Annotated in this window: 57 protein-coding genes and 1 tRNA gene (2 of these 58 running past the window's edge); 17 read left to right on the top strand and 41 right to left on the bottom strand. The window is 67.1% G+C overall.

Annotation, left to right across the window (positions count from 1 at the left end; genetic code table 11):
* From era to hrcA, 8 genes are all read right to left on the bottom strand, one after another.
* Positions 1-680: the 5' portion of a GTPase Era gene (gene era / locus RQG82_RS12280; RefSeq protein ID WP_311259352.1), read on the bottom strand. Its footprint begins 217 nt before the window's first position; the window shows 680 of its 897 coding nt (coding positions 1-680); the start codon lies at positions 678-680; its stop codon lies beyond the left edge, outside the window.
* Positions 673-1968, bottom strand: a complete 1296-nt coding sequence (locus RQG82_RS12275) for a hemolysin family protein (RefSeq protein ID WP_311259351.1) — start codon at positions 1966-1968, stop codon at positions 673-675. The genes era and RQG82_RS12275 overlap by 8 nt, the downstream gene beginning before the upstream one ends.
* Positions 1965-2423, bottom strand: coding sequence for an rRNA maturation RNase YbeY (gene ybeY / locus RQG82_RS12270; RefSeq protein WP_311259350.1), 459 nt, complete (start codon positions 2421-2423; stop codon positions 1965-1967). Before ybeY ends, RQG82_RS12275 begins: the two co-directional genes overlap by 4 nt.
* Entirely contained in the window at positions 2420-3445 is a 1026-nt protein-coding gene (locus tag RQG82_RS12265) for a PhoH family protein (protein ID WP_311259480.1), read from the bottom strand. Before RQG82_RS12265 ends, ybeY begins: the two co-directional genes overlap by 4 nt.
* Before the next feature lie 64 nt (positions 3446-3509).
* Positions 3510-3857, bottom strand: a complete 348-nt coding sequence (locus tag RQG82_RS12260) for an HIT domain-containing protein (RefSeq protein WP_311259349.1) — start codon at positions 3855-3857, stop codon at positions 3510-3512.
* A 45-nt stretch (positions 3858-3902) separates the two neighbouring features.
* Positions 3903-4631, bottom strand: a complete 729-nt coding sequence (locus tag RQG82_RS12255; RefSeq protein WP_311259348.1) for a 16S rRNA (uracil(1498)-N(3))-methyltransferase — start codon at positions 4629-4631, stop codon at positions 3903-3905.
* Positions 4632-4645: 14 nt separating this feature from the next.
* Positions 4646-5761, bottom strand: a complete 1116-nt coding sequence (gene dnaJ, locus RQG82_RS12250; RefSeq protein WP_042537649.1) for a molecular chaperone DnaJ — start codon at positions 5759-5761, stop codon at positions 4646-4648.
* A 39-nt stretch (positions 5762-5800) separates the two neighbouring features.
* Entirely contained in the window at positions 5801-6832 is a 1032-nt protein-coding gene (hrcA, locus tag RQG82_RS12245; protein ID WP_311259347.1) for a heat-inducible transcriptional repressor HrcA, read from the bottom strand.
* A gap of 90 nt (positions 6833-6922) precedes the next feature.
* On the opposite strand from hrcA, the gene RQG82_RS12240 reads away from it, so the two are divergent.
* On the top strand, positions 6923-8338 hold the full coding sequence (locus tag RQG82_RS12240; RefSeq protein WP_311259346.1) for a carboxylesterase family protein: 1416 nt from the start codon (positions 6923-6925) through the stop codon (positions 8336-8338).
* Between the two features lie 10 nt (positions 8339-8348).
* Here the strand turns inward: RQG82_RS12240 and hemW are convergent, their stop codons facing one another.
* The 3 genes from hemW to lepA all read right to left on the bottom strand — a co-directional run bounded on the left by hemW (position 8349) and on the right by lepA (position 12161).
* Complete coding sequence (gene hemW, locus RQG82_RS12235) at positions 8349-9566, bottom strand: radical SAM family heme chaperone HemW (protein ID WP_311259345.1); 1218 nt, start codon at positions 9564-9566, stop codon at positions 8349-8351.
* Between the two features lie 16 nt (positions 9567-9582).
* Positions 9583-10236 (bottom strand): DUF1990 family protein, encoded by a 654-nt coding sequence (locus RQG82_RS12230; protein WP_311259344.1) that lies wholly within the window; start codon positions 10234-10236, stop codon positions 9583-9585.
* A gap of 71 nt (positions 10237-10307) precedes the next feature.
* Positions 10308-12161, bottom strand: a complete 1854-nt coding sequence (gene lepA / locus RQG82_RS12225; protein WP_311259343.1) for a translation elongation factor 4 — start codon at positions 12159-12161, stop codon at positions 10308-10310.
* A gap of 240 nt (positions 12162-12401) precedes the next feature.
* Between lepA and RQG82_RS12220 the strand changes: the two genes are divergently transcribed.
* The 5 genes from RQG82_RS12220 to RQG82_RS12200 all read left to right on the top strand — a co-directional run bounded on the left by RQG82_RS12220 (position 12402) and on the right by RQG82_RS12200 (position 18913).
* A complete protein-coding gene (locus tag RQG82_RS12220) occupies positions 12402-13385 on the top strand; it encodes an ABC transporter permease (protein WP_311259342.1) in 984 nt (327 codons plus the stop codon).
* Positions 13385-14302 (top strand): ABC transporter permease, encoded by a 918-nt coding sequence (locus RQG82_RS12215; protein WP_311259341.1) that lies wholly within the window; start codon positions 13385-13387, stop codon positions 14300-14302. The genes RQG82_RS12220 and RQG82_RS12215 overlap by 1 nt, the downstream gene beginning before the upstream one ends.
* Positions 14299-16230 (top strand): ABC transporter ATP-binding protein, encoded by a 1932-nt coding sequence (locus RQG82_RS12210; protein WP_311259340.1) that lies wholly within the window; start codon positions 14299-14301, stop codon positions 16228-16230. Before RQG82_RS12215 ends, RQG82_RS12210 begins: the two co-directional genes overlap by 4 nt.
* A 117-nt stretch (positions 16231-16347) precedes the next feature.
* Positions 16348-18060 (top strand): ABC transporter family substrate-binding protein, encoded by a 1713-nt coding sequence (locus RQG82_RS12205; RefSeq protein WP_311259339.1) that lies wholly within the window; start codon positions 16348-16350, stop codon positions 18058-18060.
* A gap of 85 nt (positions 18061-18145) precedes the next feature.
* Entirely contained in the window at positions 18146-18913 is a 768-nt protein-coding gene (locus RQG82_RS12200) for an alpha/beta hydrolase (protein WP_311259338.1), read from the top strand.
* On the opposite strand, the gene RQG82_RS12195 is transcribed toward RQG82_RS12200, so the two are convergent.
* Positions 18819-20129, bottom strand: a complete 1311-nt coding sequence (locus tag RQG82_RS12195; protein WP_311259337.1) for an MFS transporter — start codon at positions 20127-20129, stop codon at positions 18819-18821. The genes RQG82_RS12200 and RQG82_RS12195 overlap by 95 nt on opposite strands.
* Before the next feature lie 238 nt (positions 20130-20367).
* Between RQG82_RS12195 and rpsT the strand changes: the two genes are divergently transcribed.
* Positions 20368-20628 (top strand): 30S ribosomal protein S20, encoded by a 261-nt coding sequence (rpsT, locus tag RQG82_RS12190; RefSeq protein WP_311259336.1) that lies wholly within the window; start codon positions 20368-20370, stop codon positions 20626-20628.
* A 167-nt stretch (positions 20629-20795) separates the two neighbouring features.
* Here rpsT and holA read toward each other — a convergent pair whose 3' ends face one another.
* The 5 genes from holA to RQG82_RS12165 all read right to left on the bottom strand — a co-directional run bounded on the left by holA (position 20796) and on the right by RQG82_RS12165 (position 27464).
* Positions 20796-21833: a DNA polymerase III subunit delta gene (gene holA / locus RQG82_RS12185; RefSeq protein ID WP_311259335.1), complete on the bottom strand. Its 1038-nt coding sequence runs from the start codon at positions 21831-21833 to the stop codon at positions 20796-20798.
* A gap of 40 nt (positions 21834-21873) precedes the next feature.
* Positions 21874-24147: a ComEC/Rec2 family competence protein gene (locus RQG82_RS12180; RefSeq protein WP_311259334.1), complete on the bottom strand. Its 2274-nt coding sequence runs from the start codon at positions 24145-24147 to the stop codon at positions 21874-21876.
* An 850-nt stretch (positions 24148-24997) separates the two neighbouring features.
* Positions 24998-25417, bottom strand: coding sequence for a hypothetical protein (locus RQG82_RS12175; RefSeq protein WP_311259333.1), 420 nt, complete (start codon positions 25415-25417; stop codon positions 24998-25000).
* Positions 25414-26460 carry a hypothetical protein gene (locus RQG82_RS12170; protein ID WP_311259332.1) on the bottom strand — a complete coding sequence of 349 codons (1047 nt, stop codon included), beginning with the start codon at positions 26458-26460 and terminating at the stop codon, positions 25414-25416. The genes RQG82_RS12175 and RQG82_RS12170 overlap by 4 nt, the downstream gene beginning before the upstream one ends.
* Before the next feature lie 638 nt (positions 26461-27098).
* Positions 27099-27464, bottom strand: coding sequence for a hypothetical protein (locus RQG82_RS12165; RefSeq protein WP_311259331.1), 366 nt, complete (start codon positions 27462-27464; stop codon positions 27099-27101).
* Positions 27465-27596: 132 nt separating this feature from the next.
* On the opposite strand from RQG82_RS12165, the gene RQG82_RS12160 reads away from it, so the two are divergent.
* Both RQG82_RS12160 and RQG82_RS12155 read left to right on the top strand, forming a co-directional pair.
* Positions 27597-28025, top strand: a complete 429-nt coding sequence (locus RQG82_RS12160; RefSeq protein WP_311259330.1) for a hypothetical protein — start codon at positions 27597-27599, stop codon at positions 28023-28025.
* Positions 28022-28327, top strand: a complete 306-nt coding sequence (locus tag RQG82_RS12155) for a hypothetical protein (protein WP_311259329.1) — start codon at positions 28022-28024, stop codon at positions 28325-28327. The genes RQG82_RS12160 and RQG82_RS12155 overlap by 4 nt, the downstream gene beginning before the upstream one ends.
* A gap of 242 nt (positions 28328-28569) precedes the next feature.
* On the opposite strand, the gene RQG82_RS12150 is transcribed toward RQG82_RS12155, so the two are convergent.
* A complete protein-coding gene (locus RQG82_RS12150) occupies positions 28570-28962 on the bottom strand; it encodes a hypothetical protein (protein ID WP_311259328.1) in 393 nt (130 codons plus the stop codon).
* Between the two features lie 379 nt (positions 28963-29341).
* On the opposite strand from RQG82_RS12150, the gene RQG82_RS12145 reads away from it, so the two are divergent.
* Positions 29342-30034, top strand: coding sequence for a hypothetical protein (locus RQG82_RS12145; RefSeq protein ID WP_311259327.1), 693 nt, complete (start codon positions 29342-29344; stop codon positions 30032-30034).
* Positions 30035-30060: 26 nt separating this feature from the next.
* Here the strand turns inward: RQG82_RS12145 and RQG82_RS12140 are convergent, their stop codons facing one another.
* Positions 30061-31428 carry a D-alanyl-D-alanine carboxypeptidase gene (locus RQG82_RS12140; RefSeq protein ID WP_311259326.1) on the bottom strand — a complete coding sequence of 456 codons (1368 nt, stop codon included), beginning with the start codon at positions 31426-31428 and terminating at the stop codon, positions 30061-30063.
* Between the two features lie 227 nt (positions 31429-31655).
* Between RQG82_RS12140 and RQG82_RS12135 the strand changes: the two genes are divergently transcribed.
* Positions 31656-32936, top strand: coding sequence for an FAD-dependent oxidoreductase (locus RQG82_RS12135; RefSeq protein WP_311259325.1), 1281 nt, complete (start codon positions 31656-31658; stop codon positions 32934-32936).
* A 26-nt stretch (positions 32937-32962) separates the two neighbouring features.
* On the opposite strand, the gene RQG82_RS12130 is transcribed toward RQG82_RS12135, so the two are convergent.
* From RQG82_RS12130 to RQG82_RS12115, 4 genes are all read right to left on the bottom strand, one after another.
* Positions 32963-33871: a hypothetical protein gene (locus RQG82_RS12130; RefSeq protein WP_311259324.1), complete on the bottom strand. Its 909-nt coding sequence runs from the start codon at positions 33869-33871 to the stop codon at positions 32963-32965.
* A 179-nt stretch (positions 33872-34050) separates the two neighbouring features.
* On the bottom strand, positions 34051-34662 hold the full coding sequence (locus RQG82_RS12125; RefSeq protein WP_311259323.1) for a ComEA family DNA-binding protein: 612 nt from the start codon (positions 34660-34662) through the stop codon (positions 34051-34053).
* Between the two features lie 118 nt (positions 34663-34780).
* Entirely contained in the window at positions 34781-37357 is a 2577-nt protein-coding gene (gene leuS / locus RQG82_RS12120) for a leucine--tRNA ligase (RefSeq protein ID WP_311259479.1), read from the bottom strand.
* Positions 37358-37390: 33 nt separating this feature from the next.
* Positions 37391-38722 (bottom strand): anthranilate synthase component I family protein, encoded by a 1332-nt coding sequence (locus RQG82_RS12115; RefSeq protein ID WP_311259322.1) that lies wholly within the window; start codon positions 38720-38722, stop codon positions 37391-37393.
* Positions 38723-38763: 41 nt separating this feature from the next.
* Here RQG82_RS12115 and RQG82_RS12110 point away from each other — a divergent pair, with 41 nt between their 5' ends.
* Genes RQG82_RS12110 through RQG82_RS12100 form a run of 3 tightly spaced genes read left to right on the top strand, consistent with a single transcriptional unit; the run spans position 38764 to position 41342 of the window.
* Positions 38764-39435 (top strand): DedA family protein, encoded by a 672-nt coding sequence (locus tag RQG82_RS12110; RefSeq protein WP_311259321.1) that lies wholly within the window; start codon positions 38764-38766, stop codon positions 39433-39435.
* A gap of 4 nt (positions 39436-39439) precedes the next feature.
* Positions 39440-40465, top strand: coding sequence for a phosphatase domain-containing protein (locus tag RQG82_RS12105; RefSeq protein WP_311259320.1), 1026 nt, complete (start codon positions 39440-39442; stop codon positions 40463-40465).
* A gap of 1 nt (position 40466) precedes the next feature.
* Positions 40467-41342: a 3-methyladenine DNA glycosylase gene (locus tag RQG82_RS12100; protein WP_311259319.1), complete on the top strand. Its 876-nt coding sequence runs from the start codon at positions 40467-40469 to the stop codon at positions 41340-41342.
* 4 nt (positions 41343-41346) lie between these two features.
* Here the strand turns inward: RQG82_RS12100 and RQG82_RS12095 are convergent, their stop codons facing one another.
* From RQG82_RS12095 to RQG82_RS12070, 6 genes are all read right to left on the bottom strand, one after another.
* Entirely contained in the window at positions 41347-42534 is a 1188-nt protein-coding gene (locus tag RQG82_RS12095; protein ID WP_311259318.1) for a glycoside hydrolase family 3 N-terminal domain-containing protein, read from the bottom strand.
* 4 nt (positions 42535-42538) lie between these two features.
* The gene (locus tag RQG82_RS12090; RefSeq protein WP_311259317.1) at positions 42539-43195 is read right to left on the bottom strand and encodes an SDR family oxidoreductase; all 657 of its coding nucleotides are present in this window, start codon (positions 43193-43195) and stop codon (positions 42539-42541) included.
* 45 nt (positions 43196-43240) lie between these two features.
* Positions 43241-43768, bottom strand: a complete 528-nt coding sequence (locus tag RQG82_RS12085) for a hypothetical protein (protein ID WP_311259316.1) — start codon at positions 43766-43768, stop codon at positions 43241-43243.
* Positions 43765-44556: a hypothetical protein gene (locus RQG82_RS12080; RefSeq protein ID WP_311259315.1), complete on the bottom strand. Its 792-nt coding sequence runs from the start codon at positions 44554-44556 to the stop codon at positions 43765-43767. The genes RQG82_RS12085 and RQG82_RS12080 overlap by 4 nt, the downstream gene beginning before the upstream one ends.
* A 63-nt stretch (positions 44557-44619) precedes the next feature.
* The gene (locus RQG82_RS12075; RefSeq protein ID WP_396653615.1) at positions 44620-45705 is read right to left on the bottom strand and encodes an NAD(P)-binding domain-containing protein; all 1086 of its coding nucleotides are present in this window, start codon (positions 45703-45705) and stop codon (positions 44620-44622) included.
* Positions 45706-45726: 21 nt separating this feature from the next.
* Positions 45727-46167 (bottom strand): GNAT family N-acetyltransferase, encoded by a 441-nt coding sequence (locus RQG82_RS12070; RefSeq protein WP_311259314.1) that lies wholly within the window; start codon positions 46165-46167, stop codon positions 45727-45729.
* 107 nt (positions 46168-46274) lie between these two features.
* Between RQG82_RS12070 and RQG82_RS12065 the strand changes: the two genes are divergently transcribed.
* Positions 46275-46347 (top strand) — tRNA-Ala (locus tag RQG82_RS12065).
* Between the two features lie 205 nt (positions 46348-46552).
* Positions 46553-47695 (top strand): AI-2E family transporter, encoded by a 1143-nt coding sequence (locus tag RQG82_RS12060; protein ID WP_396653622.1) that lies wholly within the window; start codon positions 46553-46555, stop codon positions 47693-47695.
* 63 nt (positions 47696-47758) lie between these two features.
* Here RQG82_RS12060 and RQG82_RS12055 read toward each other — a convergent pair whose 3' ends face one another.
* From RQG82_RS12055 to rplU, 11 genes are all read right to left on the bottom strand, one after another.
* On the bottom strand, positions 47759-48016 hold the full coding sequence (locus RQG82_RS12055) for a hypothetical protein (protein WP_311259313.1): 258 nt from the start codon (positions 48014-48016) through the stop codon (positions 47759-47761).
* A gap of 129 nt (positions 48017-48145) precedes the next feature.
* Positions 48146-48835 carry an SDR family oxidoreductase gene (locus RQG82_RS12050; protein WP_311259312.1) on the bottom strand — a complete coding sequence of 230 codons (690 nt, stop codon included), beginning with the start codon at positions 48833-48835 and terminating at the stop codon, positions 48146-48148.
* Position 48836: 1 nt separating this feature from the next.
* Positions 48837-49220, bottom strand: a complete 384-nt coding sequence (gene rsfS, locus RQG82_RS12045) for a ribosome silencing factor (protein ID WP_311259311.1) — start codon at positions 49218-49220, stop codon at positions 48837-48839.
* Positions 49220-50383, bottom strand: a complete 1164-nt coding sequence (locus RQG82_RS12040) for a hypothetical protein (protein ID WP_311259310.1) — start codon at positions 50381-50383, stop codon at positions 49220-49222. The genes rsfS and RQG82_RS12040 overlap by 1 nt, the downstream gene beginning before the upstream one ends.
* Positions 50380-50982: a nicotinate-nucleotide adenylyltransferase gene (nadD, locus tag RQG82_RS12035; protein WP_311259309.1), complete on the bottom strand. Its 603-nt coding sequence runs from the start codon at positions 50980-50982 to the stop codon at positions 50380-50382. Before nadD ends, RQG82_RS12040 begins: the two co-directional genes overlap by 4 nt.
* Before the next feature lie 6 nt (positions 50983-50988).
* Positions 50989-51213 carry a hypothetical protein gene (locus RQG82_RS12030; RefSeq protein ID WP_042537709.1) on the bottom strand — a complete coding sequence of 75 codons (225 nt, stop codon included), beginning with the start codon at positions 51211-51213 and terminating at the stop codon, positions 50989-50991.
* 66 nt (positions 51214-51279) lie between these two features.
* Positions 51280-52533, bottom strand: a complete 1254-nt coding sequence (locus RQG82_RS12025; protein WP_311259308.1) for a glutamate-5-semialdehyde dehydrogenase — start codon at positions 52531-52533, stop codon at positions 51280-51282.
* A 9-nt stretch (positions 52534-52542) separates the two neighbouring features.
* Complete coding sequence (gene proB, locus RQG82_RS12020; protein ID WP_311259307.1) at positions 52543-53328, bottom strand: glutamate 5-kinase; 786 nt, start codon at positions 53326-53328, stop codon at positions 52543-52545.
* Positions 53325-54827 carry a GTPase ObgE gene (obgE, locus tag RQG82_RS12015; RefSeq protein ID WP_311259306.1) on the bottom strand — a complete coding sequence of 501 codons (1503 nt, stop codon included), beginning with the start codon at positions 54825-54827 and terminating at the stop codon, positions 53325-53327. Before obgE ends, proB begins: the two co-directional genes overlap by 4 nt.
* Before the next feature lie 158 nt (positions 54828-54985).
* Positions 54986-55243 carry a 50S ribosomal protein L27 gene (rpmA, locus tag RQG82_RS12010; protein ID WP_028501603.1) on the bottom strand — a complete coding sequence of 86 codons (258 nt, stop codon included), beginning with the start codon at positions 55241-55243 and terminating at the stop codon, positions 54986-54988.
* 19 nt (positions 55244-55262) lie between these two features.
* A complete protein-coding gene (gene rplU, locus RQG82_RS12005; RefSeq protein WP_072591411.1) occupies positions 55263-55571 on the bottom strand; it encodes a 50S ribosomal protein L21 in 309 nt (102 codons plus the stop codon).
* 211 nt (positions 55572-55782) lie between these two features.
* Here rplU and RQG82_RS12000 point away from each other — a divergent pair, with 211 nt between their 5' ends.
* Positions 55783-56049, top strand: coding sequence for a DUF4031 domain-containing protein (locus tag RQG82_RS12000; protein WP_311259305.1), 267 nt, complete (start codon positions 55783-55785; stop codon positions 56047-56049).
* Here RQG82_RS12000 and RQG82_RS11995 read toward each other — a convergent pair.
* A protein-coding gene (locus RQG82_RS11995) for an Rne/Rng family ribonuclease (protein WP_311259304.1) crosses the window boundary here: on the bottom strand, positions 56014-56470 show its 3' portion. Its footprint extends 2024 nt past the window's final position; only the last 457 of its 2481 coding nucleotides appear in the window; its start codon lies beyond the right edge, outside the window — the gene reads right to left on this strand; it ends in the stop codon at positions 56014-56016. The genes RQG82_RS12000 and RQG82_RS11995 overlap by 36 nt on opposite strands.

Below are 56470 nucleotides of genomic sequence, written 5' to 3'. Positions count from 1 at the left end.
GTTCCCTCGCGGGGGGCGATGTCGTCGATCATGACTGCTATCGAGTGGGGAAGCTCGTCACGAACCCCGTCGAGCGCCGCCTCGCGGATCATCTCGGCGATGCGATCCTCTTCCGACTCGTCGGTCGTGACTCCCTCGCCGTAGAGCGCGGGCCCTACCGGCATGAGCGAGAGCACCTCGTCGGCGAGGACCTCGAGCTGGTCGTTCGTGAGCGCCGAGATCGGGATCACCGCGTCCCAGTCCTCGCGCAGCGCGTCGACCTCGAGCAGGCGTTCGGTGATCTCATCCCGCCCTGCGGCGTCGGTCTTGGTGACGATGGCGATCTTCTTCGCGCGACGGTATCCGTCGAGCGAGGCCGCGATGCGGCGATCTCCCGGTCCGACCTTCTCGGTCGCCGGCACGCAGAAGCCGATCACATCGACGTCGCCGAGCACCTGCTCGACGAGGTCGTTCAAGCGCTCACCCAGAAGCGTCCGGGGCTTGTGGATGCCCGGTGTGTCGACGATGACGAGCTGCCCCTCCGGACGGTTCACGATTCCGCGGATCGCCCGTCGAGTCGTCTGCGGCTTCTCGCTGGTGATCGCGATCTTCTCGCCCACCAGCGCGTTCGTGAGAGTGGACTTTCCGACGTTCGGCCGCCCCACGAAGGTCACGAATCCGCTCCGCGTCTGCTCAGTCATCGTTTCCGTCTCTCTCATCTGCGGCGTTTCCCGCGTCGTCTGCCGCACGTTCGACGAACACGGTCGCGATTCCGCGGCCCCGCCCTCGAGACGCGCCGCCGGTGAGGGTCAGACCCTCGACCTTCGCTGTGGACCCTGGTTGCGGAACCTGGCCGAGTGCCTTGCCCAACAGACCGCCGATGGAGTCCACGTCCTCGTCCTCGAGTTCGAGTCCGAACAGGTCGCCGACGTCCTCCAGCGAGAGTCGGGAGCTCACGCGGTAGCGTCCGTCGCCCAGGTCGACGACTTCAGCTGATACCTGATCGTACTCGTCGGAGATCTCGCCCACGAGTTCCTCGATGAGGTCCTCGAGGGTCACGAGGCCCGATATGCCGCCGTGCTCGTCGATCACAAGGCACACATGCACGGCGTCGCGCTTCATCTGCTGAAGCAGCGTCTCTGCGCGCATGGACTCCGGCACGAAGGTCGCCGGCCGCGAGATGGGACGGATGGATGCGGTGCGCCACGCGTTCTCATCACGGAAGGCGAACAGCACCAGGTCCTTCAGATACAGCACTCCGACGACGTCATCGGCATCATCGTCGACGACCGGCATGCGCGATACGCCTCGCTGCAGGAACAGCGTCATGGCCTCGCTCGTCGTCGCGGTCGCATCGACCGTCACCATCTCGGTGCGGGGCACCATCACCGCGCGAACGAACTGGTCGGTGAAGTCGAACACCGAGTGGATGAGGTCGCGATCGTCGGCCTCGATCAGGTCGTTCGAGGCGGCCTCGTCGACCATGCTCAGCAACTGCTCCTCGGACGTGAACGAGCTGCGTCCGCGGCCGGGGGTGACCCGGTTTCCGAGCACCACCAGGCCTTGGGCAAGCGGCCCGAGGATGATGCGAAGCCCGCGGACGATCCGCGCATTCGCGCGGAGCATGCCCTCGGCGTGGTGGCGGCCGAAGGAACGAGGGCTCGCGCCCACCAGCACGAAGCTGATGCCCGTCATCAGCAGGGCTGCGGCGAGCATCGCCCACCAGATGTTATCGAACAGGATGCTGAACGCGACGGTGACGAGAACGGCTGCTGCTGTCTCGGCGAGCACGCGGATGAATGCGACGGCGTTGACGTGCGCGTCCGGGTCCGCCGCGATTCGCACGAGCTGGCGACCGTTGCGCCCCTCGGCGCCCATCTCCTCGATGTCCGAACGCGACGTGACCCCGAAGGCCGCGTCGATCGCCGCCATGAGTCCGCCGAAGGCGACGAGCAGGACGGCGCCGGCGAGCAGGAGAGCCGCGGTCATCGTCGACGTTCAGCTGCGGCGAAGCCTTGGATGAGCTCCTTCTGCAGTCCGAACATCTCGAGCTCTTCTTCGGGCTCGGCGTGGTCGAAGCCGAGGAGGTGCAGCAATCCGTGGGTGGTGAGCAGGATCAGCTCATCCATCAGCGTGTGGCCGGCCGCCTGCGCCTGCGCTTCGGCGACCTGAGGGCACAGGACGATGTCTCCGAGCAGCCCGGGTGCCGTGGGGCGGTCTTCGGTGCCGGGGCGCAGCTCATCCATCGGAAAGCTGAGCACATCGGTCGGACCCGGCTCGTCCATCCACTGCACGTGGAGGGCCTCCATGGCGCCCTCGTCGACGAGGACGATCGCGACCTCGGCATCAGGGCTCACGTGCATCTGCGCGAGGTTGAAATCGGTGAGTCGCTGCAGCACGGTCTCGTCGACATCGATGGCCGACTCGTTGTTGATCTCGATCATGAGAGTCCTCGTTTCGGCGTCCGGTCGCGGGGTCCTGGTCTCTGCGCGCCTCGTCGCTCTGCGCGATTGGCGAACTCGGCCGCCTGCTCGCGCTCGAAGCGCTGCGCCGTGCGGCGCTCGTCGTACTCGCTGTAGGCGTCGACGATGCGCCCGACGAGCGAATGCCGCACGACGTCGTCGCTCGTGAGTCGCGCGAAGTGGATCTCGTCGATGCCGTCGAGCACGCGGGTGACGAGGCGGAGCCCCGATGATCCCTGCGGCAGATCGACCTGGGTGATGTCACCGGTCACGACCATCTTCGAGCCGAAGCCGAGACGCGTGAGGAACATCTTCATCTGCTCGGGCGTCGTGTTCTGCGCTTCGTCGAGAACCACGAACGAGTCGTTCAGCGTGCGGCCGCGCATGTACGCGAGCGGCGCGACCTCGATGGTCCCCGTCGCCATCAGGCGAGGGACGATCTCGGGGTCCATCATCTCGTTGAGCGCGTCGTAGAGCGGACGCAGGTACGGGTCGATCTTGTCGGTGAGAGTGCCGGGCAGGAAGCCGAGCCGCTCCCCTGCTTCGACAGCGGGGCGCGTCAGGATGATCCGCGCGACCTCTTTGCGCTGCAGCGCCTGGACGGCTTTCGCCATCGCCAGGTAGGTCTTGCCCGTTCCGGCCGGACCGATGCCGAACACGATCGTGTTCTCCTCGATCGCGTCGACGTATTCCTTCTGGCCCAGGGTCTTCGGACGGATGACCTTGCCGCGGGTCGACAGGATCGCCTCGCCGAGCACCTCGCTCGGACGTGGTCCTCCGTCGTTGCGCAGCAGCCGCGCCGAACTCGTCACGTCACTCGGAGCGAGGTCGTGGCCGGCCTTCGTCATGGTCATCAGCTCGTCGACGAGGTTCTTCGCCTTCGCGACGGCATCCGTCGAGCCCGTGAGCGTGATCTCGTTGCCGCGGACGAGCACCTGCACATCGCGGTGTTCCTTCTCGAGCATCCGCAGCAGCCGGTCCTGCGGGCCGAGCAGCTGCACCATGGCGACGCCGTCGGCGTAGACCTTCTCGACAGCGGTGTCGGATGCGGTGACAGGTTCGTTTTCGTCAGAAGCCAACGAGCTTGTTCTCCTCGATATTGCCGAGCACATGGGCGTGCACGTGGAAGACGGATTGGGCGGCGCTCGCGCCGTTGTTGAAGATGAGGCGGTATTCGCCGTTGGCGTGCTCCGCGGCGAGCTGCTTGGCTGCGGCGACCATCTCGGAGAGAAGCCCCGGGTCACCCTGAGCGAGCTCGGTGACGTCTCGGTAGTCCTCGGTCTTGGGGATCACGAGCGCGTGCAGAGGTGCCTGCGGGTTGATGTCGCGAATCGCGAACACCCGGCCGGTGTCCAGCAGGATCTCACCCGGGATGTCACCGTTCAGGATGCGCGTGAAGATCGAGGGCTCGGACATGGTCTCAGTCTACTGACCGCAGCACGACCGGGTCGGTAGCCGTGTTCACCAGCGGCCGAGCGCTACCGACAGCACAGCGATGGCAGCAGGACCCGCGGTGGAGGTGCGCAGCACCGTTTTGCCGAGGAGCACCCGTTCGGCGCCGGCGTCGGAGAGCTTCTTGAGTTCGTCGTCGGAGATGCCGCCCTCCGGGCCGACGACCAGGACGATGTCGCGCCCGTCCGGCTCGAGCTCGGACAATCGCGTTGAAGCGCCCGGATCCAGCATCAGTACGCGCTGAGACGACGCACGCGACGCGAGGTCCGCAGTCGTCGCCGGAGGCGTGACCTCGGGAACCCAGGCACGGTGCGCCTGCTTGGCGGCCTCTCGGACGATCGTCGACCAGCGTTCGCGTCCCTTGACGGCCTTCGGCCCCTCCCAGCGAGACACGCTGCGGCTGGCCTGCCACGGGACGATCTCGTCGACCCCGAGCTCACACGCCGCCTGCACCGCCAGCTCGTCGCGGTCGCCCTTCGCCAGAGCCTGGGCGAGGACGATCCGCGGATTCGGTGCGGGTTCTGCGGAGCGGACCGACACGCGCACCTCGACTCGAGACGGCGACACCTCCTCGGCGACGCCGGTGAGCCACACCCCGGCGCCGTCGCCGACCGTGACCGCCTCACCGACGCGGAGCCGACGGACCACTGCGGCGTGCTTGGCCTCTGCACCGGTGAGCGATACCAGATCGCCGACCGCGGCGTCCGAGGAGTTCTCGACGAGGAAGTGGAGTGCCATGAGCGTCGTCCGTATCAGTGCGAACGGAAGCGGTCGCGGAGCTTCGAGAACAGTCCCTGCTGGAACTGCGCGAGCTGCGGGCCGGGTGCCTTCGTCTTCTTCGCGAAGTCCTCGATCAGCGCGCGCTGCGCCGAGTCCAGCTTCGTCGGGGTGACCACCTGCACGCCGACACGCAGGTCGCCGCGCTGGTTTCCTCGTAGCGGAGTGATGCCGCGGCCCTTGATGGTCAGGACGTCGCCCGACTGGACGCCCGAGCGGATCTCGAGATCGACCTCGCCGTCGAGCCCCTGGATCGTGGTCTCGGTGCCGAGAACGGCATCGGGCATCGATACCTCGAGCGTCGCGAGCAGGTCGTCGCCGTCACGGCTGAACGACGGATGCGGGTTGACCGAGACCTCGACATAGAGGTCGCCGTTCGGGCCGCCGGCCTTGCCGACCTCGCCCGAGCCGGGAAGCTGAAGGCGGAGTCCGGTCTCGACGCCGGCGGGGATGTCGAGCGAGACGGTGCGGCGTGAGCGCACCCGACCCTGTCCTCCGCAGGTGCCGCACGGGTACGGGATGGTGGTGCCGTAGCCCTCGCAGGTGCCGCAGGGCTGAGACGTCACGACGTTGCCCAGGAGGCTACGCACCTGACGCTGAACGTGACCGGAACCGCCGCAGATGTCGCAGGTGACGGGCGACGTTCCCTCTTGGCAGCACGAGCCGTTGCAGGTCTCGCACAGCACGGCCGTGTCGACCTCGATGTCGCGATGCGCCCCGAAGACGACGTCACCGAGATCGAGGGTCACGCGCACCAGCGCGTCCTGGCCGCGCTCTCGGCGCGAACGCGGACGCGCTCCGCGCCCGCCGCCCTGACCCGCGCCGAAGAACGTCTCGAAGATGTCGCCGAAGCCTCCGAAGCCGCCGAAGTCGTTCGCTGCTCCGTCTCCCCCGCCCATGTCGTAGCGGCGGCGGGAGTCGTCGTCGCTCAGCACGTCGTACGCGTGCGTGACGAGCTTGAACCGCTCTGCCGCGTCTTCACCCGGGTTCACATCGGGGTGGAGCTGCCGGGCAAGGCGTCGGTACGCCTTCTTGATCTCGTCCGTGGAGGCGTCGCGAGAGACGCCGAGTACCTCGTAGTGGTCTGCCACAATGGCCCTTCTGCGTGTGCTGTCATCTGGGCGGCCGCGTCAGCGGGCCGCCTCGTCTTCGTCGAGCATCCGCGACAGGTAGCGGGCCACTGCCCGTGCCGCCGCGAGATTGCTCGGATAGTCCATGCGCGTCGGCCCCATCACGCCGACGCGCGCCGTGCCGCTGGGGGCGGCGTAGTTGCTGGCGACGATCGATGCCTCCCCGAGTCCGAACGACGCGTTCTCGGTGCCGATGCTGGCTGCGAGGCCATGCGAGTCCGCCTCCATCTCGCTCATCAGGCGCAGCAGCGTCACCTGCTCTTCGATCGCCTCGAGGATGGGATGGATGCTGCCGCGGAAGTCCTGCTCGCGCCTCGCGAGGGTCGCCGCGCCCGCCATCACCAGGCGCTCCTGGCGGAATGCGCCGAGTTCGTCGATGACGATGGTCGCGAGGGCGCGGAGGACGATGTCGTGCGAGTGCTCATCGTCGGTGAGCAGGGTCTGCAGCCGCTCGGCCGCATCGCTCACCGCCCGCCCGGTGATCAGCGCCGACAGGCGTGCGCGGAGGGACGCCATGTCGGCGTCATCGACGTCGACGGGCAGGGGGGCGATCCGCTGCGAGACGCCACCCGCGTCGGTGACGAGCACGATGAGCAACCGATTGGGAGCGAGCGCCACGAGCTCGAGATGCGTCAGGTGCGCACGCGCGAACGACGGGTACTGCGCGAGGGCGACCTGACCGGTGAGCTGCGTGAGCACACGGACGGTGCGCACCATCAGGTCGTCGAGGTCGGAGGGAGCAGTGAGGAAGGACTCGATCGCCGTGCGCTGGGCGACCGAGAGCGGCCGCAGCTGCGCGAGGTGGTCGACGAAGACGCGATACCCCTTGTCGGTGGGGACTCGGCCGGAGGACGTGTGCGGGGCGGCGATCAGCTCTTCGTCTTCGAGAAGGGCCATGTCGTTGCGGATCGTCGCAGCCGATACCCCGAAGGAGTAGCGGTCGACGATCGAACGGCTGCCGACGGGCTCGTGGGTCTCGACGTAGTCCTGCACGATCGCGCGGAGAACTTGGAGGCCTCTTTCGCTGACCATCGCAACTCCCTCCATTTGGCACTCACTGGCTACGAGTGCCAATTCTACCCGCCCACACCGACCACGTGCTGATCGCCATACGATGAGGCCATGAGTGTCGCCTCACAGGTCGCCGTGTCAGCCGGAATCGTGCGCGGCGAGGTGGTCGACGGCGTTCGCCGCTTCCTCGGCATCCCGTATGCGGCGGCGCCTTTCGGGCCGAACCGCTTCCGTGAGCCCCAGCCGGCTCCCGCGTGGGACGGCATCCGAGATGCCACGGCATTCGGACCGACTGCACCCCAGCTTCCGTACCCCGGTGCCATCGGCGAGCTGCTGGGCTCTGTCGAGATTCCCGGCGACGACATCCTCTCGATCAACATCTGGGCTCCGCCGAGCGCGGACCGCGCCCCGGTCGTCCTCTGGATCCACGGTGGTGCGCTCGAACGAGGCACCGCGGCGATCCCGCTGTACGACGGCGTCGGCTTCGCACGCGCCGGGGTCGTCTTCGCCTCGATCAACTACCGTCTGGGCTCCGAAGGATTCTCCGTTCTCGAGGGAGCTCCCCGGAACATCGGATTGCAGGATGCCGCGGCGGGCCTCGCCTGGGTGCATAGCGAGATCGCCTCGTTCGGCGGAGACCCCGGGCAGATCACGGTCATGGGCGAATCCGCGGGCGGTGCGATCGTCGCGGGGCTCCTCGCGAACGATTCGTCCCGAGCGCAGATCACGCGGGCCATCATCGAGTCCGGGCCCTTAGAAGCGCAGACGGCGAAGAAGGCCGGCCGCGTGACCACCCAGCTCGCCAAGCGGCTCGGGGTCGCAGCCGATCGAGCCGGTTTCGCCATGGTCTCCCCCGAGCAGCTGCTGGAGGCCCGGCGCCAGCAGGCCGCAGGCTCGTCTCCCCTCGGCGGAGCCCCCGGGTTCCAGTTCGCGGTGGAAGCCGCGTCGCTGCCCCGCTCGCCGCACGAGGTCCTCGCCAGCACCGATGTTCCGCTCCTGATCGGGAGCAACACCGACGAGTACCGTCTCTGGTTCCCGCCCGCCGCCCTCGCCGGGATCAGCGAGATGAGACTGCTACTCGGTCGACTCGCTCTGCGGATCCCCCGCCGAGCGGTTGCCGCCTACCGGTCGGCCTTCCCCGGCGTGACCACGGGCGAGATCTTCGGCCAGCTCGCGACCGACATCATGCTGCGAGGGCCGCTGACGAAACTCGCGAAGGCGCGCACGGCGCCGACCTTCGTCTACGAGTTCGCGTGGCGGAGTCCGGTGCGAGATCTGCGCGCCGCACACGCCCTCGAACTGGGCTTCGTCTTCGATCGTCTCGGCGACCCCGAGGCACAGCGTCTCGCGGGCGCCGATGCGCCGCAGGAACTCGCCGACGAGATGCACTCCGCGTGGATCTCCTTTATCAAGACCGGCGACCCCGGATGGCCGGTCTTCGGCACGGAGCGGAACACGCGTCTGTTCGACACCGTCAGCGCCACGGTGCCGCAGCGTCGGACGGAAGCGCTCGAGCTGCTTCCGTAGCGAGCCCGTCTCAGTCGGTGAGTTCGCGCACCACGGCGTCGGCGAGCAGCCGACCGCGCAGGGTGAGCTGGACTCGTCCGCGCACTGCAGCGACGGGGTCGACCAGTCCGTCTGCGATCAGGCCCGCGACCCTGGTGCGCTTGTCTGCCTGGAGATCGGCGACCGCGATCCCCTCACGGATGCGGCTGAGCAGCAGCACCCGCTCGAGGGTCGCCGACTCCGCATCCGGACGCTCGGTGCCGGCGGCCGGCGACTCGTCGGCGGCGAGCCGCTGAGCATAGGCGGCCGGATGCTTGACGTTCCACCAGCGCAGGCCGGCCACATGGCTGTGCGCGCCGGGACCGAAACCCCACCAGTCGCTCCCGCGCCAGTAAGCGAGGTTGTGTCGCGAGCGCTGCTCGACGCTGCGCGACCAGTTGCTGATCTCGTACCAGTCGAAGCCCGCCGCCGCGAGACGCGCATCGGCGAGCTCGTACATGTCGGCCTGCAGATCGTCGTCCGGGCTCGGCACCTCGCCGCGGCGGATCTGGCGGGCGAGCTTCGTGCCGTCTTCGATGATCAGCGCATAGGCCGAGATGTGGTCCGAGTCGAGCGCCAGAGCCGCATCGATCGATGCTTCCCAATCGGCCAGCGACTCCCCCGGGGCTCCGTAGATCAGGTCGACGCTGACTGCGAGACCCGCATCCTTCGCCGCAGCGACAGCGGTCGTCACGTTCTCCGGGCGATGCGTGCGATCGAGGGCCGCGAGCACATGGGGAACGGCCGACTGCATGCCGATCGACAGGCGCGTGACCCCTGCATCCGCAAGGGTTCGAACCACCTCGGGCGTCACCGTATCGGGGTTGGCCTCCACCGAGACCTCTGCGCCGTCGACCAGCCCGAACGCGTCTGTCGCGGCGTCGAGCATCCGGGCGAGGTCGCCCGCCGACAGCAGTGTGGGCGTGCCGCCGCCGAAGAACACCGTGTCCATCGGGCGCAGCGCGCCGGCATCCGCGAGCACTCGCCTGGCGAGGTCGATCTCGGTGATCAGCGTCGAGGCGTAGTCCTCCTGCTTCGCGCCGCGAAGCTCTCCCGACGTATAGGTGTTGAAGTCGCAATAGCCGCAGCGCACTCGGCAGAACGGGACGTGAAGATACGCGGAGAAAGGCACGGCGGGATCGATCGACAGATCGGAGGGAAGACGGCCGTCGGCCGGTGCCGGATCGCCGAGGGGAAGCGGACCGGCCATCAGAGTGGTGCGGCCATCAGACCGGAGTCGCGTACAGCGGCGAGATCGCCCGCAGATAGCGCGCGAACAGCTCACGGCGGCGGCGCTTCACGAGAGGCGGGATGACGCGGTAGAGCAGGGAGTTCGGCGCGTCGAACGCTCGCACGGAGAACCAGACCTCGTCGTTGTCCTCGCGCCAGTCGATGTCGAAGGACTCCTCGCCGCGCACGACGGACCCACCGACGGTGCCGAGCACGAAGCCGATCCGGCGCTTCTCCTCGGTCACCGAGATCACCCGCAGCTCGGCATCCGCTCGCATGCCGGCGACCCGGCCGTGCAGGCGCAGGGTCATCCCCGGGCCCGCGAACGGGGTGCCCTCTGCATCGAAGCGCTGCTCGACGTCGTTCTTGCTCGGGGCGATCGGCGTGCCCTCGACATCGAAGCTCACACCCGCGTAGGCAGGACCCTGAGCAGGCCGCACGTCCTCGATGCTGAGCCCCGAGGCGCGCTGCGCCGTCCAGGTGAGCAGTGCCTCGCCCGCAGACTGGAAGCGCTCGAGACCGCTGCCGATCCGCCAGGAGTTCTCTGCCGGGATGCTGCGCTCCGGCGGGTACTGCATCAGATCGGGCGCGTGGGTCGCACCCACGGCCGCATAGTCAACCGTGTCGTCTCGGAAAGTCCCGCGCCGCATGATTTCCAGCCTACTTCCCGTTCCCTGGACGATCGCCCTCACGCGCCGAAAGATGCCCGGCGCGTGGGCTTCTACTTCTTGTCCTTGCCCTCGACGTCGCCGGAGAGCGCGGCGATGAACGCCTCCTGCGGCACCTCGACCCGACCGACCATCTTCATGCGCTTCTTGCCCTCTTTCTGCTTCTCGAGGAGCTTGCGCTTGCGGCTGATGTCACCGCCGTAGCACTTGGCGAGCACGTCCTTGCGCAGCGCCCTGATCGTCTCGCGGGCGATGATCCTGGCACCGATGGCGGCCTGGATCGGCACCTCGAAGTTCTGACGAGGGATCAGCTTGCGCAGACGCTCCGTCATCAGCGTCCCATAGGCGTAGGCCTTGTCGCGGTGCACGATCGAGCTGAACGCATCGACCTTGTCACCCTGCAGCAGGATGTCGACCTTCACGAGGTCCGCTTCCTGCTGTCCGGCGGGCTCGTAGTCGAGCGATGCATAGCCCTGCGTCTTGGACTTGAGCTGATCGAAGAAATCGAAGACGATCTCGCCGAGCGGCATCGTGTAGCGCAGCTCGACGCGCTCCTCGGAGAAGTACTCCATGCCCAGCAGCGTCCCTCGGCGGGACTGGCAGAGTTCCATGACCGTGCCCACGTAGTCCTTCGGCAGGAGGATCGCTGTCTTGACCATCGGCTCCGACACCGAGCCGATGCGGCCGTCGGGGTACTCGCTCGGGTTGGTCACCGTCACCGTCTCACCCGTGTCGCTGGTGAGGACCTCGTAGATCACGCTCGGCGCGGTGGTGATGAGGTCGAGCCCGAACTCGCGTTCGAGACGCTCGGTGATGATCTCGAGGTGCAGGAGTCCGAGGAATCCGCAGCGGAACCCGAATCCGAGGGCGACCGAGGTCTCCGGTTCGTACTGGAGCGAGGCGTCGGAGAGCTTCAGCTTGTCGAGTGCCTCGCGAAGGTCGGCATAGTCGCTGCCGTCGATCGGATAGATGCCCGAGAAGACCATGGGCTTCGGATCCGTGTACCCCGGAAGCGGCTTGGTCGAGGGCTTGCGGGCCGTCGTCACCGTGTCGCCGACCTTCGACAGACGGACATCCTTCACGCCGGTGATGAGGTAGCCGACCTCGCCGACGCCCAGTCCCTTCGAGGGCACGGGCTCGGGGCTCGACACGCCGACTTCGAGCGCCTCGTGGGTCGCGCCCGTGGACATCATCTGGATGCGCTCGCGGGGCGACAGGCTGCCGTCGATCATGCGAACGTAGGTGACGACACCGCGGTAGGAGTCGTAGACGGAGTCGAAGATCATGGCTCGGGCGGGCGCATCAGCGTCGCCGACGGGAGCGGGGATCTCCTTGACCAGGCGATCGAGCAGCTCCACGACACCCACGCCGGTCTTGCCCGAGACGCGCAGGACGTCTTCGGGCTTGCCGCCGATCAGAGATGCCAGTTCCTTGGCGTACTTGTCGGGGTCAGCTGCCGGCAGATCGATCTTGTTGAGCACCGGGATGATGTGCAGATCGTTCTCGAGTGCCAGATAGAGGTTCGCGAGCGTCTGGGCCTCGATGCCCTGAGCAGCGTCGACGAGCAGGATCGCTCCCTCGCACGCGGCGAGAGAACGTGACACCTCGTACGTGAAGTCGACGTGCCCCGGCGTGTCGATCATGTTGAGCGCGAAGGTCTCTCCGTCTATCTCCCACGGCATGCGAACAGCCTGGCTCTTGATGGTGATGCCGCGCTCGCGCTCGATGTCCATGCGGTCGAGGTACTGGGCGCGCATGTCTCGATCTGAGACCACGCCGGTGATCTGGAGCATGCGGTCGGCGAGGGTCGACTTGCCGTGGTCGATGTGCGCGATGATGCAGAAATTGCGGATCTGCGCCGAAGGCGTCGCGGCAGGCTGAAGCGGAGTGAGAGCGCGTGGTGACATGTCCTGACGATTCTACGGTGAGGCGTGACTAATGCCTGCTTCGTCCGATCCGGTGATATTCTGCCGAGGTTGCCCGGGAGCCATCCGTGACACCGGATCCCGTGAGCGGTAAGACTCCGTCACAGACCAAGTGCAGGTGTCGTGTCGCGCAGATCGGATGATGGTGATTGACTGTCTTCCCGGCTCAGCGTTGCGTCGGCAGAACCCGCGCGCGCCTGTAAAAGAGAAAGAATCATCACCTTGATCAAGTATCTGTTGCGCCGCCTGCTGGGATGGGTGCTGATGATCGTCATCGCGACGAACATCACCTACTTTCTCGCGTGGCTGTACCTCGACCCGGAGAACAACTACGTCGGGCGGCGTCCTCCTCTTTCCGCCGATCAGATCGACGCGCTCCTGCGCCCGCGCAACCTCAGCGAGTCGGTTCCCCTGATCGAGCGGTGGTGGACCTGGTTCTCCGGCATTCTCTTCCGCTGGGATTGGGGCCTCGGCCCGACCGGCGAATCCGTGAACGAGCAGGTCGCCTACCGGGTGTGGGTGAGCGCCGAGCTGGTTCTCGGGGCGACGATCATCACGACGATTCTGGGCATCGCCCTCGGTGTGTACACCGCGTCGCGGCAGTACAAGCTCGCCGATCGAATCGGTCAGGGCACGAGCATCATCACGATGAATATCCCGATCGTCGTCGCGGGCTTCGCGCTGGTGCTCCTCGCGATCAACTTCAACAACGCGGTCGGCACGACCGTCTTCTACGTGACCGGGTCATCCAGTCAGGGGGTGGAGGGCTTCTTCCCCGTGCTGATAGATGTGCTCCAGCATCTGACGCTGCCCACGTTGGCGCTCGTCCTGACGGGCTACGCCGCTATTCACTTCCTGCAGCGCTCGCTGCTGCTCGACAACATCAAGGCCGACTACGTGCGCACGGCGCGGGCGAAGGGCCTGACCAAGCAGCAGGCGATCCGCAAGCACGCGCTGCGCACCTCGCTGATCCCGGTGACCACCCAGGTCGCGTTCACGATCCCCGCGGTGTTCACCGGAGCGGTGCTGACCGAGACGATCTTCAACTGGAACGGCATGGGTCGCTACTTCATCCAGACGTTGAACAACAACGACATCCACGGCGTGGTCGCGGTCGCGGCATTCGGCGCCCTGATGACGGCGATCGGAGCGATCCTCGCCGACATCGCCGTGGTCGTCCTCGATCCGAGAGTGCGGGTGAGCTGATGGCTCTGGAAAGCATCGGGGTCTCCCCCGAGATCGCAGACAAGCCGAAGAACCGCAAGCGGACTTCGATGCTGACGCTGTACACGCGTCGGTTCCTGCGCAACAAGGGCGCGCTTATCGGCATCGTCGTGCTCCTGCTGCTGGTGATCTTCGCGATCGTCGGTCCACTGATCGCCCCCTATTCGTACACCGAGCTCGACTTCCTCGCTCTGCGTCAGGGCCCCTCGGCCGACCACTGGTTCGGGACGAACGGCTCGGGCAACGACAACTTCGCCCAGGTGGCGGTGGGCCTGCAGCGCTCCATGATGATCGCCGTGCTCGTCGCCGTCGGCACGACGGCGATCTCCGCGATCGTCGGCACGACCGCCGCGTACTTCGGTGGCCGCTATGAGCGCATCATGCTCGCGATCATCCACTTCATGATGGTGGTGCCGAACTTCCTGATCCTCGCGATGATCTCGAACGACGCCGGCGGCAACTGGCTGATCATCTCGCTCGTGATGATCTTCATCGTCGGCTGGTTCTTCCCGGCGCGCATCATCTGGACCCTTTCTCTCTCGATCCGTGAGAGGGAGTACGTGCACGCCGCTCGATACGCGGGGCTCTCGGGCATGCGGATCGTCCTTCGCCACATGCTGCCGAACATCGGCTCGCTGCTCGTGATCAACTTCACCCTCGGCGTCGTCACCGCAGTGATCACCGAGACGGGTCTCTCGTTCCTCGGCTTCGGTGTGAAGCTGCCAGACGTCTCACTCGGTGCTCTGATCGGCTACGGCGCCAGCACCCTGGTGAGCGCCCCGTGGCTCTTCTACTTCCCCGCGGCGGCGCTGACGCTGCTCACCGTCTCGATGGCACTCATCGCCGACGGCCTGCGCGACGCCCTCGATCCCACCTCGGCGGCCGGAGGTCGCGCATGAATACTGTTCTTTCCGTCCGTGACCTCAAAGTCAGCTTCGCGTCCGAGGCCGGTCGAGTCGATGCCGTTCGCGGCGTCTCTTTCGATCTCGAAGCCGGCAAGACGCTCGGCATCGTCGGCGAGTCCGGCTCTGGCAAATCGGTCACCTCGCTCGCGATCATGGGCCTCCTCGACGAGAACGCCAAGGTCACCGGGTCGATCGTCTACGACGGCCAGGAGCTGCTCGGCAAGTCCGACAAGCAGCTCTCGGTGATCCGTGGCAACGGCATGGCCATGGTCTTCCAGGACCCGTTGACCTCGCTCACCCCCGTCTTCACGATCGGCGACCAGCTGATCGAGGCTCTGACGGTGCACCGACGGTTGTCGAAGAAGGATGCCTGGGACCGCTCGGTCGAGCTGCTCAAGCTCGTCGGGATCCCAGAGCCGGAGCGCCGCATGAAGTCGTTCCCGCACGAGTTCTCCGGCGGCATGCGTCAGCGCGTCGTGATCGCGATCGCGATGGCGAACAACCCGAAGCTGATCATCGCCGACGAGCCGACCACCGCGCTGGACGTCACCATCCAGGCGCAGATCCTCGAGCTCATGGAGAAGGCGCAGCAGGAGACCGGCGCCGCGATGATGATCATCACGCACGACATGGGTGTGGTCGCGAAGACCGCCGACGACGTGCTCGTGATGTACGCCGGCAAGCCCGTCGAGCAGGCACCTGTGCGGGAGCTCTTCTACCGCACCCGGATGCCGTATTCGATCGGCCTGCTCGGGGCCATCCCCCGCGTCGACAAGACCGAGAAGGTGCCGCTGATTCCGATCAAGGGCAACCCTCCTCTGCTGATCAACCTGCCCGACGCGTGCCCGTTCGCGGCGCGCTGTCCGATCGCGATCGACGCGTGCCGTGAGCGCGAGCCGGATCTGCTGCCGATCTCGACGGAGGGTCACTCCGACCACTCCGTCGCGTGCATCCGCGCGAACGACATCGACGACGACGGACGGATCGGCGGACTCCCCGTCTTCCCGATCCCGGAGATACCCGAGAGCAGTCTCACCAAGGTGCCGCGCGAAGAGCGACCGATCACGCTGGAGGCGGTCAATCTCAACAAGACCTTCCCGCTCATGAAGGGCGCCTTCTTCAAGCGCAAGGTCGGCGAGGTGCACGCCGTCAAGGGCATCAGCTTCGACATCCGCCAGGGCGAGACCCTCGCGATCGTCGGCGAGTCCGGCAGCGGCAAAACCACGACGCTGCTGCAGATCATGGACCTGGTCGAGCAGGAGGACGGCGACATCCGGATCGGCGGCACGAGTGTCTCCGACATCAAGAACCGAGCGGAGGAGCGCAAGCTCCGTCGCGACCTGCAGATCGTTTTCCAGGATCCGATGGGCGCACTCGACCCTCGCATGACGGTCTGGGACATCATCGCCGAGCCGATGTTCGCGATCGGCATGAGCAAGGACGACGTGTTCGACCGCGTCGAAGAGCTCATGGGTCTCGTCGGTCTCGACCCCGCGCACAGCGACCGATTCCCTCAGGCGTTCTCGGGCGGTCAGCGTCAGCGCATCGGCATCGCACGAGCACTGTCGACGAACCCCAAGATCGTCGTGCTCGACGAGCCCGTCTCGGCGCTCGATGTCTCGATCCAGGCCGGCGTGATCAACCTGCTCGACGAGCTGAAGGCCAAGCTCGGCCTGTCGTACCTGTTCGTCGCGCACGACCTCGCGGTCGTGCGGCACATCGCAGACCGGGTCGCCGTGATGTACAAGGGCTCGTTCGTCGAGCACGGTGACGTCGATCAGGTGTTCGACGACCCGCAGCATCCGTACACGAAGGCGCTGCTGTCGGCGATCCCGATTCCCGACCCCGACATCGAGCGCACGCGCGAGCGGATCATCCTTCCGGTCGAGGGCTTCGACGCCGAGGCGATCGCTGCCAGCTGACCTCTACGTCGATGTGCACAGTCCGGTAACGGTTCCGTGTCCCTGGGGTTTCGCCCGCGAGTTGCGGGGTTAGTCTGCCCCTATCCCAAGTAAGGCCGACAGGCACTAAGGAGTACCATGAAACGGCATCAGAAGCTGATGGGCATCGCTGCTCTCGGCGCCGCCTTCGCACTCGTCATGAGCGGGTGTGCACCGGCAGGTAACGGCGGCGGCAACAGCGGCGAAGGCGAAGCTCAGACGGTCGAAGGCGCGGACTACAACCCGCAGCCCCGCGAGAACCTCGCAGAGGGTGGCGAACTTCGCATCCCGATCTCGAACATCGCCGAGCAGCTGAACTACTTCCACAGCGACGGCGACGCTCGCGTCACTCAGGTCGGCACGTGGTTCCGCCCGCAGATCCTGCTCATGGATCCCGACGGCACCGTCAAGAAGAACGACGCGTACCTCGACGACTACTCCTTCGGTGTCGAAGACGGCAAGACCGTCCTGCACTTCAAGGTCAACGAGAAGGCGGTCTGGAACGACGGCACGCCCATCGACGTCACCGCGTTCAAGGCCACCTGGGAAGCCCAGAACGGCGAGAACGAGGAATACCAGCCGAACGCGACCGACGGCTGGAAGGAGATCGAGTCCGTCGAGGCCGGCGAGAACGACCGCGACGTCATCGTGACCTTCAAGGGCGAGTTCGCCTGGCCCGAGATGGTCTACTCGCAGCTGCTGCACCCGGCGGTCAACACGCCTGAGCTCTTCAACACCGCCTTCCTCGGCGACTGGCACCCGGAGTGGGGCGCAGGCCCCTACACAGTCGAGAACTTCGACAAGACCGGTGGCGTCGTCACGCTCGTCCCGAACGAGAAGTGGTGGGGCAACGCTCCGCTGCTCGACAAGGTCTCCTTCATCCAGATGGAGCCGACCGCAGCGGTCAACGCCCTGCGCAACGGCGAGGTCGACATGGCCGAGACCGGCAGCGCCGAGCTGCTCGCACAGGTCGAGGGCCTCGAAGGTGTCAAGACCTACAAGGGTCAGGCCACCGCGAACGCGATCTTCACGCTGAACTCGACCAACCCCGTGCTGGCTGACCTCGAGGTCCGCAAGGCCGTGTTCGAGGCGATCAGCATCGAGCAGGTCAAGGACATCGTCTTCAACGGTCTGAACTACACGGAGGAGCCTGCCGGCTCGCTCACGCTGTTCTCGTTCCAGCCGAACTACATCAACGCGCTGGAAGAGGCCGGCCGCAAGGACGGCGACACCGAGGGTGCCAACAAGCTCCTCGATGAGGCCGGCTGGGTCGCCGGTGCCGACGGCATCCGCGAGAAGGACGGTGAGCGCCTGTCGCTCGTCTTCCCGAACCACTCCGACACCGAGACCGCTCGTGCGCGCACGCTCGCCGTGCAGGCTCAGCTGAAGGAGGTCGGCGTCGAGGTCGTCATCGACCAGCGCCCGTCGGCGGACTTCGCAGAGGACTACACCACGCAGAACGGTGACATCTTCTTCCTCAACTTCACGTCGTCCGACCCGTTCGGTGCTGCCTGGTTCTGCCAGCTGTACTGCTCGGACAGCGGCCTGAACCTGTCGGGAACCGGCACCGAGGAGATCGACAAGATGATCCACGATGAGCTCGAGACGATCTCCGACCCGGTCGAGCAGACCAAGAAGGCCATGGAGATGGAGTCCGAGATCTTCGCGAAGACCTGGGGCGTCATCCCGGTCCTCAACGGCCCGGAGATCTGGACCGTCAAGGAGGGTCTCGCCAACCTCACGCCCGAGCCCTACGTGGGTCTCGACCTCTTCGGCATCACGCCGGTGGAGAACGTGGGATACGAGAAGTAATCCATTCGGAGCCTGACTCGTCAGGGCTTAGCGGCGGGGTCGGTGGTTCATCCACCGGCCCCGCTTTTCTCTCTATGCTGAAGGCGTGAGCGTTCAGATCGTCTTCGTGCACGGCATCCGCACGTCTGCGACGATGTGGCGTTCGCAGCTGGAATTCCTCGGCGAACAGGGCATCCCCGCGGTCGCTGTCGATCTTCCCGGGCACGGCACACGGATGAACGAGGACTTCACCCTGCATGAAGCTCTCCACACGATCGACGTCGCCGTGCGCGACGCCGCCACGCGAGGGCCCGTGCTGCTCGTCGGACACTCGATGGGTGGCCTGCTCTCGCTCGCCTACGTAGGCGGCGCCGAGAAGCCGCAGGTGTCGGGTCTCGTCGCGGCATCCTGCACCTCACTCCCCCAGGGTGCCGGGCTCGCCGCCTACCGGGTCTTCGCCCGCGCGGTCGATCGGCTGCCGGACCGCGGGATGTGGCTCACCCGAAGGTTCCTCGCGGCGACGATCCCTATCGAGACGCGCGGAGACTTCGCAGCGGGCGGCTACGCCCTGGACACCCAGGACACGGCCCTGCGGAACCTCGCCACCCTCGACCTCGCGACGGCCGTCTCTCGTATCGAGGTGCCGCTGTGGTTCGTGAACGGGCAATGGGATCAGTTGCGGGTCAACGAAGCCCTCTTCCGACGGCTCGCGCTGCACGCCGAGCTCATCGTCGTGCCTCGCACCACGCATCTCGTCACCGCGATGCGCCCGAAGATCTTCAACGCGGTGCTGCGTCTGGCCGTCGCGACCATCGAGGCCGGGGCTTCGGCTGCGGCAGCGGATCCCGCGCAGGCTGCCTCGCGAGAGCGGTGAGCCCGCCGCCGACGAGTGACAGCACCGCGGCGACGCTGAACACGAGCCAGAACCCGCCGACAAGCGCCACGAGTCCAGCGCCGAGCACGGGGCCGATCAGCTGACCGAGCGCGGCGGTGACGTAGACGATGCCGAGATCACGGGCGTGATCCTTCTCGTCGGGCAGCAGATCGGCGGCGAAGGCGAGTCCGACGGTGGAGAACGCGCCGTAGCCGAGCCCCATGAGCGCCGCCGCGACCATCGTCGCCTCGAACGTCGGGACGACTGCGATCACGACGCCCGAGGCCGCCTGCACGAACGTGGCCAGGATGGTGAGGGTGCGTCTGTTGCCGGTGCGGTCGGACAGCACGCCGGTGACCACCGAGGCGAGCACCACGAACAGCGTGTAGACCACGATCAGGAGCAGCAGATTGTCCTGCGCGACCGTCGTCTCCTTGTGCAGCCCGTGGAGCAGGAAGAAGAGGAACAGCGCGGTGCCCAGCGCGTTGCCGATGTTGGTCACGAGGCGGCCCGACAGCATCCACGCGAAGTCCCGATCGCGCAGCGATGCCAGCAGACGACGATCGCTCTTGCCCGGCAGCGTGTCGACGACGGCATGTGGGTCGGGAAGGAGCAGCGCTGCGGCCGTGCCCACCACGGCGATCACCGCGGCGAGCAGAAGATAGCCGTCGCGGATGCCCAGCCCGAGGAGCACCACGAGGCCGACCCCCAGGACGATCCCCACCGCCTGGCTCGATCCGACGGCAGCAGCCGCCGCGCCCCGTTGCGTCGTGGGGAGCTGATCGGCGATCAGCGCGGTGAAGGCCGCCGACGACACCGAGACTCCGATCGACACTCCGACCCACGCGGCTCCGACGGCCCAGGGGCCCTCGCTGAAGCCGGTGACGACGAGGAACACCGCGGTGACGAGCACGCCCCCGATCGCCCAGGGGCGCCGGCGCCGGCCCCCGACACGCGCTCGGTCTGACAGGGCCCCGGCCAACGGCCCGGCGACGATGCCGGCGAGACCGCCGATGCCGAGCACGAAGCCCGAAGAGATGACGCCGCTGATCCAGTCATCCTCTGCAGTGTCGAGCTGGAGTGGCAGCAGAAGCTGTACGGGCGTGAGCTGCACCGTCCAAATCGCCAGCCAGGCGAGGGTGAACACGGTCATCCATCGTGGCCCGACCCTGCGCGAGCTGGGCACCGGCGAGACAGCTGGGAGGGCGGGGCTCATGTCGCTCCTTGACGTCGATGTCGCGACGCGAGTGTCGGGATACTGATGATTGTGCACCCGCATGCACCGCTGCCGCATCCCGCAGAGGGAGACGCCGCCCCCGTTTAGGGTGAACAGCCCGGAAGCTGGTAGAGTTGGTTCTTGGCTTGCGTGTGGGTTCTTCCCTCACGACCGCCGAGTGGGAGCCCTCTTCTTCTGCCGGCATTCCCTAACAACTCCGTACAGAAAGCGTCCACACGTGGCAAACATCAAGTCGCAGATCAAGCGCAACAAGACCAACGACAAGGCACACGAGCGCAACAAGGCCGTGAAGAGCGAGCTGAAGACGCACATCCGTGCCACGCGCACCGCTATCGTCTCCGGTGACAAGGCTGCAGCCGAGAAGGCTCTGAAGGCTGCTTCCCGCAAGCTCGACAAGGCCGTCAGCAAGGGTGTCATCCACCAGAACCAGGCTGCGAACCGCAAGTCCTCCATCGCCAAGCAGGTTTCCGCTCTCTGAGCCGATTCCACGCCTGACGGTGTGACAAGAGCCCGTCCCGTTCGCGGGGCGGGCTCTTTCGCGTCCGCTGATGCGCACTGCCGCACGTCGGGCTTGCCTGGCGGCGCTCATTCGACGGCGCGAAGAGCGTGGATGTCAGCGACGGTGCCGCGCGACCGCGGCGACGCTCACTCGCCGAAAGGCTGACGGGTCGCGATGACCGTGAGCATGCGCTCGAGCGCGAAGATCGGGTCGCGCGCGGCGCCCTTCACCTCGGCATCGGCGCGAGCCGTCGCCTGGATGGCCATGCCGAGCGATCGCTCATTCCACCCGGCGAGGTCGCGCCGCGCACGGTCGACCTGCCAATCCTTCATGCCGAGCCGCTGGGCGAGCTGACGGCTGGGTTCGCGGTTTCCGGCGACGCGCGCCATCGTGCGCAGCTTCATCGCGAAGGCGGCGACCATCGGCACCGGGTCGGCGCCGGATGCGAGTGCATGACGCAGCGCGACCAAGGCCTCGCCATAGCGTCCGGCGATGGCCGTGTCGGCGACGACGAAGGCTGACACCTCGACGCGCCCGCCGTAGTACTTCGTGACGACTTCTTCGGTGATGTCGCCCTCGACGTCGACGATCAGCTGCTGACATGCCGCCGCGAGCTCGGTGAGGTCATCGGCGAACGCCGAGACCAGGGCGCGCAGCGCGGGTGGCGCGATGCGCTTCTTGGCCGTCTTGAACTCCCCCGCGGCGAAGTCGACGCGATCGCTGTCACGCTTGATCGCCGGGCACGGAATCTCGATGCCGTCGCCGGTGCCGGCGCGCACCGCGTCGAGCAGCTTCTTGCCTCGAACGCTCGCGCCTGTGTGCCGAAGGATGACCGTCGCGCCTTCCTGGGGATGTTCCAGGTACGAGACGGCCTCCTGCAGAAAGGCATCTGAGCACTTCTCGACACCCGACACGCGCACGAGACGCGGTTCGCCGAACAGCGACGGCGACGTCAGCGAGAGGAGGGTGCCGGGCGCATAGTCGTCAGCGCGGACATCGGTCACCTCGAGCGCAGGGTCTTCGGTGCGGAGGTAGTCGCGCACCCCGGCGATCGCACGCTCTGCGCAGACCTCTTCGGGGCCGAACACGAGCACGACGGGAGCGGGTCGTGGCTCGCGCCAGGAGACCTGCGCGATCTTGGCTGCCTTCGCTCCGCCGCGGGAGGGGGTACGAGAAGCAGCCATGCCTCCAGACTACCGGGGGCCGCAGACGTCGCCTTCGTCGTCAGGGCGGCTGTCTCTCCGTCCACAGCTGAAGCTCATCCTCGTCTAGGCCGACGAGGAGTCGACCCTGCTGATCGGTGCGCAGCACGCGCGCACCTGCGGCCTCGAGCGACGCGAGCGACTCTGCTCGCGGGTGCCCGTAGTCGTTGTCGATGCCGGCGCTGAACAGAGCGATGACGGGGCGCAGGTCCTGATAGAGCGGGAAGTCCTGGTCGGCGCTGCCATGGTGTGCCACTTTCACCACCGCATAACTGCCTCGGAGATGGGCCGTGCGCGACAGCATCCGCTGAGCCTCTGCCGACAGGTCACCGAGGAAGAGCGACCGCGGCACCCCGCCGCCTTCGACCTCGAGAACCACGCTCTGGTCGTTGCCCGGCGGGAACACCTCGGATCCGCGCTGCGGCCACAGCACCTGCCACGACGCAGTCCCCAGCTCGCCCTGCATTCCCGCCGACGCGGGGGTGATCGTCGCACCACCGTCAGCGAGGCGCTGCAGCATCCGCTCATCGCCGCTCTCCCCCGGCGGACCGTGCAGCACCGCCCCGACTCTCCCCTGCACGGCGTCGACGCCGCCCACGTGATCGAGGTCGAAGTGCGTGAGCACGAGCAGGTCGATGTGCTCGATGCCGAGACTGCGCAAGCAGGTGGCCAGGGGCTCGGGCTCTGGGCCCGCGTCGATCAGCGCGATCCGGCTGTCCGACCTGACGAGCAGCGCGTCTCCCTGCCCGACATCGCAGGCGGCGATCGACCAGCCGTCCGGGCTGGTCGCACTCGCGAGTGGACCGTTGAGAGCTACGTGAGCGCCGCCTAGGGCGAGCACCACTGCGATGACCGATGCGGAAGCGCCTCTGACGATCGGGAGTGTGCGGCATCCGTCGGTCAGAATCACCCCGGCCGCGGCGCTCACGATGCCGACGAGCGCCGCGCTTGCGACGCCCGGAACCACCGCGACCTGAGCGAATGGGAGTCGCGCGGTGACGCCTGCCGTATGAGCGATCCAGGCGGCCGGCAACCAGGCGGAGGCCGCCAGAAGGTCTGCGAGCAGTGGCACCGGGGCCGCGAGACAAGCGAGCAGGCCGATGATCGTGGCGATCGGCGCTGCGGGCGCTGCCAGCAGGTTCGCCGCCAGACCGACGAGTGACTGCTGCTCGGCGAACAGGGCGATGACGGGACCGCACACCAGCTGCGCTGCCGTCGGCACGGCGATCGCAAGGGCGAGAGGCTGGGGCATCCACCGTGCGAGACCGCGGGTGAGCGACGGCGAGAGCATGATCAGCGCGCCCGAAGCGGCGACCGACAGTGCGAATCCCGCGGTGGAGGCCAGCCACGGATCGGCGATGAGGATGCCGCTCGCGCTGAGCGCGAGCATTCCGGCCCCGGCGCTCGGCCTGCCGAGCAGCAGCGACAGCATCGCGACGCCGGCCATGACCGCCGCCCTGATCACGCTGGGTTCCGGCGTCACGAGCACGACGAAACCAGCGAGGGCGACGGCGGCCGCAACGACACGGGTCATGCGGCCGGCCCCGCACAGCGCAGCCAGCCAGAAGACGGCCCCGACGACGATGGCGCAGTTCGCCCCGGAGACGGCCGTCAGGTGGCTGAGTCCACTCGTGCGCATGTCGTCGTTGAGCTCGGTCGACACCGCACGGGTATCGCCGACAGCGAGCCCCGGGAGAAGACCTGCCCCTGGCTCAGGGAGTCGCTGCGCTCGATCGATGAAGACGCTCCGCAGGTCGGCGGCGACCGCGAACACCCCGGATGCCGGAACCTCGACCGATGCTGTGCTCGCGAACACCACCAGCGCCGACCTCTCCCCCGGATCCGTCGCCGCTGCCTCGCCCTTCACCCTGACTGTCGCACCAAGATCGAACCCGTCGGCCGGGTCGATGCCGACCCGCACCGGCGCCGATGCCGCCCGCAGCGACCCCGGCGATCCGATACCCGTGAGCTGCACCTCCATCCACAGTCGCCCGTCCCGACCGACCGACGCCGACGACGTGACCTCCCCCGTCGCCTCGACCACACGCCCATCCCACGACGCCGCGCTGTCGCGGGCCGGCATCGCGGTCATGGCAGCGATCGACACAGCCGCAGCAGCGGCAAGGAGCACCACGATCAGCCCGGCCCTCGACGCGGTGCGTTCGCGGCGCTTCAGCACGACTCCGAGCACCGCGCCCGCTCCGAGCGCGCTGCCGCATGCGCACCGTCCTGCCGCAGCAGGGACGAACACGCAGAGGAGCGCGACCATCCACACAGCCACCGCGATGGGCAGCATCCGTAAATCGCGCCTCATGCCCGCACGACGTCACGGATGACAGCGAGCATCCGTCGGCTGCTCACGCTCTTCGCGGATCCTCGCATCAGAAGAACCTACGGTCCCCCGACGTGGCCTCGTTGGCGCCGAACCGGCCATTGTGCACAAGCGTCAACGACGTCGCAGTGTGCAGAAGCGACGGGCGACCCTACGGCTCCTGCACAACCTCGAGGAACCGCGCTGCCGCATTGCCAGCCGAAACGGCTCGACTCGGTCAGCCGGGAACGCTACACCACCCGTTTCGGCGCTCTCCGCCGCAAACGATCGTTTTCGGTGGGCTTGGTCACGGCAGTGGCGCATAGCCAGCGGGTCGCGGGATAAGGGACTCGAACCTCCGATCCGGGATCCGTGCTCCATGTGTGGTCAAGCCGCGAGACAGCAGCCCGAGGTTCCCGTTCTGATCTAATTGGGTAACTCGAGGTCGAGGCCCCCCGCGATGCGCTCTAGGAAAAATCGCTCGAGCTTGACCGTCAGCGGAACACGATCGGAAGCGGCGGCTGAACGTTCCCAAGTGGTGTGTCGGCTGACGCAGCGACGACCCTTAGCGACCACGCCACCGCCTTCGGAGCGGATCGGCCAGGAAGGCCTCGGGAGGGTCCTGGGACTGCGTCGGTCGTCACCAGACGTCCCAGGCGCTTGGTGTGGGGCAACCGCGGTCGATTCAACTCGTGCGAGCGCGTAGTAGCCCGTGGAAGACACCCATGCGGATGGACAGATCCTTCGGCTGCGCATGGGTGGGCGTCCGGAAAGCCATCGGGCCGTCGAGCCCTCCTCAGGACCCGAACTCGTTCGGATCGACGCATTGCATTAATCACCCACGGTGCGGCCCGACAACCCAGAACGGCCCCGCCGAACATGCCTCCGGGATCTCCAGCTCCAGATCGTCGCCCTCGCCTAGTTCGTTTCCGGCGAACTCGATCGTGTCACCGAGTTGGTACTGCTCTCCACCAAAGGTTAGGGTCTCGCCATCCCACGTGACTTGGTCGACTGGAAATATGGGCACCCTGGAATTGTCTAATCTCACACACCCGTCGACTTCCACCAGGACACCCTGAGCTGCTCCCGCGTCGCTTCCCCAGTCCGGAGGAAGCTCGTAAACGGCAATGGCGCTTGCAGCTGCGCCGTTATCGATCGGAGCCTCAGTCGCCGTCTCTCCAATCGTTGTTCCACAGGACACCAAGAGGGCACCTATGAACGACAGCGTTACCGCGGCTAGAAATTTCCTGGTCATTGGCACCCCGGCGGATCGATACACAGATCGACCTGAAGCTGATTTAGGACCTGATTGATAGGCGTGTAGAAGTCATGGAATGCGCTGTATCCCTTGATGATCCCGAACGCGGTGTTTGCTAGATAGACAGGACCGCCGCTGTCACCAGGTTGTACGGTCGATCCGTTGATTCTCACGAGGCCGTACGAGGTCTGACCGTTGCTTGTGTGCGATTGATTGAGACCAACGACTGTCGCATCTTGCCTTCCGCCATAGCGGCCGTACACGTATACGGTTGAGTTGATACTCACGTCACTGCGTGCCTTTTGCGCGCGGCCGAGGCCGTGGTCGTAGTGAAACCACGCATCCATCATGACGGGGCTTCGCATCCACTGCATGTCGCCGTATGTCCCAATATGCTGCGCGCGGAAATCGAAATTGAAGTTCCCGCTTGGTGAAATTTGTCGCAGGTTGTTTGAGCAGTGGCCCGCAGTCACTGCCCCTATGTCCGGACCCGTCCTCGCGCTGACAACGAATCCGGACGTGCAACTCAGCCCCGAGTCCAGCGCATTCACGGCCGTACCGCCAGCGTGTCCATAACCCGCGTCACCAATAGAGCCAGTCTCGGCCACGTAAGTCTCGATTGCGAAGCCGCCGAGGGTGCTGGCCCGGGAGGTGTCGCCAAACGAAAGCTTCAGTTCTTCGACACGCTGCGTCAGGGCCTCTCGAGTGACCGTATTGTCTTTCTCTGATGCGAATTCAATCTGGTACACCTTGCGATCAGGAATCGGGCCTGACGTGACCGCCACACCGCTTCCAACGTGATCAACAGCAGCGTCGTGGATGTCTCTGCTGGTAGCAGCCATCTCAATCTCCGAGACGCCAAAATCCTCGATCACCTTGATCGGGATCGGACTTTCATTGATCACCGCTGAGGCCCCAGCGGGAGTCGCCCCTGCAAACGCAACATCGATGTACTTGTTGCGAATGCATGCGACGGCGAAGTCGTCGGGGAACTGCTCCCGTAGCTCTCTTATGATCGGCCCAGCCTCCAACTGCCACACGGCGGCCGCCTCCTCATCGTCAAGAAGGGCCAGACTCTCTTGGTCAAACTCCTGAACCCATGGGGCCGTGCCTTCGTCCTCGGTCTCATCTGGCGTGCTCGCAGCTTGAGCTGGTGATCCGAAAAGGAGACACGTCGCTGCTACTACGAGAAGGGCCGATGATGCCTTGCTGGTTCGCATCATTCACCTGACCCACGCGTTCGTCGAAACCGTTTCCAGCTTGAGTTCTCTTCCTACCATGCCGCAACCTGCCCTGCCAGGCCTTGCCCAGATTTCAACCCATCGGAACGTCACTCGGCGGGTGCTTCTGGCTGCGCGCCCAGCCGCGTCACATCGCCGGTGCCGAGCTCGCCGTTAGCGGGGACTTCGCGCTCTGCCGCATCGCGGTTCGAACAATTTCATCCCGCGCAGCCTTCACGCGACCAGTTCTCTGAATGGCGTCCGTGACGTCGCCGGCGGAACGAGATCGTGTTGGCCGAAACTCCCCCTCCATAACGGTGTTCCGGGGAGCGTTTCCGGCGGCCGTATTTGGTCCTCAGCCCCACGCCCGCCAGAAACGATCGTTTAAGGCAGGTCGATGGCCGATTCACAGACGCCGTTGAGTCGGGCTAAGCGCGGTTCCGCTCCGGCAGCGGGCCCTAGCTGAGGAGAGGCGGCGTAGCCAGCACCGCTGTCAATGTCCCCAGCACGAGGACCGTGCTCAGTCCCACGACGATCCATACCGTGCCACGCCGCTCGCGCGTCGGGCGGCCGCCGCGTACCCCCACAAGCAGGGCAGACAGCAGCAGCACGAGCCAGACCACGAGCGCGATGATGCCCATCCCGATACCGATAGCGCGCTCGGCATCATCCGAATCGGAGTACTCGATGACTGTGACACCTGGACCTGCCCAGCTGAGGCCGGGGCCTGCCAAGCTGAGGCCGGCTACGCCGAGCATGACGTTGCCGAAAAGTCCGATGAGCGTCGCTGCGGTGGCGAGGGAGACACTGCCGACGATCCGCACGGCCCCATACTGGCATGTGACGGCACGTCAGCCCAACGCCTGGCCGTCCACCGTCCGAAGCGTGCTGCACCGTAGCCAGGATCAGGAGAAGAGCTGGCGAAGCAGTGTCGGGGTTTCGATAGCGTGAGCCATATGACGCTGCGCGATACGCAGGAAGCTCACGCCGCCCTTCTGACCGCGGGGACGGTCACGCTCGGGCTCGGACTCGTCATCGCGACGTTTCCGAAAGGGCTCTGGCTCGGCTCCGGCTTGGCGATCGCTGGTCTTGTGCTGGCTGTCATCGGCACGGTCCTGGCGTGGCGAGATTGGAAGCGACCACCGCCTTCTCCCGACCAGCTACCAGCGCGCGACTCTGAGCGGTTCTGGAACACGAAGAAACGCTTGGGCTCCCTCATGGGAGCGAGTGCAGGGACCGGGACCGTCGCATTGGCCGCATCCGTTCTCTTCCCACAGGACGAGCGTTGGCTGATCGTCGGCATCTCGGGACTCATCTTCGTCGCGGCTGCGACGGCTAGCTTGGTCCTTGAACGCCGAAGCGGCGCGAACGAATCGCAAAGATGATTGCGATCGTGATTCTCGCAGCCGTGATGGGAGTCGTCCTGCCACTGCAGTCACTCTGGCGCTTGCGATCCCCTGAAAGACGGCGCGACGAACAGCTGGCCGCAAACGCGCAGCCCCGGTTGGCCGTGATGTCACACGTCCTAGGCGCACTCATCGGCCTCAGCGCGGCGATCGGGTGTTCGCTCGCTGCGATCGCCGGCTATTCCTTCTTCTGGGCCGCCGTTTGGCTCGGCGCGGGAATCTTCGTCTCTACGATGATTTCCGCCGCCGTCGTGTTCCGAGCGCCGGCCGAGCCGGAGTAGACAACCCACGCGTCGGGCGTCGCACGCTGCACCGATACGACGTTCCGGCGAGTCATAGCGGCGCGCGTTCGGGCGACCGGCCGGGCGCCACCGCAAACGTTCGTTTGCCGCTTGGCGCGCTGGGGCCGGTCAGGATCACCGCTCACCGCTCTCCGCTCACCGCTCTCCGCTCTCCGCTCTCCGCTCTCCGCTCTCCGAAAAGCTACAGGCGGATGCATCCTGTCGATGCGGCTGCGACCCTCTCATCGCTGCGGTGGCAGGGTGAAGCTCGTCTCGTAGGCGAACACCTCACCGTTGACGTCACCCACGGTCGTGATCGTGTAGGGGCTGAGATTCAGAGTGTCACCGACGTGAAGGTCCGGGGGGTACACCTGGGGGGTCGGATGCACAGAACTTGCTCTTCCGCGCCGTACCGAGTTCAGCGCGTCCAAGTAGTAGAAGCCGACGCAGAAGCGGTCCAGGATCGCGTCGTTGTAGTCGCCGGACGCGACTTCGTAGGAGGTGAGTGAGCCGTCGTCGGCGTACTGCGCGGTGCCGGTCGCCCCCTCGCGGGCTCCGAAGTCGTGCATTCTCGAGTACAGGTCCACGTTGAGCAGTCCGCTGGGCAGGATGATTCCCCCTCCGTCCGCACGCATGCATGTGGGTGTGGGCTCGGCCGTAGGCAGGGAGTCGGGCGTCGGTTCAATCGTGCGAGCATCGGCTGGCTTCTGAGTCGAGGCCGCGCTCGGCGCCGACGTGCTCGCTGAGGACCCGATAGGGCCTGTCGCCGGAGCGACGCAGCCGGAGAGGAGGGTCGTCGTACCAGACAGGAGACAGACGAGTGCTCCCGCGGCTACAACACTGATCCGCTTTGCCATTCCTGCATTCTGGCGTGATTCGCGATTCAGCGTCTGTCCCCTCTTCGGTGGACAGGCCGGTGCACCGGTCGCCACATGGTTTCGACACCTCGCTCACGAAGGTGAGAGGCCGCTGGGCATCATGTCGAATGATCTGCGTGCATCGTAGGCTTCGAATGTGATGCAGATCTCTGACCGCCCCCAGCGACGGCAGGTCAGGGTCGCAGACGGCATGTTCGCGTTCGCGCACGGTCCGGTCATCGCCTCACCGATGGAGCGAACCTTCGGAAACAACGCGCATCAGCCCTTCGCCGTGGGCGACTACACGGCCACGACGAAGGACGGGACCCTGATCGTCGAATACCGAGTGAATCAGGGAGGCACCCCCGTCACACTCTCGCTCCCGGCGATCACCGATCGCCTGCCGAACTGCGGGCTCGCAGACAACAGCCCGGACGCTCGGCCGAACCCCACGGAGACGACCGAGCCGACAGAGGTTCTCACTTCGGCTTCGGTGGACGACCGGATCCGTCGACTCCTCGACGGCTCGTTCGCCGCGACCTCCGGGACTCCGGTCGATGCGTCGAGTGCCGCGATCGACGCATCGACAGCGATACCCAGCGCCGTTCCCTGTGCCGACGGATCAGGCATGCAGCATCACGTCGACCTGGCGTTCCGCACAGACGACAACGCGAGATCGGTCGCTCAGATCCTCGACGTCTGGGACGACGCAGGGTATGAGACCGATAGAGCGATGCAAGAAGACATCAGATACAGCGAAACAGATCCTGTGGCGCGCATGACCATCCGCGACACGACGAGCATCGACGGGCTCGTCCGGATGACGATCACCTCGGCGTGCGTGGGCTAGGCGACGGCTCGTCCTGCTGAGCGGCCTCAGTCCCCGGCATCCATCAGGGAGCCGAGCTCGGACGGGTGGGTGAGTCGCCACCACTCGGTGGGCGGGTCGATGCTTCCCGCGATCTCCACGGGAGCGGTGACGGTGTTCGGGCCGGCTGTCCAGGTGACACTTCCCACAACCGTGCCATCGCGGTAGGTGGGCGGGGTGTCGATGTCCATGGTCAGTTCGATCGGTGTGTCCGACCAGGTGAAGATCGACGCGCTCTCGCCGATGACCAGCTCGGCGGTGGATCCCCAGGGCGTCGAGATGGATCCGACCTGCTGACCAGCGGTCGCGACGGGCACGTGGTGGAAACCGGAGCGGATGCTCTCGAGTTCGGCGATCACGGTGGCGTTCACCGACTCTCGCGACGATCCCCCGAGCACGACGCCGGTGATCGCGAGCGGATCGGCCGAGCCCACGTCGAGTGTCGCCGTGTACAGCAGGTTGTGGGCGCCCTCGCCCAGGTTTCCGGTCTTCAGTCCCGTGATCCCGGCGGTGCCGAGGAGGCTGTTGGTGTTGTACAGCGGGCCGGCGCCGGGGATCGAGATCGACGGGGTCGCGACGATCTGCGCGATCGCCGGATGTGCGGCGGCGAGCTTCGCGATAGCCAGCAGGTCGGCAGGCGTGCTCGTGTTGCGCGGGCTGATGCCCGTGGGCTCCGTGACCGTCGTTCCGGTGAGCCCGTGTGATGCGAGCCAGTCGCGCGTCGCGTCGAGGAAAGCGTTCTGCGAGCCGAAGACCCGCGATGACAGCGCCTCGGCGTAGTTGCTCGCGGAGGGGATGAGCATGACGGCCAGAGCATCATGCAGCGACATCGAGGCGCCGGTGGGCATCGGAGCGATGGTCGCGCCCCGCACGTAGTACTGGTCGTACAGGTCGTGATCGGACTTGCCGAACGTGATGGTCGGCCCGGGGTCATCCGCCGAGGCGAGCGGCGCCGCGTCGAGGATGACCAGCGCGGTGATGAGCTTGGTGATGCTCGCGACCGGGAGCGGTTCGCCCGTCCCTGTCGCCGACCACGTGCCGCTCGCCCCCTCACCCAGATAGGCATCGGCTCCGGCGATGCTGATCGCCGATGCTGCGGCGGTATGTGTGGCGAGGGCAACGGCTTCGCCGACCGGAAGCTGCGGTGCGCGAGTAGTCACGGCCGGCGGATTCACCGGCGCAGTGAGTGCCCACCCGACGTAACCTCCGGTCACGGCCAGAAGCAGGACGATGCAGACGGCGGTGATGATGAGCCCTCGTCGCCTGCGTCTTCTGCGCACCGCGGGATCGATCCGATCGCCGCTGAAATCCTGCTCGTGTGCGATGAGCTCAGCAAAATCGCACAGCTCATCCACCGGCTGGTCGGGTGCCGTCATCGAGAGACCCTCATCGCGCCCCACCTGTCGCTTGCAATTCTCAGAAAACCCCATCCTCTCGTATCTCCGCAGCCTCCGGTATCGGCCGTTCGGGGGACAAGTGTGCGGAGGACGGCGTACCACCCCGCCCGCCACGGCATCCCCGTACGCTGTTCCCATGGAGCGGACACTGGATCGCATAGACCGCGACGAACCGGCGGCGATCCGCCGAGGGGAGGTTGTCGCGAATGCATGACGTGATCGTGATCGGTGCCGGACTCGCCGGGCTCCGCTGCGCCGGCCTGCTCACCGCTCGCGGACTCGATGTCGTCGTGCTTGAGGCCGCGGATGCCGTCGGCGGACGCCAGCGCACCGACATCGTCGACGGCTTCCGGCTGGATCGCGGCTTCCAGGTGCTCAATCCGGCCTACCCGGCGCTGCGCCGCAGCGTCGATCTCGACGCGCTCGCGCTGGGGAGCTTCCCGGTCGGTGTGCAGGCGCGCACGGTCGACGGGATGGCCGAGCTGCGGCATCCGTTGCGGCACCCGCTGTCGATCGGCACGTCACTGCGCAGCGGCCTGGTGAACGGTCGGGATGTTGTCGCGCTGGCGCGCTGGGCCGCACCGGCGTTGGTGCGTCCGCTCTCGCGTCTCGCCCGGAACGATGTCAGCGTGCGCGAAGGGTGGGATGCCGTGGGGCTCCGCGGTCCGCTCCGCACCGCCGTGCTCGAGCCTTTCCTCGCCGGGGTCCTCGCAGAGAGCCGCGGCGACACGTCGAACGCGTTCGCCCGACTGCTCGTGCGGTACTTCGTGCTCGGCCGCCCTGGCCTACCCGCACAAGGGATCGCTGCTGTCCCTGAGCAGCTTGCCGCGCATGCACGCAAGGCGGGCGCGGACATCCGTCTCGGTGCCAGCGCGGAACGGATATCGGCGCACCGAGAGGGCATCCGTGTCGAACTGACCGACGGCGACTCCGTCCGCGCAGCTCGAGTGGTCGTCGCGGTCGGCCTCGATGATGTCGCCGACCTCACCGGGCTTCCCGCGCCGGCGACGAACGGTCTGCAGACATGGTGGTTCACCGCTGCCGAACCACCGACCACTTCCGCGTTGCTCACCGTCGACGGGCGAGGCCGAGGCCGAGGCCCCGTGGTGAACACAGTCGTGATGACGCACACAGTGCCCTCGTACGCCCCGGCCGGCCGCCACCTCATCGCCGCGACATGCCTGCTGCCGCGCAGCAGCGATCCCGCCGAGGAGAACGAGGTCCGCCGCCACCTGAGCGAGATCTGGGGTGCAGACATCAGTGCGTGGGAGTTGATCCGGCGCGACGACATCGAAGACGCGCTCCCCGCCCAGACGGCACCACTCGGTGCACCGCGATCGCCGCGCTACGCCGAGCGTCTGTACGTCGCAGGGGACCATCGAGACACGGCGTCGATTCAAGGCGCCCTCGCGTCTGGCGAACGTGCCGCGCGCGCGGTCCTCAGTGACTGGGGATCTTCGAGAAGCACCCCATCGCTTCACAGCTGACGATGCCTTGACGTCGCGGCTCGCGGTCACGGCCGCCGAGGCGTGAGCAGCGATCGATACCCCCCGGAGACGGACGTGCCCAAGCCCAGCGGCATACCCGCTCTGGCGTATTGCGTGCATGTCACGAGGCCGAGGGCCACGAGTGCCACTCCGCCACCCAGCGTCGCTGCCGTGCCTCCCGGGCTGCTGAAATGCAGGGGAAGAGGCGCCAGGCCGAGCATGAGGACACCCAGCGCGACGAGCCACACATCGAGCCGCCAGTAGAACGAGAAGCTCCACCAGAATGCCGAAGACGACTCAGGAGCACCGGATCGCCGCACTACGGCGAGGAACCAGAGCTTCTTGAACAGCGATCCCGCAACCGCTCCGGTCATCAGCGCGGCAAGGCCTCCGTAGACGCCGACGAGGAACACGGCGTCCGAATCCGCACCGAGGATCATCGCGTCCTGCCCCGCGTCCGCGTTCTGGACCAGCAGAGAGAGCGCCCAGGGCATCGCGATCAGCCACGCGACGAACGGCGGGACGATCCACGCGGCGTGGACGACGACATGAAGCGGTCGGAAGACGGAGACATTGGTTGCCTCGTTCTTGAGCATCGTTCCGCGCCGCAGGAGCTCACCCAGGAACGTGAGGATTCCTCCGATGAAGAACGCGAAGAACGGCGGGAGCAGGATCTCGACGACAGTGGGGTACTCGTCGACGAAAGGCAGCTCCATGCTTCCGGGCTCATCGATCGCGTAGGGAATGCTGTATGCGGCCGCCATGACGGTGCCGAGCGCGATCATCAGGACTCCGGCGCCGAGCAGCACCCACCACCAGCGACGCGGTATCAGCTCAGCCGACTCCGTATTCGCCGCCGAATCCTTCCTCGCGGACGCTCTTGCGAACGCCTTCCTCGCGGATGCCCCATTCTTCGTCGCCTTCTTCGCAGCCACTTCGCCCCCCTCCGGTCGCTCAGTCTGTCACTCGCAACGCGTGGCGGTGGCCACGACTCGGCGACGATCACGCTGAACGGTTGCGGCTCAACCTCCGATGAACCCGGTGGTCACTGCAGGGAATCCTGCCGCTCCGCACGCTGCCAGCTGTTCAGCTCCGGGGACATCCCACTCGCGCCTCACACCCGCACGCCGTCACGAATGCCCGCGAGCAGCTTCTCTCCGATCCCGGGAACTGCCAGCAGGTCGTCGACGGACTGGAAGCGTCCGTTCTCATCTCGCCAGGCGATGATGCGCTCGGCCAGCGCCGGACCGATGCGCGGGAGCGTCTCGAGTGCCGCCTGGTCTGCGTTGTTGAGATCGACGAGGTCGTCGGTCGGCGCGACCGTTCCCGACGCATCCGCCGCAGCAGCGCCCACGACAGGCACGATGATCTGCTCGCCGTCCGAAAGCACGCGGGCCAGGTTTATCGCGGCCAGGTCGGCGTCATCGGTGGTTCCTCCCGCAGCAGCCACTGCATCGACCAGACGCGAGTCCAGGTCGAGGACATAGAGCCCAGGGCTGGCGACCGCTCCGAGCACGTGCACGTAGAGCTCGCCGGAAGCTGCTTCCACTCCCCCGACATCTCCCTCATCCGTCGTCAGGGGCACGGAGTCGGTGGGAGCCGCCTGTCCGCGCATGAGCCCGAGCCCGACCGCGGCCGAGAGCACGACGAGCGCCAGCACGATCGCGGCACCGATGCTCAGCCGCAGCCTGCGCGGCCGGCTGGGCGCAGGCGTGGAGTCGGACATGACACCACGCTAAGCGCGTGGTCGGGCGCCTCACATGCGTCCGGCCGCCCACCGGGGAGAACCCCCGCGGACGGCCGGATGTGCAGAACGAACAGATCGTCGGAGACGACCGCGACCCTCAGCCCTTGACGACGATGCTGACGATCTTCGGAGCGCGCACGACGACCTTGATGATCTCGCGGTCGCCGATCGAGCGGACGACCCGCTCGTCGGCGCGGGCCAGTGCTTCGAGCTCGGCCTCGCCGATGCGCGCCGGCACCTCGAGCTGGGCGCGGACCTTGCCGCCCACCTGCACGACGGCGGTCACCGTGTCTTCGACGAGCAGAGCCGGGTCGGCTGACCGCCACGTGACGAGACCGACGGAGGGCTCGTGGCCGAGGATCTCCCAGATCTCCTCCGCGGTGTGCGGCGCGATCAGGTCGAGCATCACCGCGACCGTCTCGGCGGCTTCGCGGACAGCCGGATCAGCCGCCCCGGCAGCGCCGTCGATGGTCTTGCGGGTGACGTTCACCAGCTCCATCAGACGAGCGACGAGGACGTTGAACTTCGTCTGCTCGACGAGGGACGGAGCATCGGCGAGCATCTTGTGCGTCGCACGGCGCAGCGCCGAATCGCCTCCGGCGAACACCACGTCGACCGGCGACGACACCTCGCGGGCGACCCGCATCGCGCGCGCCAGGAACTTCTGCGCACCCGTGGTCGAGACGTCTGCCCAGTCCTTGTCGTCTTCGACCGGGCCGGCGAAGGCGAGGCCCACACGCAGCGCGTCGGCGCCGTAGGCGTCGAGCTCCTCCTCGAAGAGCACGAGGTTGCCCTTGCTCTTCGACATCTTCGCGCCGTCGAGCAGCACCATGCCCTGGTTGATCAGATTGGAGAAGGGCTCGGTGAAGTCGATCAGCCCCATGTCGAACAGCACCTTGGTGATGAAGCGCGCGTAGAGCAGGTGCAGGATGGCGTGCTCGACGCCGCCGATGTACGAGTCGACCGGCGACCAGCGAGCGGCCTGAGCCGGATCGAATGCCACGGTGTCGCTGTTCGGCGAGAGGAAACGCAGGAAGTACCACGAGCTGTCGACGAACGTGTCCATCGTGTCGGGGTCGCGCAGCACCGGGTCGCCGCTGGCGGCATCCACCGTGCGCACCCAGCTCTCCGCCGCGCCGAGCGGCGAGGATCCCTTGGGCTTCAGGTCGAGTCCCTCGACGCTGGGCAGCTTCACGGGCAGCTGGTCTTCGGGCACGGGGATGATCCGGCCGTCCTCGGCGTGCAGCATCGGGATCGGCGTACCCCAGAAGCGCTGGCGAGAGATCAGCCAGTCACGCAGGCGGTAGTTCTTCGCGGCTCGGCCGGTGCCGGACGCCTCGAGCTGTTCGATCGCGCGTGCGATCGCGTTGCGCTTCGAGAGACCGTTGAGGGGGCCGGAGTTGATCATCCGTCCCTCGCCGGTCAGCGCGATGCCCGTGGACGCGGGATTCTGCTCGTCGAGTGCCGCGCCGGTGTCGATCGGCACGCCCTCCTCGTCGACCTCGATGACGGGCATCGCGCCGGTGATCGGCGCCGTCGTGTCGACGACGACCTTGACCGGCAGGTCGAAGGCACGGGCGAAGTCGAGGTCGCGCTGGTCGTGCGCAGGCACGGCCATGACCGCTCCGTGGCCGTAGTCGGCCAACACGTAGTCGGCCGCCCACACCGGCAGCTTCTCGCCGCTTACAGGGTTGATCGCGTACCGCTCGAGGAAGACGCCGGTCTTCGGGCGATCCGTCGCCTGACGGTCGACATCGGTGGTCTTCTGCACATCGGCCAGATACTTCTGGAAGCGCTCGCGCACCTCGGCAGGAGCATCGGCCGCCAGCTCGGACGCCAGGTCGGAATCGGGAGCGACCACGAAGAACGTCGCCCCATGCAGCGTGTCCGGACGCGTCGAGAACACCGTGACCGGCTCCTCACGTCCCTCGATGCGGAAGTCGACGTCGGCACCGATCGAGCGACCGATCCAGTTGCGCTGCATCTGCAGCACCTTGTGCGGCCAGAAGCCCTCGAGCTGGTTCAGGTCATCGAGCAGGCGGTCTGCGTAGTCCGTGATCTTGAAGTACCACTGAGTCAGCTTCTTCTTCACGACCTCGGCGCCGCAGCGGTCGCAGCGCCCATCGACGACCTGCTCGTTCGCGAGCACCGTCTGATCGTTCGGGCACCAGTTCACGGCGCTCTTCTTGCGATAGGCCAGGCCGCGCTCATGCAGCTTCAGGAACAGCCACTGGTTCCAGCGGTAGTACTCGGGGTCGGAGGTGTGCAGCACGCGCGACCAGTCGAAGGAGACGCCGTAGTTCTGGAACGCCTGCTTCTGCTGAGCGATGTTCTGGTAGGTCCACTCCCGCGGGTCGGCGCCCTGGCGGATCGCGGCATTCTCGGCCGGCAGCCCGAACGAGTCCCAGCCGATCGGGTTGAGCACGTTGTGCCCGCGGTGGCGCCAGAAACGGGCCACGATGTCGGAGTAGAGGTAGTTCTCGGCGTGACCCATGTGCAGGTCGCCGGAGGGGTACGGGAACATCGCCAGCACGTAGCGGCGAGGCCGCTTGTCGTCATCGCCGCCGGTGAGGAACGTCTCGTTCTCCGCCCAGTACTTCTGCCACTTGGCCTGGATAGCGTGCGCCGAGGAGGTCTCCTCGTCGACGGGAGAGGTGGACAGGTTCTCAGACAACGAACGCACGACCAATCTGAAGGGAAAAGGGGATCAGTTCAGGATATCGGAAGCCCAGGCCGCGGGCATTTCCGCGCCCAGCGCCGCAAGCGGTGCTCTCGCCTTCGTCGCGACCTCTGCGACCTCGGATGCGGCGACCGATCTCCACGTGATGCCACCGCCCGCCCCCACGACCGCATCCGCACCGTCGATGACGATGCTGCGGATGACCATCGCGAGGTCGAGCGACCCGTCATCTCCGATGTATCCGAAGCATCCGGCATAGACGCCCCGAGGAGCGCCCTCCAGATCGTGCAGACAGGTCATCGCCGAGAGCTTCGGCGCGCCCGTCATGCTCCCGGCAGGGAAGGACGCCTCGAAGAGGGCATTCGCCGTGGTGCCTGCGGCCGCCTTGCCGCTGACCGTGCTGACGAGCTGGTGCACGGCCGGATAGGTCTCAATCGCCCACAGTGCATCGACACGGATCGACCCCGGTTCGCAGACCCTCGACAGGTCGTTGCGCATCAGATCGACGATCATGACGTTCTCCGCGCGCTCCTTCGCATCGACGGCGAGCTCGGATGCGAGCGCGGCGTCGTGTGCGGCATCAGCACCGCGGGGCCGCGTCCCTTTGATCGGACGCGTGCGGATGACGCCCCCTCCGGCTCGGAGGAACTGCTCAGGACTCGCGCTGAGCAGCGAACGACCGCCGATGCGGACGAAACCCCCGTGATGCGCCGGGGTCGCCGAACGGAGACGTCGATACACCGCGACGTCGTCGTGGGCCCCGGGAACGGTGAAGCGCGTGGTCAGGCACAGCTGATAGGCGGTCCCCGCGCGGATGAGCTCGCGGCAGCGCCCGATGAGCGCGGCGTACTCGGTCGGAGTGTGCCGCGCCTCGACGCGCCTCGACCCGACCTGCACGGCCGGATGGTCGTCCGACACCGTCGTCGCGACGCGCGTGACGAAGAGGCCCCACTCATCGAGGTCAGCCTCGGCCGCCGCCACCCAGACGACGCCGGTCGCGTGGTCGAATGCGGCCAGTCGGGAGATGCGCAACCAGGCCCCACCCGGCACGTCGGCCGCATCCGCCACGGGAGCACCTGCCGCTCGGGCACCGCTCTCGTAGTCGTACCACCCGACCCACCCTCCCCGCAGCGGCGGACCGGCGTCAGCGGCAGCAGCTCGGGCAGCAGCGGGGGCGTCGAGTCGGACCTCGCCGGGGAATGACGACGGAGCGCCTGTTCCGATGAAGCTCCACCCTTCGAGCGCAGCGGCCCCGGCGTCGAGCCAGAACACGTCGGAGCACGCACGCTCGAGCGCGAGGAAGAGCGCTTCGGGCGCCACCCGGTCGAGGAGGATGCGGGCGCTCAGAGGTTCGGGCACGTTCTCAGCCTAGGCCGCGCCCAGTCCCGTATTCTCAAGGGGTGGACGAGTTCGTGCCGTGGCTGATCGACTTCATGCGGTCCATCGACCCGGTCGCCCGCACCCTCGTCGCGGGGTTCGCTGTGATGCTCGAGACCAGCGTGCTGATCGGCCTCGTGTTCCCCGGCGACACCGTGGTGCTCGTCGCATCCATCGGCATCACCAGCCTTCCCCAGGCCGTGGCGATGGTCGTCTCCGTCGTGCTCGGCGCGTTGATCGGCGAGAGCATCGGCTTCTGGCTCGGGCGGTGGATCGGTCCGCACATCCGCGCCTCCTGGGTCGGCCGGCGCGTCGGCGAGGAGAACTGGGTGCGCGCCGAGCGCTATCTCGCCCGCCGCGGCGGCATCGCCATCTTCCTCTCGCGCTTCCTGCCGGTGCTGCACTCTCTCGTGCCCCTGACGGTGGGCATGAGTCACTACTCGTACCGCCGGTTCCTCGCGTGGACGGCGCCTGCCTGCCTGCTGTGGGCGACGGCCTACGTGAGCATCACGTCGCTCGCGGCCGGCAGCTTCGATGAACTCGCCGACCGGGTGCACTACGCGGGATACATCTTCGTCGGCATCATCGCCCTCTTCCTCATCGCGGTTTTCGTCGGCAAGAAGGTGATCTCGCGTCTCGAGGCCCGTCACCTCGACATCTCGGACGCGAAGGATGCGACCGACGTGAAAGACTGAGGCAATGGCCTCCGCACCCCTGACGCCCCGGATCCACTGGTTCGCGCGTCTCGAACACCGCCTCCACGTGTGGCGCGAGGGCCGAGCACGCCGTCGTGGCCGCACCGCGACGATCCTCCCCTTCCCCGGTTACGGGGGTCCTGGTTGGGTGCGAGTCGTCGGACGCGTGCTCATCGTCCCGCCTGCGCGGAGCACGAAAGACGGTGAGCCGGCGAGCGTCCGCGGCTGGCGGAGCTTCGTCGGCATCCCGGTGAGCTTCGCGAAGGTCGCCGTGCAGATCGGCGACTCGACGCACTACGTCGTCGCCGACCGAGGAGGCGTGATCGACTCGGTCGTGCACATCGATCTCGAGCCAGGGTGGCAGACGTTCACGTTCTCCGTCGAGGGCCAGGACCCGGTCGAGACGACCGCGTTCATCGTGGCGGCGTCGACGCATTTCGGCGTGGTCTCCGACGTCGATGACACCGTGATGGTGACGGCTCTCCCCCGTCCGTTCATCGCCGCCTGGAACTCGTTCGTCGTCGACGAGCACGCGCGCATCCCCGTGCCTGGCATGGCCGTGCTTCTCGATCAGGTGCTGCGCGAGTACCCCGGCGCGCCGATGGTCTACCTCTCGACCGGCGCCTGGAACGTCGCCCCCACCCTCCGGCGCTTCCTCGGGCGACACCTCTTCCCGGCCGGCTCCATGCTCCTCACCGACTGGGGCCCCACGCACGACCGATGGTTCCGCAGTGGGCGAGAGCACAAGCTCACCAACCTACGTCGCCTGGCCACGGAGTTCCCGCACGTGAAGTGGCTGCTGATAGGCGACGACGGTCAGCACGACGAGTCGATCTACTCCGAGTTCATGGACGAGCACCCGACCTCCGTCGCCGGCGTCGCCATCCGTCGACTGCTGCCGGCCGAAGCGGTCCTCGCCGGTGGACGCGCCGGTCACGAGCAACATGCCGAAGGCGTCGCCCCCTGGGTCAGCGCCGAAGACGGCGCGGGACTCCGCGACCTGCTCGGCAAAGCCGGCATCCTTCACTGACATGACCACGTCGCTTCCGCGGACCGACTGGCTGGAGCGCGAGAGTGCACACCAGGCGAGAGCCGACGCGCTCACGGCAGAGCACCGCCGGCGTGCCGCGCGAGGCGAGAAGCACCCTGTCTGGGACTTCCTCTTCACCTACTACAGCTACAAGCCCGCGCAACTGCGTCGGTGGCACCCGGGCGCCGGGGTCGAGCTGGAGCAGGCCCCTGAGCGGCTGTCGTGGCGCTGGTACTCCCCCGGCGTCACCCGAGACGGTGCGATCCCGGATGCCGCCGTGCTCGCGCACGAGAAGGCAGACCTCGCCGGTCTCATCGAGCGGATGCTGCGCCGCACCGCCTCGCGCCCGGGCCAGTTCGGATGCTTCGGACTGCACGAGTGGGCGATGGTCTACCGGGCCGACGAGCACAGGCACGCGGTGCCACTGCGTCTCGGGCAGGCGGGCACCGATCTGGTCGTCGAGAGTCATGACCTCAGGTGCACGCACTTCGATGCCTTCCGGTTCTTCACCCCCGAAGCCGTGCCCCGCAACCGCACAGAGCTGACCCGTGACGACCAGCCTCTGTTCGAGCAGCCCGGCTGTCTGCACGCCGGCATGGATCTGTACAAGTGGGCGGTCAAGCTCGGCCCTCTGGTGCCGGGCGAGCTGCTGCTCGACGCGTTCGAGCTCGCGAGGGACATCCGTCTTCTCGACATGCAGGCCGCTCCCTATGATCTGGCACCGTGGGGCATCGTGCCCGTGCCGATCGAGACCGCTGAGGGCAAGGCGGAGTACGTGCGTCAGCAGCGCGTCTTCGCAGAGCGAGGCGCTCGGCTTCGCGGCGAGCTCCTGCGCGCCTGGCTCGGGTCGGCTCAGCCAGCCGCGCTCGCGAGCTGACGCGTCACTCCGCCGGCTCGCACTCCGGGCACAGCGCCCAGTCCGTGGTCGCCGACGTCGACTGCAGGCGCAGCGACATCACGCGGGTCGCCGCCTCGGCGAGGCGATCGGCGGGCAGCGTCCCTGCATCGACCGCCGCCGTGAGCCCCCGCACGATCTGGCCGGCGGTGTCGGGCGTCGAACCGGCGATCGTGAGCACGAGGTCGCTTCCGGCGACAACTGCCGACAACGCGTTGCGCACAGGGTCGGCGTACTCCGGAATCCCCGAGGACTGCAGCATCCCGAGGTCGTCGGTCACGATCACTCCGTCGAAACCCAGTTCTTCTCGGGCGATCTCGTGCCAGCGCGGCGAGAGAGACGCAGGAGCCGGATCCACCGAGGTGTAGGCCAGATGACCGAACATGAGCAGCGAGGCACCGGCATCCACGCCGGCGGCGAACGGCACCGCATCGGTCGCGCGCCAATCGTCGATGGTCTCGCCGGTCGTCGGGATCGCCTGATGGGAGTCGCCCGGTGCCGCTCCGTGACCGGGAAAGTGCTTCAGCGTGGAGGCGACGACCTGCTCCTGCGCCGTCGTGGCGGCCTCGACCCGCTCTGCCGCCGACTGAGGATCGGTTCCGAGTGCCCGCCCGTAGATGAACGACGACGAATCGGACGTGATGTCCGCGACCGTGCCGAAGTTCACACTGATCCCGGCTCTCGCCACCAGCGCGGCCCGGGCCGAGAACGCCGCGGCTGAGTCGGCGACCGGCTGCGTCTTGAGACTGGTCGAGGCGGGGAACTCGTCGCTGCCGAGACGCGACACGAGCCCGCCCTCCTGATCGATCGCGACGAGCGGGGGAAGCGCCGGATCCACCGAGAGAGCAGCAGTGAGGGTCAGCAACTCGTCATCCGTCGCGGGGATGTTCGCACCCATCAGGATGAATCCGCCGAGGCCCTGCTGCATGTATGCGTGCAGGGCTGCGGCATCCGTCGTCGGGATATGCCCCATCACGATGCTCGCCGCCTTTTCGGCCGTCGTCATCTCGGAGACGAGATCCGCTGCGTGCTCGTCGGATCCGGAGGACGAGACATCCGACCGCGCGTCGCCGACTCTCAGAGGGTCATGCGCCACGGCCGAAGCCGGTGCGTACGACGAGGCCAGGGCGACGATCACCGCCGCCCCGACCGCACCGAAGCGACGCGACAGCATGGGGTCAGGCGTTGAGGGCGTCGACGATGGGCACCGCGGTGTCGTCCGTGCCGTTTCCGAATCGGATGGTGCGGCCGAAGGTCGACGGGTTGCCCACGGCCTCGGCGATCACGGCGGCCACGTCCGCGCGGGAGACCTCTCCCTTGCCCTCGGGGTCGAGGACGATACGCCCCGTGGGCTCATCGAACGTGAGCGTGCCCGGGCCGAGGATCGTGCCGTCGAGGTCGGTCGATCGCAGGTGCTCGTCTGCCGCCCACTTCGCATCGGCGTACGCGAAGAAGCCGTCGCTCTCGGGCACTCCGTGATCGGCCTTCGAGCCGAGCCAGGAGACCATGACGTAACGCTTCACACCAGCGATCTCAGCGGCGTCCATGGTGCGGATCGCCGCGTCACGGTCGACGGAGTACGTGCGCTCAGGAGAGCCGCCACCGGCCCCGGCCGACCAGACCACGGCGTCTTGTCCGCGGATGATCTCCGCGAGCGCGTCGGTGTCGAGGGTCTCGACGTCGGCGACGAGCGCGTGCGCCCCTGTCGCTTCGACCTCTGAGACGTGGTCCGGATTGCGGATGACCGAGGTCACCTCGTCGCCGCGGGCGACGAGGAGAGGAGCGAGAAGAAGTGCGATGCGGCCGTGGCCGCCGAAGACGATGATTCGCGACATGTCTTCACCCTACGCGCCTGAGCCGACGTCGGGCCCGGCACGTCGTCAGCGAGGACCCTGCGAACTGTCGATGACGAAGGCCTGCGGATGCCCGGGCAGATAACGGACCACGACCGGATCTCCGGACGGCAGATAGGCGTCGCGATCCGGATACACCGCGGGGGTGAAGAAGTTGCTCTCCACCGTGTACTCGACGCCCGAGGAGGTCGTGAAGGTGACCCAGTCGCCATCGAGTGTCCCGGTCGTCGGCTGACCGTGCTCGTGGATGTACGCACGCGTGATGGGGACGCCGGTGAGGCTCAGGATGCCGATCGCGAGGTTCGCGACCATCACGAACGCGAGGATCCGGAACACGATCCTCAGGGCCGTGCCGCCTGCCCTCCCCCGCGCGGCGTCGTCACCGTGCAGCAGGCCCTCACGCTCTCGGAGGCGGCGTAGCGCCACGCCCGGCGTCGCACCGGGTGCGGACACCGCGAAGAGCCCGAGGATCGAGAACCCGGCGATGAACACCATCGCGTATCCGTGCGCGGCGGGGAAGTTGATCAGCCAGATCAGGGTGTCGAGGACATTCATCGTCCGACCTCCTTCTCGATCGTCACGGCCACGGTGTGCGGATCCTCCCGGCGATAGAACGCCCAGATCGGCGCGCCGACCTGGAATCGCGAGATCGCCTCGGGGTACGCGAACACCATCGTGTCGGTCTCCCAGGTCGCAGCGCCTTCCGGAGCCATCAGCACCTTGAGCGCCAGCTCGCTCTGCCCTTCGAGGCGGCGTCCGGTCGGTCGCACTTCGAGAACGGATGCCGGCACCTGTGTGCCGCTGGTGCGCGCTTTCACCTGACGGGGATCGATCAGGCCCCGTTCGATGCGCCACTGCAGCATCGCCTCCCGCACCATGGGATCCGTGATGTCGGCGAGCTCTACCGTGTCCTGATCGCTGAGGCTGTATCGGACCGGTATCGGCTGCCCGACCTGGAGAGAGGCGAGATCGGCGGGCTCGACCAGCATCCGCAGTCCTCCGATGAACTCGTCGCCGGCGCGGGGAGTGACCCGGACGAAGATGTCGTACTGCGGGGCGTCGTTGACGGTCAGGCCCGTCCGGGATATCTCGACGATACGGCCCACTCCGATCTCGGCCCCGCCCCGCATCTTCGCCCTCCGGCCGAATCCCGACAGCGTGCCTCCGAAGGTGAGGATCAGGCCCCACGCGACTCCGATGATGATCGGTCCGCCGAGGGTGTCCTCCCCGGCGAACGGCAGGATCGACTCACGCTGGTTCACACCGAGAAGACCCTCGCCGGTCCAGATGACGAGCCATGCCGACAGCAGCAGCCAGATGACCAGGAGCACGATGCGGATCATGCCCTCAGCGTAGCGACGGCATTTCGCCCGATGTCACACACGCGCGGGTCCGATCCGCACGCCCTACGAAGTGCGCAGGGGTTCCCCGGCCAGTGCGCGCTGCACACCCTTCGCCGCCGAGCGTCCTGCCCTGTTCGCGCCGATCGTGCTCGCCGATGGGCCGTAGCCGACGAGTTGGATCCGCGGATCCTGCACCGCGGTCGTGCCGCGGCCTGCGCGGTCGAGCTGGATGCCGCCGGCCGCGCTGCGCAGATGCAGCGGGGCGAGATGCGCGATCGCAGGGCGGAACCCTGTGGCCCACAGGATCACGTCGACGCGCTCGAACGAGCCGTCGGCCCACCGGACGCCGTCGGGCTCGATGCGAACGAACATCGGACGGCGGGCGGCGTACGCCCCGAGACGCTCGGCCTCGCGCTCCTGCGGTCGCAGCATGAGTCCGGTCACGCTCACGACACTCTGAGGGGGCAGCCCCTGCGCGACGCGCTGCTCGACGAGGGCGACGGCTGCCGCCCCTGCCTCGGGGGTGAAGTCATCGCCGCGCCACACCGGCTCGCGACGCGTCACCCAGAGGGTGTCGGTGAGCGGTGCGAGGGCGCCGAGGAACTGGACGGCCGACGCACCGCCCCCGACGACGAGGACGCGCTTGCCGACGAAGTGCTCCGGTCCCGGATAGTCGACCGTGTGCAGTTGCTCGCCGAGAAATGTCTCCATACCCGGATAGTGCGGCAGGAACGGATGCGTCCAGGTGCCCGTGGCGTTGACGAGGGTGCGAGTGCGCCACTGCCTCTCCCCCGCGTGGACCACCAGGACCCCTTCGTCGTCGGCCACCCGGTCGACGCGGACAGGGCGGATCACCGGCAGATCATGAGCATGCTCATAGGCGGCGAAGTATGCCGGGACGGCGATATTGGCGCGCTGCCCGTCGCGGGGAGGAGGTGAATCCCCCGGCAGCTCGGCCACTCCGTGCACGTCGCGCATCGTCAGCGCATCCCACCGGTGGCGCCATGCGCCCCCTGGCTCGGAGTCCGAGTCGAGCACGACGTGGGAGATGCCCAGACGGGTCAGGTGGAATGAGGTCGACAGACCGGCCTGACCGGCGCCGATCACGACACTGTCCAGGATGCTCACGGTCGTGACAACACCCGACATCGTGCCGTTGTTCCGCAGGGCTCAGAGTGCGATCTGGTAGTGGGTGTATCCGGTGTGCGTCGCCACGCTGTCGTAGAGCGCGCGTGCCGTCATGTTGGTCTCCTGAGTCAGCCAGTAGACCTTCTGGCATTCGCGTTCCGCCGCCCACTCCCGCACGTGCGCGATCAGCCGCCTGCCTGTTCCGGATCCGCGAGACGCCGTCTCGACGTAGAGGTCCTCGAGGTAGCAGTAGGCAGACCTGCTCCACGTCGCCGGGTGGGTGAGCCAGTGCACGATGCCGATCGCCCGCCCGTCGTCATCACGGGCGACAACGCCGTGAAGCTCCCGGTCCTCGACGAGCCGCCGGAACGTCTCGGCCGTGACCTCCTCCGAGAGCTCGGTGCCGTAGAACGTCAGATATCCGCGCCACAGACCCGACCATTCGTCGAAGTCGGCCTGCGTGATGGGGCTGATCGTCGTCATGCCGTCAGCATAATGCGACGCGCCCGGGAGCCCCTCGTCGATTGGTGCTGCGCGCGATCCGTGTAGTACTCTGTTCAAGTTGCTTCGAGCAGTCAGGAAGCAGTTCTGGGCCTGTGGCGCAGCTGGTAGCGCACCTGCATGGCATGCAGGGGGTCGGGGGTTCGAGTCCCCCCAGGTCCACATACCGAAGGCCCCGCGAGAGATCGCGGGGCCTTCCTTTCGTCTGCCGTGACTCATCGTCGGCGCAGGCCGGGCGCACGCGCGACGTCGACAGGTCATCACGAGCCGGAGCGCCAGGGACTTGCCATCGCTTGGTTTGCCGGATAGAAAGGCCAGGCCGTTCTCGTCAGTGAGACGGTCTTCGACGAGGTGGAGGACGCACGTGCTGGGACTGTTCCGACGACCGGGGACCCTGTCGGCCCCGCCATCAGACGGCGAACGGCCGATCGCAGAACCCGGCCTCTGGTCACGCGGCGTCGGACTCGCCGCCACCCGAAGCCTGCAGACGCTGTCGGTGCTCGCCCTGGTCGCCATCGCCGTCCTGGTGATCACGCAGCTCTCGCTGGTGTTCATCCCCGTGACGATCGCGCTCATCCTCGCTTCGGCCATTCACCCGCTCGTCGCCTTCATGCGCCGCCGCGGGGTGCCGTCGATCCTGGCGACGTGGATCGCGCTGATCGGGATCCTCGCGATCCTCGGCGGAATCGTCTGGGTGATCGTGCTGACGGTCCGCTCGCAGTGGGACGACCTCATCGACTCCGCCACCGACGGCATCACCCAGGTGACGGCGTGGCTCGACACCCTGCCGTTCAACCTCGCGTCGTTCGACCTCGATGAGGTCTGGGCCGGCGTCGGAGACTTCCTGACGAGCGCCTCGTTCGGACGTGGAGCCCTGGCCGGCGTCTCAGCCACTGCGAGCTTCTTCACCGGCCTCGCACTGATGATCGTCGTGCTGTTCTTCTTCCTCAAGGACGGACCGCGCATCTGGGAGTTCCTGCTGCGACCCTTCGTCGGCACCAGCTACGACCGAGCCCGCCGCATCGGCGACAAGACGGTCGATGTGTTCGGGGGCTACGTCCGCGGCACCTCGATCGTCGCAGCGGCTGACGCCCTCGGCATCGGCATCGGTCTGGCGATCCTGCAGATCCCGCTCGCCCTACCCCTTGCTGTGATCGTCTTCCTCACGGCTTTCATCCCGCTCGTCGGTGCGACCGCGGCAGGAATTCTCGCAGCGCTCGTGGCACTCGTCACCCACGGGCCCGTGGCCGCCCTCATCGTGGTCGGCATCGTGGTCCTCGTCAACCAGCTCGAGGGCAACTTCCTGCAGCCGGTCGTGATGGCTCGCTCCCTCAAGCTGCACGCCCTGGTGATCCTGCTCGCCCTGACCACGGGAACGATCCTCGGTGGGATCGTCGGCGCCGTGCTGTCGGTGCCGATCGCGGCCGTCGCATGGGGGATCATCACAGTGTGGGATGGCCCGCACACGCCCGCGAAGCCGTTCCGCAAGAAGCGCCCCGAGACGGTCTGAACCCACCCTCTACGCAAAGAACTGCGCGGCAGGTCCCTCCCCGGGCCCTGCCGCGCAGTCTGTTCAGTTCGCGTGAAGGGGAGGCAGGTGCGGGATCGCGATGGGCCTCGTCGCCCGGCTCGAATCCTGCACGCGGGTCACCTCTTGCAGGACCTCGGCTGCCGTGGTGTAACGCACCGCCAGAGGCAGATCACGAAGCCACACGACCTCGACCTCGGTGTCTGCGTACTCGTACACGCATGCGACCACGTGCCGCGGATCGTGCGACTCGTACCGCCGGTCGTTGATCACCCATTCCGATGGCGTGACGCGATGCAGCACGTATCTAGGATCTGGATCTCCGGACATGTGATTCCCTCCAAGACTCTCTCCCCCACTGCACATCATCCACGTCGCCGCCCGAAGCCCACAGGGGCTTGACAGCTGAGAGAGAGACTGAAGGGAAGAGAATCAGCCGCGAGGGCGGATCGTCAGGTCGGTGAGAGCGGCGTCGTCGGGCAGATCGAGGGCGGTGAGGATCGTCGTCGCGACCGAGTCGGCGGTGATGAAGCGCGCCGGATCGTAGTCGCGCCCCTCCTGCTGGTGCACGCGCTCCTGCATGGGTGTCGCCGTGCGACCAGGGTAGATCGAGGTCACCCGCACGCCGTGCTCGGCCTCCTCGGCGCGCAGCGAGTCGGCGAGAGCCTTGAGTCCGTGCTTCGACGCGGCGTACGCCGACCAGCCGGCGTGTGCGTGCAGCCCTGCGCCGGAGTTGACGAACACCACCCGAGCGCCGGAGACACGCAGCAGCGGCAGAAGCAGGCGTGTCAGCTCTGCGGGCCCCACGAGGTTCACGGCGAGCTGACGCTCCCACAGGTTCGCGGGAAGGTCGGCGACCGGTCCCAGGTCGACGACACCCGCTGCATGAACCAGCGAGTCGATGCGCTCGGGAAGCGCCTGCTTCGACAGCGCCCACGACAGTCGTCCCGGCTGCGCCAGATCACCGACGACAGCCGATGCACCCGGAAGCGCCGCAGTGATCGCCTTGGCACGCCCCGCATCGCGGGCCAGCACGACGACCTGATCACCCCGGTCGAGCAGTCGGCGCGCGACGACGGAGCCGATGCCGGATCCGGCACCGGTGATCAGGTGGACGCTCACGTCAGTCGCGGTCTGCTGCGGCAGAGTCGGCGAGCTCGAACGGCACGACAGGGCAGTCCTTCCACAGGCGCTCGAGGCTGTAGTAGACCCGCTCCTCCTGGTGGAAGACGTGCACGATCAGGTCGCCGAAGTCGAGGAGCACCCAGCGGGCCTCCGCACGACCTTCACGGCGGACCCGCTTGTGGCCGGCTTCGATGAGTTTGTCTTCGATCTCATCGGCGATGGCGGCGACGTTGCGCTCGCTGTTTCCGGTGACGAGCAGGAAGATGTCGACGAGCGGCAGAGGCTCGGAGACGTTGAGCGCGACGAGATCTTCACCGCCCTTCGAGACGGCGGCGTCTGCCGCGAGCTGGAGCATCTCTTCGGCGGTTTCAGGTGACTGCATTAGAACACATTCGAGTTGAAGGCGACGATCAGGGAAACGCCCAGCGCGAGCGCAAGACCACCCGCCACGATCGCGAGGATGAGCATGAGTTTGTTGCCCTTTTCGGGGGCGGGTGGGCGGATGACCTCACCGGCGGGCTTGATGGTGCTGACGGCCGCACTGGCGGCGATCGGCGTGGGCGAGGATGCAGGGGGCAGCTCGCCGTCGATGAGCACGGCGTCGACGTCCTTGCCGTCTGTGGTGCCGTGCGCGTGGCCCTGCGAACCGAGGCCCTTGGGCAGTTCGTATGAGCCGGTCACGAGGATCTCCCCTGTGGAGGCGACCGGGCCCGACAGCGACCCGTCTCCTGGGGAGGGGTTGAAGATGAGCGTGTTGGGAGCGAGATGCTGCGATCCGGTCGAGTCGCCGACGGTCAGCAGCTCGTCGAACGACGGAGAGAAGGGCTTGCGGGTCTCCGCGTCGTCGCTGAGCAGGCCCTGCCCGAAGGCGGAGTTGACCGTCGGGCGCTCCCCCTCGGCGATGTCGACGTCATCGGACTCGGCCACATCGGCCAGGACGTCGTCGTGCGCGTCCGTCGATTCGGCATCGATGCCGAGCTCGGCGACGGCGGCGGGGGTGTCGCCCGCTTCGGGAGCGGTCTGATCGTCGCCCGCGGCGTCGAGGGGCGTCGACGCGCTGACGGGAGCGGGGAGGCCCTCTTCAGCGGTGTCGTCGTCGTCATCGTCGTCAGCGGATGCAGCGGGCGCGTCGGATGCCGGAGCCTTGCTGTTCGGCTCGGATGCGGGCTCGACGAGCGTCACCTCTTCGGCTGCGTCCTCAGCAACCGCTCCACTCGGCGCGTCGGACTCATCGACGGGAACGGATCCCGTCGCGGAGCGCTCGCGCTCGCGAACCTGTCGACGGGTCAGCCGTGTGGTTCCCTGGGGGGTCTCCCCCTCGGTTTCGCCGGTGGCCGGCGCTGCCGGTGGGGCGGGCTCGACCTCGGTCGATTCGGGCGCCTCTGGTTTCGGCGCTTCTGGTTTCGGCGGCGCGGGCGGAGTGGTGACGGCGGCCGCGGCCGCAGCCTCCTCCGCTGAGATGACCGGTGTCGAACCCGTCAACCGGATCTCACGCAGCTGCTTTCGCGTCAGCGGACCGTGACCCTGCTGATCCGATGTACTCATGCCTTGCTCCGATACAGATGATGCTTCGCGATGTATTGAACGACTCCGTCGGGGACGAGGTACCAGACCGGTTCGTCGTCGCGCACCCGCGCGCGGCAGGCCGTCGACGAGATGGACAGCGCCGGCACCTCCAGTTGGCTGACGTTGTCGCTGGGGAGGCCGTCAGTGCTCAGAACGTGTCCTGGACGCGAGACCGCGACGAAGTGGGCCAACTCCCACAGTTCATCATGGTCCCTCCAACTGAGAATTTGCGCCACGGCGTCGGCGCCGGTGATGAAGAAGAGCTCGGCATCCGGGCGACTCTTCTTCAGATCGCGGAGGGTGTCGATCGTGTAGGTGGGTCCCTCGCGGTCGATGTCCACTCGGCTGGTGGTGAACTGCGGATTGGATGCCGTCGCGATCACCGTCATCAGGTAGCGGTGCTCGCTGGGAGTGACATCCGACTTCTGCCAGGGGTGTCCCGTGGGGACGAAGACGACCTCGTCGAGATCGAAGGAGTGGGCGACCTCGCTCGCGGCGACCAGGTGGCCATGATGGATGGGGTCGAAGGTACCGCCCATCACACCGATGCGCGCCGGACGCGAGGTCGTGTCGTTCATACGGGCCTAGTGGCCGTGCCCTGCCTCGTGGCCATCCTTGCCGTGCTTCGCAGCCCAGGCGTCGGCCTTGGCGGAGTGACGGTTGGCGACGTTCTTGTAAGACAGCGTGACCAGCCCGAGGAAGGCGAAGACGATGATCGCGATCACGCCGAAGATCAGCGTCTCGAGCTGCACATTGCCGTGGTGCTCGGTTTCGGCAGCGACCATCGCGATCTGTGCGACGAGGTTCATCCTGACTCCGTTTCGTGGCTGGTGGGCATGGCTCACGAAGAGCCACAGCGCCCCCTAGTCTAGCCCTCAGCCGCGCGTCTGCCCTGCCCCACGCGCCAGCCATTTCGTGCTGGTCAGCTCGGAAAGCCCCATGGGTCCCCGCGCGTGCAGCTTCTGCGTCGAGATGCCGACCTCGGCGCCGAACCCGAACTCCGCTCCGTCCGTGAACCGAGTCGAGGCGTTCACCATCACGACCGCCGAGTCGACCTCGGCCAGGAACCGCTCGGCATTGCGCGAATCGGTGGTGATGATCGACTCGGTGTGGCCGGTGCTGTAGCGGCGGATGTGGTCGAGCGCATCATCGAGGGTGTCGACGACCTTGATCGCGATGTCGAGACTGAGATACTCCGTCGCCCAGTCCTCCTCCGTCGCCGGGATCACGTTCGAGACGAGCCCCGCCACCATGTCGTCGCCGTGGATCGCAACGCCCTCGCTCTGCAGTGCGCTCGCGACGAGCGGAACCAGCCGCGGTGCCGCCTGACGGAGCACGAGCACCGTCTCGACCGCGTTGCAGACGCTGGGACGCTGCACCTTAGCGTTCACGACGATGTCCTGCGCCCAGTCGTCAGGAGCACTCTCGTCGAGCACGATGTGCACGTTGCCTGCGCCGGTCTCGATCACGGGGACGGTGGCCTCGGTCACGACGGTCTCGATCAGCCCCGCGCTGCCCCGGGGCACCAGCACGTCGATGAATCCGCGTCCGTGCATCAGCGCCGTGGCGCCGTCGCGGCCGAAGTCGTCGACCGTCTGCACCGCTTCGGGTGTGACACCGGCGCCCTGCAGCGCACCGCGCATGATCTGGACGAGCACGGTGTTCGACTCTCGTGCGGCGCTGCCACCGCGCAGGACGACGGAGTTTCCCGAGCGCAGCGCGAGCGCGGCGATGTCGACGGTGACGTTCGGACGCGCTTCGTAGATCGCGCCGACGACCCCGAAGGGCACTCGCACCTGCTCGAGCGCGACGCCGTTGGGCATCCGGTGTCCTCCCACGACGCGACCGACGGGGTCGGGCAGCGCCCCGACCTGGCGGACTGCGGCGGCGAGAGCGGCGACGCGCTTCTCGTCGAGGCGCAGCCTGTCGATCAGCGATTCGCCGATGCCGTCGGACCGACCTCGCTCGACGTCTCGGCCGTTGGCCTCGATGATCGCAGCTGCGTTCAGCTCGAGAGCCACCGCGATGGCCTCGAGCGCGCGGGCCTTGTCGTCGCTGGTCAGCCTCGCCGTGGCGCGGGACGCCTCTTTGGCGAGCTCCAGGCGAGCCTGGGGGGTCTGGTCGGTCATCCGCCCAGTCTAAGAGAGGGCAGGTTCGAACCAGGTCCCTATGTCAGCCCCGGCGAGGGCCTTGTCGACCAGGTCGGCGCTCGTCACGAGCACTCCGATCCCTGACGCAGCGGCCAGGCGCGCGGCCGAGACCTTGGTCGCGGCTCCCCCGGTGCCGACGCTGTTGACGACGGTCGATCCGAACTCGAGCCCCGACAGATCGGCGTCGGGGGCGACGACGTCGATGGGCTGAGCCGTCGGGTCGGACGGCGGCTTGGTGTACAGCGACTCGATGTCGCTGAGGAGCACCAGAGCGTCGGCCTCGATCAGCTGGGCGACCAGCGCCCCGAGGCGGTCGTTGTCGCCGAAGCGGATCTCCTGCGTCGCGACCGTGTCGTTCTCGTTCACGATCGGCAGGATGCGCAGACCGAGAAGTCGCTCCATCGCTCGTCGTGCATTGCTGCGCGATGTCGGGTTCTCGAGGTCGCCCGTCGTGAGCAGCACTTGCCCTGCGACGATGTCGAAGGGACGCAGCGACTCCTGATAGCGGTAGACCAGGATGTTCTGCCCGACCGCGGCCGCGGCCTGCTGCGTGGCCAGGTCGGTCGGTCGAGCGTCGAGACGCAGGAACGGGATGCCGGTGGCGATCGCTCCGGATGAGACCAGGATCACCTCTGCTCCGCGCGCGTGCGCCGCGGCCAGCGCCTCGACCAGAACGGGGATGCGCCATGACGATTCACCGCTGATCGATGACGACCCGACCTTGACGACGATCCGCGAGGCTGTGGCGAGATCCGCCCTCGTGCGAGCGGTCACTCCCCGTCCTCGCGGTAGGCCGCGAGCCGCTGAGCCTCGACCTCGGCGCGAGCCTCGGCCTTGGCATCCATGCGCTCGTAATAGTTCTCACGACGCTCGGAGGTGGTGCGACGGGCGTTGGGCGCCAGGCGCGGATCGGTGCCGCGGGGCGCCGTCATGAGCTCGGCCGCAGACGTCATGGTCGGCTCCCAGTCGAAGACGATACTCTCGGCCTCGCCGATGACGACCGTGGAGCCCTGCACTGCACCCAGGCGGAAGAGCTCGTCTTCGACGCCCAGCTTCTCGAGGCGGTCGGCGAGATAACCCACGGCCTCCTCGTTCTGGAAGTCGGTCTGCTGAACCCAGCGCACGGGCTTCTCACCCAGGATGCGGTAGATGTTGCCGTAGCTGCCGCCCTCGACACGGATCTCGAAGCCCTTCTTCGGGCCCCTCGGGCGAAGCACGACGCGCTCACGCGGAACCTCGGTCGCGGCGAGCTCTGCACGGTGCTTGTCGACGATGTCGCCGAGCGCGTAGGTCAGCGGACGCAGGCCCTCGTGCGAGATGGTGGAGATGTCGAAGACGCGGAACCCGCGAGCCTCGAGATCGGGGCGCACGAGATCGGCGAGGTCACGGGCCTCCGGCACATCGATCTTATTCAGGGCGATGAGCTGAGGGCGATCGAGCAGAGGAGTCTGTCCCTCGGGGACCTCGTACGCAGCGAGTTCGCCGAGGATGATGTCGAGGTCGGAGATCGGATCGCGACCGGGCTCGAGCGTCGCGCAGTCGAGCACGTGCAGCAGAGCGGTGCAGCGTTCGACGTGACGGAGGAACTCCAGTCCGAGACCGCGCCCCTCGCTCGCTCCTTCGATGAGTCCGGGAACGTCGGCGACGGTGTAGCGCGACTCCCCCGCCTGCACGACACCGAGATTCGGGTGGAGCGTGGTGAACGGGTAGTCGGCGATCTTGGGGCGGGCGGCCGAGATCGCACCGATCAGGCTGGACTTGCCTGCAGAGGGATAGCCGACCAGAGCCACGTCTGCGACGGTCTTGAGCTCGAGGACGACGTCATGCTCGTCTCCCGGGGTGCCCAGCAGCGCGAATCCGGGCGCCTTGCGCTTCGGCGTCGCCAGTGCGGCGTTGCCGAGTCCGCCGTGCCCGCCCTTCGCGACGACGAACCGCTCGCCGGGCTCGATCATGTCGATCAGGACCTCGCCGGCCGCGTTCCTGACGACGGTGCCGACGGGAACGGGAAGCTCGAGGTCCTCGCCCATGAACCCCGCGCGGTGATCGCCCATGCCGGGTCCACCGTTGCCGGAGCTGCGGTGCGGCGAGTGGTGGTACGAGAGAAGCGTTCCCGTCTGCGTGTCGGCGATGAGCACGATGTCGCCACCGTCACCGCCGTTGCCGCCATCGGGGCCGCCGAGCGGCTTGAACTTCTCGCGGTGCACCGAGACACAGCCGTTGCCGCCCTTGCCCGCGCGCAGGTGCAGCGTCACGGTGTCGACGAAACTGACCATGTCTCTCTCCTCAATAAAGCTCTCGGCCGGAACCGAGAATTGGACCCGCAATTCGGTGTGACACGCGAATCCGGCCTGAAACGCAAATTCGGCCTGAAACGCAAATTCGGGACGGGCCGAAGCCCGCCCCGAATCGCATGACTACTGTCGTGCTGTGATCACTCAGCAGCGGCGACGATGTTGACGACCTTGCGGCCGCCCTTCGCGCCGAACTGCACCGCGCCGGCGGCCAGAGCGAACAGCGTGTCGTCGCCACCACGGCCGACGTTCACGCCGGGGTGGAAGTGCGTGCCGCGCTGGCGGACGATGATCTCGCCGGCGAGAACCTGCTGTCCACCGAAGCGCTTGACGCCAAGTCGCTGAGCGTTGGAGTCACGACCGTTACGGGTGGAGCTTGCGCCCTTTTTATGTGCCATGTCCTGGTCTCCTCGGTCTTTACTTGATGCCGGTGATCTTGACGCGCGTGAGCTCCTGGCGGTGGCCCTGGCGCTTCTTGTAGCCGGTCTTGTTCTTGTACTTCTGGATGATGATCTTGGGGCCGCGGAGGTTGCCGATGACCTCTGCCGTGACCTTGACCTTCGCCAGCGAGTCAGCGTCGGTGGTCACCGAGGCGCCGTCGACGAGCAGCACTGCGGCCAGCTCGATCTTCTCGCCCTGGGCAGCCTTGACACGGTCGAGCTGAACGATCGTGCCGACCTCGACCTTCTCCTGCCGCCCACCGGCGCGCACTACTGCGTAAACCACTTCATACCTGTTTCGTTGGGGAGCTCGCGGCTCCGATATCTCACGGGAAGACTGTTGCTTGCATGCGACGCTGGGCGACGGGCACGAACGCAAGACTCTCCGCTTCGACCGTCCAGGACGACGCGGCATACGCACCAAGGGACTACTTTACCGGATGGAGGACACTGTGGCAAAACGCGCTGCCCGGTGTGTCCGGTCATAGGCTGAAGGAATGACCGTTCTCGTCGATGACCCCGTATGGCCCGCGCACGGGCGCCTGTGGGCTCATCTCGTCAGCGACGAAAGCCTGCAGGAGCTGCACGCCTTCGCGAGGTCGCACGACGTGCCTGCGCGCGCCTTCGACCTCGACCACTACGACGTCCCCGAAGAGCTCATCCCCCGGCTCCTTGCCGCCGGCGCACAGCATGTCGGCGGCAAGGAGCTGGTCAGGCGACTGATCGCGTCAGGACTGCGGATCCCCGCCCGCGACCGGCGCTGACGGCTCGGAGTTCACGGAGATGGGCGTGCCGGTGAGCGCGGCGGTCGAGACACGGCGACGACCGCGCCCCTGACCCGGAGCCTTCGGCTCGGGAAGAGCATCGAGCACCGAATCGAGCAGCGCCTCGGCCGGGGACTTGGGCGACTTGCGGTCGGATCCGCGCTTCTTGCGGGGCTTCTTGGCACGCTCCTGCGTGGCAGGAGCTTCCGTCGTCTCCACGGCGGGAGCGACGGCTTCCGTCGGCTCGTCGGCATTCGGAACGCGCGTCGAGGCCGCGATCTGCGCGAGCGCGGACTTCGCCCCCTCGGGGATGCTGTGCGTCGTCACCGCGGCCGGAGCCGAGTTCTGCGACTGGCCGTTGCCGCCGCGCTGGCGACGGTTGGACTGCGAGTTGCCGTTGCCACTGCCGTTGCTGCTCGAG

The organism is Microbacterium sp. WCS2018Hpa-9, assembly GCF_031843745.1.
GTDB lineage: Bacteria > Actinomycetota > Actinomycetes > Actinomycetales > Microbacteriaceae > Microbacterium.
The sequence above is the reverse complement of the archived record's forward strand: the minus strand, read 5'-3'. Positions and strand labels throughout refer to the sequence as shown.

Bases quoted from the DNA above. Each gene is read 5' to 3' on its own strand.
- RQG82_RS12090 (WP_311259317.1), bottom strand. From the start codon at position 43,195: ATGTCGCGAATCATCGTCTTCGGCGGCCACGGCCGCATCGCACTTCTT.
- holA (WP_311259335.1), bottom strand. From the start codon at position 21,833: ATGGCTGCTTCTCGTACCCCCTCCCGCGGCGGAGCGAAGGCAGCCAAG.
- RQG82_RS12160 (WP_311259330.1), top strand. From the start codon at position 27,597: ATGACGCTGCGCGATACGCAGGAAGCTCACGCCGCCCTTCTGACCGCG.
- RQG82_RS12175 (WP_311259333.1), bottom strand. From the start codon at position 25,417: ATGACCAGGAAATTTCTAGCCGCGGTAACGCTGTCGTTCATAGGTGCC.
- RQG82_RS12085 (WP_311259316.1), bottom strand. From the start codon at position 43,768: ATGAATGTCCTCGACACCCTGATCTGGCTGATCAACTTCCCCGCCGCG.
- ybeY (WP_311259350.1), bottom strand. From the start codon at position 2,423: ATGATCGAGATCAACAACGAGTCGGCCATCGATGTCGACGAGACCGTG.
- RQG82_RS12040 (WP_311259310.1), bottom strand. From the start codon at position 50,383: ATGAGTACATCGGATCAGCAGGGTCACGGTCCGCTGACGCGAAAGCAG.
- RQG82_RS12260 (WP_311259349.1), bottom strand. From the start codon at position 3,857: ATGTCCGAGCCCTCGATCTTCACGCGCATCCTGAACGGTGACATCCCG.
- nadD (WP_311259309.1), bottom strand. From the start codon at position 50,982: ATGAACGACACGACCTCGCGTCCGGCGCGCATCGGTGTGATGGGCGGT.
- rpmA (WP_028501603.1), bottom strand. From the start codon at position 55,243: ATGGCACATAAAAAGGGCGCAAGCTCCACCCGTAACGGTCGTGACTCC.
- RQG82_RS12030 (WP_042537709.1), bottom strand. From the start codon at position 51,213: ATGAACCTCGTCGCACAGATCGCGATGGTCGCTGCCGAAACCGAGCAC.
- rsfS (WP_311259311.1), bottom strand. From the start codon at position 49,220: ATGCAGTCACCTGAAACCGCCGAAGAGATGCTCCAGCTCGCGGCAGAC.
- RQG82_RS12195 (WP_311259337.1), bottom strand. From the start codon at position 20,129: ATGAGCCCCGCCCTCCCAGCTGTCTCGCCGGTGCCCAGCTCGCGCAGG.
- RQG82_RS12135 (WP_311259325.1), top strand. From the start codon at position 31,656: ATGCATGACGTGATCGTGATCGGTGCCGGACTCGCCGGGCTCCGCTGC.
- RQG82_RS12150 (WP_311259328.1), bottom strand. From the start codon at position 28,962: ATGCGTGCGGACGGAGGGGGAATCATCCTGCCCAGCGGACTGCTCAAC.
- lepA (WP_311259343.1), bottom strand. From the start codon at position 12,161: ATGTCACCACGCGCTCTCACTCCGCTTCAGCCTGCCGCGACGCCTTCG.
- RQG82_RS12230 (WP_311259344.1), bottom strand. From the start codon at position 10,236: ATGCGGCGCGGGACTTTCCGAGACGACACGGTTGACTATGCGGCCGTG.
- RQG82_RS12100 (WP_311259319.1), top strand. From the start codon at position 40,467: ATGACCACGTCGCTTCCGCGGACCGACTGGCTGGAGCGCGAGAGTGCA.
- RQG82_RS12275 (WP_311259351.1), bottom strand. From the start codon at position 1,968: ATGACCGCGGCTCTCCTGCTCGCCGGCGCCGTCCTGCTCGTCGCCTTC.
- RQG82_RS12240 (WP_311259346.1), top strand. From the start codon at position 6,923: ATGAGTGTCGCCTCACAGGTCGCCGTGTCAGCCGGAATCGTGCGCGGC.
- RQG82_RS12075 (WP_396653615.1), bottom strand. From the start codon at position 45,705: ATGTCGGGTGTTGTCACGACCGTGAGCATCCTGGACAGTGTCGTGATC.
- RQG82_RS12080 (WP_311259315.1), bottom strand. From the start codon at position 44,556: ATGATCCGCATCGTGCTCCTGGTCATCTGGCTGCTGCTGTCGGCATGG.
- hrcA (WP_311259347.1), bottom strand. From the start codon at position 6,832: ATGGTCAGCGAAAGAGGCCTCCAAGTTCTCCGCGCGATCGTGCAGGAC.
- RQG82_RS12125 (WP_311259323.1), bottom strand. From the start codon at position 34,662: ATGTCCGACTCCACGCCTGCGCCCAGCCGGCCGCGCAGGCTGCGGCTG.
- RQG82_RS12180 (WP_311259334.1), bottom strand. From the start codon at position 24,147: ATGCTGCCCATCGCGGTGGCTGTGTGGATGGTCGCGCTCCTCTGCGTG.
- RQG82_RS12265 (WP_311259480.1), bottom strand. From the start codon at position 3,445: ATGGTGCAGCTGCTCGGCCCGCAGGACCGGCTGCTGCGGATGCTCGAG.
- RQG82_RS12210 (WP_311259340.1), top strand. From the start codon at position 14,299: ATGAATACTGTTCTTTCCGTCCGTGACCTCAAAGTCAGCTTCGCGTCC.
- RQG82_RS12215 (WP_311259341.1), top strand. From the start codon at position 13,385: ATGGCTCTGGAAAGCATCGGGGTCTCCCCCGAGATCGCAGACAAGCCG.
- RQG82_RS12025 (WP_311259308.1), bottom strand. From the start codon at position 52,533: ATGACCGACCAGACCCCCCAGGCTCGCCTGGAGCTCGCCAAAGAGGCG.
- RQG82_RS12205 (WP_311259339.1), top strand. From the start codon at position 16,348: ATGAAACGGCATCAGAAGCTGATGGGCATCGCTGCTCTCGGCGCCGCC.
- RQG82_RS12070 (WP_311259314.1), bottom strand. From the start codon at position 46,167: ATGACGACGATCAGCCCCATCACGCAGGCCGACTTCGACGAATGGTCG.
- RQG82_RS12140 (WP_311259326.1), bottom strand. From the start codon at position 31,428: ATGACGGCACCCGACCAGCCGGTGGATGAGCTGTGCGATTTTGCTGAG.
- RQG82_RS12155 (WP_311259329.1), top strand. From the start codon at position 28,022: ATGATTGCGATCGTGATTCTCGCAGCCGTGATGGGAGTCGTCCTGCCA.
- RQG82_RS12095 (WP_311259318.1), bottom strand. From the start codon at position 42,534: ATGCTGTCGCGTCGCTTCGGTGCGGTCGGGGCGGCGGTGATCGTCGCC.
- RQG82_RS12105 (WP_311259320.1), top strand. From the start codon at position 39,440: ATGGCCTCCGCACCCCTGACGCCCCGGATCCACTGGTTCGCGCGTCTC.
- hemW (WP_311259345.1), bottom strand. From the start codon at position 9,566: ATGGCCGGTCCGCTTCCCCTCGGCGATCCGGCACCGGCCGACGGCCGT.
- RQG82_RS12255 (WP_311259348.1), bottom strand. From the start codon at position 4,631: ATGGCACTCCACTTCCTCGTCGAGAACTCCTCGGACGCCGCGGTCGGC.
- RQG82_RS12000 (WP_311259305.1), top strand. From the start codon at position 55,783: ATGACCGTTCTCGTCGATGACCCCGTATGGCCCGCGCACGGGCGCCTG.
- obgE (WP_311259306.1), bottom strand. From the start codon at position 54,827: ATGGTCAGTTTCGTCGACACCGTGACGCTGCACCTGCGCGCGGGCAAG.